Source organism: Streptomyces sp. NPDC058291 (assembly GCF_042880855.1).
Lineage (GTDB): Bacteria > Actinomycetota > Actinomycetes > Streptomycetales > Streptomycetaceae > Streptomyces.
Genome location: NZ_JBHVYK010000064.1, coordinates 358 through 45,776 on the forward strand (window position 1 = coordinate 358; position 45,419 = coordinate 45,776).

At 73.2% G+C, this 45,419-nt stretch carries 35 protein-coding genes, 1 tRNA gene and 1 pseudogene; 30 read left to right on the forward strand and 7 right to left on the reverse strand.

The genetic code is table 11. The features are described 5' to 3' along the window. Positions 1–817 precede the first annotated feature (817 nt). The 11 genes from ACFVYK_RS27215 (at position 818) to ACFVYK_RS27265 (ending at position 15,425) form a co-directional block, all read left to right on the forward strand. Entirely contained in the window at positions 818–2,935 is a 2,118-nt protein-coding gene (locus ACFVYK_RS27215) for a polysaccharide deacetylase family protein (protein WP_389778579.1), read from the forward strand. Further along, positions 2,932–4,176: an acyltransferase gene (locus ACFVYK_RS27220; RefSeq protein ID WP_389778527.1), complete on the forward strand. Its 1,245-nt coding sequence runs from the start codon at positions 2,932–2,934 to the stop codon at positions 4,174–4,176. Before ACFVYK_RS27215 ends, ACFVYK_RS27220 begins: the two co-directional genes overlap by 4 nt. Before the next feature lie 198 nt (positions 4,177–4,374). Continuing rightward, positions 4,375–5,355 carry a hypothetical protein gene (locus tag ACFVYK_RS27225; protein WP_389778529.1) on the forward strand — a complete coding sequence of 327 codons (981 nt, stop codon included), beginning with the start codon at positions 4,375–4,377 and terminating at the stop codon, positions 5,353–5,355. Positions 5,356–5,515: 160 nt separating this feature from the next. Further along, positions 5,516–6,910 (forward strand): nitrate/nitrite transporter, encoded by a 1,395-nt coding sequence (locus ACFVYK_RS27230; RefSeq protein WP_389778531.1) that lies wholly within the window; start codon positions 5,516–5,518, stop codon positions 6,908–6,910. Between the two features lie 99 nt (positions 6,911–7,009). Further along, on the forward strand, positions 7,010–8,185 hold the full coding sequence (locus ACFVYK_RS27235; RefSeq protein ID WP_389778533.1) for a uroporphyrinogen-III synthase: 1,176 nt from the start codon (positions 7,010–7,012) through the stop codon (positions 8,183–8,185). A gap of 155 nt (positions 8,186–8,340) precedes the next feature. Continuing rightward, the gene (locus tag ACFVYK_RS27240; protein ID WP_389778534.1) at positions 8,341–8,931 is read left to right on the forward strand and encodes a CGNR zinc finger domain-containing protein; all 591 of its coding nucleotides are present in this window, start codon (positions 8,341–8,343) and stop codon (positions 8,929–8,931) included. 350 nt (positions 8,932–9,281) lie between these two features. Continuing rightward, a complete protein-coding gene (locus ACFVYK_RS27245) occupies positions 9,282–9,803 on the forward strand; it encodes a sigma-70 family RNA polymerase sigma factor (RefSeq protein WP_010039908.1) in 522 nt (173 codons plus the stop codon). A 50-nt stretch (positions 9,804–9,853) separates the two neighbouring features. Beyond that, positions 9,854–10,636, forward strand: coding sequence for an anti-sigma factor family protein (locus ACFVYK_RS27250; RefSeq protein WP_389778536.1), 783 nt, complete (start codon positions 9,854–9,856; stop codon positions 10,634–10,636). 69 nt (positions 10,637–10,705) lie between these two features. Then, the gene (locus ACFVYK_RS27255; RefSeq protein WP_389778538.1) at positions 10,706–13,108 is read left to right on the forward strand and encodes a HelD family protein; all 2,403 of its coding nucleotides are present in this window, start codon (positions 10,706–10,708) and stop codon (positions 13,106–13,108) included. Between the two features lie 318 nt (positions 13,109–13,426). Further along, positions 13,427–14,845 carry an NAD-dependent malic enzyme gene (locus tag ACFVYK_RS27260; RefSeq protein ID WP_389778540.1) on the forward strand — a complete coding sequence of 473 codons (1,419 nt, stop codon included), beginning with the start codon at positions 13,427–13,429 and terminating at the stop codon, positions 14,843–14,845. Between the two features lie 298 nt (positions 14,846–15,143). Then, complete coding sequence (locus ACFVYK_RS27265) at positions 15,144–15,425, forward strand: HU family DNA-binding protein (RefSeq protein WP_004000874.1); 282 nt, start codon at positions 15,144–15,146, stop codon at positions 15,423–15,425. Positions 15,426–15,501: 76 nt separating this feature from the next. On the opposite strand, the gene murA is transcribed toward ACFVYK_RS27265, so the two are convergent. Further along, on the reverse strand, positions 15,502–16,848 hold the full coding sequence (gene murA / locus ACFVYK_RS27270) for a UDP-N-acetylglucosamine 1-carboxyvinyltransferase (RefSeq protein ID WP_389778542.1): 1,347 nt from the start codon (positions 16,846–16,848) through the stop codon (positions 15,502–15,504). A 290-nt stretch (positions 16,849–17,138) separates the two neighbouring features. Between murA and ACFVYK_RS27275 the strand changes: the two genes are divergently transcribed. The 8 genes from ACFVYK_RS27275 to ACFVYK_RS27310 all read left to right on the forward strand — a co-directional run bounded on the left by ACFVYK_RS27275 (position 17,139) and on the right by ACFVYK_RS27310 (position 26,641). Further along, on the forward strand, positions 17,139–17,711 hold the full coding sequence (locus ACFVYK_RS27275; RefSeq protein WP_389778543.1) for a YqgE/AlgH family protein: 573 nt from the start codon (positions 17,139–17,141) through the stop codon (positions 17,709–17,711). Positions 17,712–17,753: 42 nt separating this feature from the next. After that, complete coding sequence (locus ACFVYK_RS27280; protein ID WP_069773379.1) at positions 17,754–18,053, forward strand: DUF3039 domain-containing protein; 300 nt, start codon at positions 17,754–17,756, stop codon at positions 18,051–18,053. Between the two features lie 254 nt (positions 18,054–18,307). Beyond that, entirely contained in the window at positions 18,308–19,939 is a 1,632-nt protein-coding gene (locus tag ACFVYK_RS27285; protein ID WP_389778545.1) for a beta-N-acetylhexosaminidase, read from the forward strand. Positions 19,940–20,189: 250 nt separating this feature from the next. Beyond that, entirely contained in the window at positions 20,190–21,083 is an 894-nt protein-coding gene (locus tag ACFVYK_RS27290; RefSeq protein ID WP_389778547.1) for an FAD binding domain-containing protein, read from the forward strand. Continuing rightward, the gene (locus ACFVYK_RS27295; protein ID WP_389778549.1) at positions 21,080–22,813 is read left to right on the forward strand and encodes a 2Fe-2S iron-sulfur cluster-binding protein; all 1,734 of its coding nucleotides are present in this window, start codon (positions 21,080–21,082) and stop codon (positions 22,811–22,813) included. The genes ACFVYK_RS27290 and ACFVYK_RS27295 overlap by 4 nt, the downstream gene beginning before the upstream one ends. Continuing rightward, the gene (locus ACFVYK_RS27300; protein ID WP_389778550.1) at positions 22,810–25,119 is read left to right on the forward strand and encodes a xanthine dehydrogenase family protein molybdopterin-binding subunit; all 2,310 of its coding nucleotides are present in this window, start codon (positions 22,810–22,812) and stop codon (positions 25,117–25,119) included. The genes ACFVYK_RS27295 and ACFVYK_RS27300 overlap by 4 nt, the downstream gene beginning before the upstream one ends. Beyond that, a complete protein-coding gene (locus ACFVYK_RS27305; RefSeq protein ID WP_389778552.1) occupies positions 25,116–25,247 on the forward strand; it encodes a hypothetical protein in 132 nt (43 codons plus the stop codon). Before ACFVYK_RS27300 ends, ACFVYK_RS27305 begins: the two co-directional genes overlap by 4 nt. A 212-nt stretch (positions 25,248–25,459) precedes the next feature. Beyond that, positions 25,460–26,641 (forward strand): SUKH-4 family immunity protein, encoded by a 1,182-nt coding sequence (locus ACFVYK_RS27310; RefSeq protein ID WP_389778554.1) that lies wholly within the window; start codon positions 25,460–25,462, stop codon positions 26,639–26,641. Positions 26,642–26,707: 66 nt separating this feature from the next. Here ACFVYK_RS27310 and ACFVYK_RS27315 read toward each other — a convergent pair. Further along, positions 26,708–26,779: transfer RNA gene (locus ACFVYK_RS27315), tRNA-Cys, on the reverse strand. Between the two features lie 216 nt (positions 26,780–26,995). On the opposite strand from ACFVYK_RS27315, the gene ACFVYK_RS27320 reads away from it, so the two are divergent. The 4 genes from ACFVYK_RS27320 to ACFVYK_RS27335 all read left to right on the forward strand — a co-directional run bounded on the left by ACFVYK_RS27320 (position 26,996) and on the right by ACFVYK_RS27335 (position 32,553). Beyond that, positions 26,996–28,474 (forward strand): MFS transporter, encoded by a 1,479-nt coding sequence (locus tag ACFVYK_RS27320; protein ID WP_389778556.1) that lies wholly within the window; start codon positions 26,996–26,998, stop codon positions 28,472–28,474. Between the two features lie 391 nt (positions 28,475–28,865). Beyond that, on the forward strand, positions 28,866–30,665 hold the full coding sequence (locus ACFVYK_RS27325) for a DEAD/DEAH box helicase (RefSeq protein WP_389778557.1): 1,800 nt from the start codon (positions 28,866–28,868) through the stop codon (positions 30,663–30,665). Between the two features lie 403 nt (positions 30,666–31,068). Then, positions 31,069–31,719 (forward strand): IclR family transcriptional regulator, encoded by a 651-nt coding sequence (locus ACFVYK_RS27330; RefSeq protein ID WP_389778559.1) that lies wholly within the window; start codon positions 31,069–31,071, stop codon positions 31,717–31,719. Between the two features lie 42 nt (positions 31,720–31,761). Continuing rightward, positions 31,762–32,553: a S16 family serine protease gene (locus ACFVYK_RS27335; protein ID WP_389778561.1), complete on the forward strand. Its 792-nt coding sequence runs from the start codon at positions 31,762–31,764 to the stop codon at positions 32,551–32,553. Positions 32,554–32,798: 245 nt separating this feature from the next. Here ACFVYK_RS27335 and ACFVYK_RS27340 read toward each other — a convergent pair. Beyond that, positions 32,799–33,026, reverse strand: a pseudogene (locus tag ACFVYK_RS27340) (ABC transporter permease); the annotation flags it as partial. A 6-nt stretch (positions 33,027–33,032) separates the two neighbouring features. Then, a complete protein-coding gene (locus ACFVYK_RS27345) occupies positions 33,033–33,527 on the reverse strand; it encodes an Lrp/AsnC family transcriptional regulator (protein WP_190147443.1) in 495 nt (164 codons plus the stop codon). A gap of 125 nt (positions 33,528–33,652) precedes the next feature. Between ACFVYK_RS27345 and hppD the strand changes: the two genes are divergently transcribed. Then, complete coding sequence (gene hppD / locus ACFVYK_RS27350; protein ID WP_389778563.1) at positions 33,653–34,798, forward strand: 4-hydroxyphenylpyruvate dioxygenase; 1,146 nt, start codon at positions 33,653–33,655, stop codon at positions 34,796–34,798. A gap of 400 nt (positions 34,799–35,198) precedes the next feature. On the opposite strand, the gene ACFVYK_RS27355 is transcribed toward hppD, so the two are convergent. Beyond that, entirely contained in the window at positions 35,199–36,590 is a 1,392-nt protein-coding gene (locus tag ACFVYK_RS27355) for a tetratricopeptide repeat protein (RefSeq protein WP_389778565.1), read from the reverse strand. 92 nt (positions 36,591–36,682) lie between these two features. On the opposite strand from ACFVYK_RS27355, the gene ACFVYK_RS27360 reads away from it, so the two are divergent. Beyond that, complete coding sequence (locus ACFVYK_RS27360) at positions 36,683–38,089, forward strand: FAD-binding oxidoreductase (protein ID WP_389778566.1); 1,407 nt, start codon at positions 36,683–36,685, stop codon at positions 38,087–38,089. 128 nt (positions 38,090–38,217) lie between these two features. On the opposite strand, the gene ACFVYK_RS27365 is transcribed toward ACFVYK_RS27360, so the two are convergent. After that, entirely contained in the window at positions 38,218–38,736 is a 519-nt protein-coding gene (locus ACFVYK_RS27365) for an SsgA family sporulation/cell division regulator (RefSeq protein ID WP_389778568.1), read from the reverse strand. Between the two features lie 323 nt (positions 38,737–39,059). Between ACFVYK_RS27365 and ACFVYK_RS27370 the strand changes: the two genes are divergently transcribed. Together ACFVYK_RS27370 and ACFVYK_RS27375 are read left to right on the forward strand one after the other, a co-directional pair. Continuing rightward, on the forward strand, positions 39,060–40,715 hold the full coding sequence (locus ACFVYK_RS27370) for an RDD family protein (protein WP_389778570.1): 1,656 nt from the start codon (positions 39,060–39,062) through the stop codon (positions 40,713–40,715). 97 nt (positions 40,716–40,812) lie between these two features. Beyond that, entirely contained in the window at positions 40,813–41,508 is a 696-nt protein-coding gene (locus ACFVYK_RS27375) for an RDD family protein (protein WP_389778571.1), read from the forward strand. Between the two features lie 73 nt (positions 41,509–41,581). Here ACFVYK_RS27375 and ACFVYK_RS27380 read toward each other — a convergent pair whose 3' ends face one another. Beyond that, on the reverse strand, positions 41,582–41,920 hold the full coding sequence (locus tag ACFVYK_RS27380; protein WP_389778573.1) for a hypothetical protein: 339 nt from the start codon (positions 41,918–41,920) through the stop codon (positions 41,582–41,584). Positions 41,921–42,294: 374 nt separating this feature from the next. On the opposite strand from ACFVYK_RS27380, the gene ACFVYK_RS27385 reads away from it, so the two are divergent. The 3 genes from ACFVYK_RS27385 to ACFVYK_RS27395 all read left to right on the forward strand — a co-directional run. Beyond that, positions 42,295–44,646, forward strand: a complete 2,352-nt coding sequence (locus ACFVYK_RS27385; RefSeq protein WP_389778575.1) for an immune inhibitor A domain-containing protein — start codon at positions 42,295–42,297, stop codon at positions 44,644–44,646. 132 nt (positions 44,647–44,778) lie between these two features. Continuing rightward, positions 44,779–45,132, forward strand: coding sequence for a hypothetical protein (locus tag ACFVYK_RS27390; RefSeq protein WP_389778576.1), 354 nt, complete (start codon positions 44,779–44,781; stop codon positions 45,130–45,132). A 22-nt stretch (positions 45,133–45,154) separates the two neighbouring features. Continuing rightward, positions 45,155–45,419, forward strand: a 265-nt coding sequence (locus ACFVYK_RS27395) for an IS5 family transposase (RefSeq protein ID WP_389778577.1), incomplete at its 3' end; no start/stop codon positions are given.

A 45,419-nucleotide genomic window follows, 5' to 3' on the forward strand; every position in this document is an offset into this window, starting at 1 on the left:
GTGATCCGGTCCCGGCCAGCCGACGACCGTGATCCGGTCCGGGCGGGCCGACCCCGTCACCGGAACCCGGCCGTCCGACGACCGTGATCCGGTCCCGGCCAGCCGATGACCGTGGCGGTCCGGGCGGGCCGACCCCCGTCACCGGAACCCGGCCGTCCGACGACCGTGATCCGGTCCCGGTCAGCCGACGACCGTGATCCGGTCCCGGCCAGCCGACGACCGTGATCCGGTCCGGGCGGGCCGACCCCCGCCACCGGAACCCGGCCGTCCGACGACCGTGATCCGGTCCGCGTCGGCCGATGACCGTGATCCGGTCCGGGCCGGCCGATGACTGCGTCCGGCCTCCGTGAACCGGTCCGGGCCGGCGGCGCGTGCGCCGACCGGCGCGGCCGCCGGAGCAGCCGGCCCGGCCTCCGCCTGCGGCGCCCGAACGGCCCCGAGCCTCGCGCGCCGGCCCTCTTGGTCCGTCCCGCGTCACCCGATTCCGTGGCGCGCCCTCGCCGCACACAGTCCCTGGTGCGGTCCGTCCGACCGTCCTCTCGTCCCCGGAGAACCACCTCTCATGGCACCACGTACCAGCCGGCGTTCGGCCCGACGATCCCCCGTCGGGCAACACGCGCACGCGTCCGGCGACCAGACCGCGCCCGCCTCCTCACCACCGGACGGACCGCCGGGAGGCGAGCCGCCGGGCGGACGGCGGGCCGCCCGGCGGTCCGGCGCCCGGCAGGCCCGGGGCCGGGCTCCCGGGCACACCGCCGGGGGAGGCTCCCCACGTTCGGAGCCGTCCGCCGGACGGCGGAGGCTGGTGCCCCTGCGGCTGCGTCATCTGCTGCCGCTGCTCGTGCTCCTGGCGATGATGGCGATGCTGATGCTGCGCGGCTACGTGCACAGCGAGATCCTCGCCGACTACCGCGTCCACCCCGAGGCCGCAGCCACCAAGGTGCCGGAGAAGATCCTCGACGGCGGCCCGGTCGTCGACACCCGCGGCGGACAGCAGACGAGCCTGGAGGTGCCGGACCACCACATCGTGCTCACCTTCGACGACGGCCCCGACCCCAGGTGGACCCCCGAGGTCCTCGACGTCCTGAAGAAGCACCACGTCCACGCCGTCTTCTTCATCACCGGCACCATGGCCTCCCGCTACCCCGAACTGGTCCGGCGGATGGTGGACGAGGGCCACGAGATCGGACTGCACACCTTCAACCATCCCGACCTCTCCTACCAGTCGAAGAAGCGCATCGACTGGGAGCTCACCCAGAACCAGCTGGCCCTCGCGGGCGCGGCCGGCATCCGGACCTCCCTCTTCCGGCCGCCCTACTCCTCCACCGCGGACGCCCTCGACGACGCGTCCTGGCCGGTCACCCAGTACGTCGGCACGCGCGGCTACCTCAGCGTGTTCACCACCGCCGACAGCGAGGACTGGCGCCGGCCGGGCGTGCGCCAGATCATCCGCAACGCCACGCCCCAGGGCGGCCGGGGCGCCATCGTCCTCATGCACGACTCCGGCGGCGACCGCCATCAGACCGTCCAGGCCCTGGACGCCTATCTCCCCGAACTCCAGGGCAGGGGCTACCGGTTCGAGAATCTCACCGGCGCCCTGCACGCCCCCAGCGCGCACACCCCGGTCGCCGGGCTCGACCTGTGGAAGGGCAAGGCCTGGGTCTTCCTGGTCGAGGCCTCCGACGACATCACCGGCGTCCTGGTCGTCGGCCTCGCCGTCATCGGCGTGCTCGTCTTCGCCCGTTTCGGCCTGATGCTGCTGCTCTCCGCGACGCACACCCGCCGCACCCGCCGCACGGGCTTCGTCTGGGGACCCGACGCGCCCGTCACCGAACCGGCGTCCGTGCTCGTCCCGGCCTACAACGAGGCCAAGTGCATCGAGAACACCGTGCGTTCGCTGATGAGGAGTGAGCATCCGATCGAGATCCTCGTCATCGACGACGGCTCCAGCGACGGCACGGCCCGCATCGTCGAAAGCCTGCGGCTGCCCGGCGTCCGTGTCGTCCGCCAGCTCAACGCGGGCAAGCCCGCAGCCCTCAACCGGGGCATCGCCAACGCCCGGCACGACCTCATCGTGATGATGGACGGCGACACCGTCTTCGAGCCCGCCACGGTCCGCGAACTCGTCCAGCCCTTCGCCGACCCCCGGGTCGGCGCGGTCGCCGGCAACGCCAAGGTCGGCAACAAGGACACCCTCATCGGCGCCTGGCAGCACATCGAGTACGTGATGGGCTTCAACCTCGACCGCCGTATGTACGACGTGCTGCGCTGCATGCCCACCATCCCGGGCGCCGTGGGTGCCTTCCGCCGCAGCGCGCTCGACCGCGTCGGCGGCATGAGCGACGACACCCTCGCCGAGGACACCGACATCACCATGGCCATCCACCGCGACGGCTGGCACGTCGTGTACGCGGAGAAGGCGCGGGCCTGGACCGAAGCCCCCGAGTCCGTCCAGCAGTTGTGGTCCCAGCGCTACCGCTGGTGCTACGGCACCATGCAGGCGATCTGGAAGCACCGCCGCGCCCTGTTCGAGAGCGGCCCGTCCGGCAGGTTCGGCCGCGTGGGCCTTCCCCTCGTCTCCCTCTTCATGGTCGTCGCCCCGCTCCTCGCCCCGCTCATCGACCTCTTCCTCGTCTACGGCCTCCTCTTCGGCCCGACCGGCAGGACGATCGCCGCCTGGTTCGGCGTCCTCGCCGTCCAGGCGGGCTGCGCGGCCTACGCCTTCGTCCTGGACAAGGAGCGCCTCGCCCCGCTCATCTCCCTCCCGCTCCAGCAGATGCTGTACCGCCAGCTGATGTACGTCGTCCTGCTCCAGTCCTGGATCACCGCCCTCACCGGCGGCCGGCTGCGCTGGCAGAAGCTGCGCCGCAAGGGGCAGGTGGCCGCCCCGCCGGGCGCTCCGGCACCGACCCTGGAAGGAGGGGCGGCGCTGTGAGCACCCACCCGACCGACACCACGGCCGAACTGCCCGAGCTGTCCGGACCGTCACCGCACGACACCGGCCCGGCGCCGGACGGGGACAGCACGGGGGAGGCGAGCGGGAAGAAGAAGGGCGGCGGACGCGACCGCTACTTCGACCTCCTGCGCGCCGTCGCCCTCTTCCGCGTCGTCCTCTACCACCTGATGGGCTGGGCCTGGCTGCCCCTGGTCTTCCCCTCCATGGGCGTCATGTTCGCGCTCGCCGGCGACCTCATGGCCCGCTCGCTGGGCAAGCGGTCCGTGCTGGACGTCGCGCGCGGACGCCTGCGCCGGCTGCTGCCCCCGCTCTGGCTGCTGGGCGCGGTCGGGGTGACGGGCATGCTGGCGGGCGGCTGGGGTCCCGACGCCGAGGGGCACCCCGGCTGGTGGTGGCTCCACCTCACCTTCTGGATCCTGCCGGTGAGCGACCCGCCGTACGCCGACGGCCTGCCAGGGGTGCAGGGGCTGATCGGCGACGACTGGGGTTCCGACCTGGGCATTCCCCTCTGGTACATCCGCGCCTACCTCTGGTTCGTGCTGCTCTCCCCGCTGTTGCTGCGGGCCCTGCGCCGGCTGCCCTGGCCGACGATCCTCGCGCCGATCGCCCTGTGCGCGGCCCTGGAGTTCGGCGCGCTGTCGGCGCCCGGCTGGCGACTGGAGGCCGGTCTCGGCGACTTCGCCACGTTCGGCGCGTGCTGGCTGCTGGGCATGGCGCGTCAGGAGGGCGTCCTGCGCCGGCTGCCCCGTTACGTCGTACCGTCGCTGGCGCCGGCCGTCGCCGCCGTCGGCCTCTGGTACGCCCTCGGCCAGGACCTGCGGGAGGGCCACGACCTCGACGACATGCCGTTCGCCCAGTCCCTGTGGTCCTTCGCGGCGGTGCTGCTGCTCCTGCACCTCAGTCCGTCCTGGAGCGAGTGGCCGGCCCGGCTGCGCCGCTGGGACCGGCTGATCACCCTGCTCAACTCCCGTGCCGTCACCATCTATCTGTGGCACAACGTGTGCATCACGGTGGTCGAGGGGCTGTGGGACCGCCTGTGGGACGTCCCGTGGCTGGAAGCCGACGCTCCCTGGGTGCTGCAGAGCCCGTGGCCGCAACTGCCGGCCGTCTGGCTGCTCACCGCGGTCTGCGTCGTCTGCTTCGGCTGGGTCGAGGACCTGGCGGCCCGCCGCAGGCCCCGCCTGTGGCCGGACGGCCGAACGGGCACGCACCGCGCCTGAGACGACGGCGCCGGACGGGGGCGGGGGCGCGGCCGACGGGCCGCGCCCCTGCCGGTTCCCGGACCGTCAAGGCCAGGTCAAACCGGGTCGGCCGCCTCCGGTGAGGGCTGCGGCCGTGTGGGAGACTGCCCGCCGTCACGCAGGCGAACAGTGGTCCGGCGGCCCGTCGACGGCGGCTGGTGGGGGAGATGAGTGCCGGTGAGCAAGCGGCAGGTGCGGAACATGCTGCGGTCCATGGCGGGAGGTCGGCCCGTCGAGCTCACCAGCCCGATGGCCTCCGTGAAGAAGCTGGCCCGACTGGCCTGTGTGGCCCAGCAGTTCGGTTACGAGTACGTGGACGTCCGGCACGGCGGCTCGCGCAACAGCGCGCTGAAGATGCTGATCGTCCCCGATCCCGGCCCGCAGGCACGCGCGCGGGCCGCGCAGAACTGGGCGCAGTACCCGAACGCCCACGACGGCGTGTCCCTGCCGCCGCTGGTCCCGGACGCCTTCGAGCTCCTCAAGACCCGCATCACCTTCGACCTCACCGGCAGACAGGCCGAGAAGCGCCTGGGGTACGGCGCGCTCGGCGCCACCGCGGGCTGCGCGATCCTCGGGGTGCGGCTCGGCGGCACGGACGTCGACTTCGTCGTCGCCGCCGTCACCTGGGTCGTCCTGATGGTCGTCTGCGGCGTCGGCTTCGCCGTCAACCGCGGCCGCAACGGCAAGGCCGCCGCCCGTCTGCGGGCCGCCGGGTTCGTCCCGGTCGCCGACCAGGACCGGCAGGTGCGCTATCTGCCGCCGGCCATGGCGGCCGGGCACGGCCAGAACCCGTACGGGGCCGGCCTGCCGCCCCAGGCCTCAGGTCCCTACGGCCCCTACGGCCCTTACGGCGGCGCGCCCGCCGGACCGGACGGCCACGGGCATCCCCAACCGCAGTCCGGACCGTACGCGCAGCCCCAGCCCCAGCCACCTCACCCCCAGCCCGGACCGTACGCCCAGCCGCAACCCGCGCCGTACGGGCAGCGGCCCTATCCCCAGCAGCACGCGCAGCCCCAGCCGTACCCCCAGCCCCAGCAGCCCCAGCAGCCCCAGCCCCAGCAGCCCCAGGCCCACCAGCAGCCCCAGGCCCACCCGCAGCCCCAGGGCCCGTACCCGCCGCAGGCTCCTCACCCCTACGGGCAGCCGCCCCTGCACTGAGCGCCGGCCGCGACCTCTCACCGGGCGTCCGCGCGAGGTGAGAGCAACGTTCCTTTCCGGTCACCCACAGCCACAGCACCGAAACGCGCCCTCCCTACCTTCGGGACTCATCACCGCTCATCCCCCCGAACCACCCGAGCCCGGAGCACGTGGAGGCGTCATGACAGCCCCGAGTACAGCCCCCGCACCCCCGTCCCCCGCGAAGAAGGGGGGGCGCTGGATCGAGGAGTGGGACCCGGAGAACGAGGCCTTCTGGAACGACGGGGGCGAGAAGGTCGCCCGCCGCAACCTCCTCTTCTCCGTCCTCTCCGAGCACATCGGGTTCTCGGTCTGGACGATGTGGTCGGTGCTGGTGCTCTTCATGGGCCCGGAGTACGGCCTCACCCCCGCCGACAAGTTCCTGCTGACGTCCATGGTGACGCTGGTCGGGGCGGTCGTCCGGGTGCCGTACACCTTCGCCGTCGCGCTCTTCGGCGGCCGCAACTGGACGATCATCTCCGCCGGGCTGCTCCTGATCCCCACCGTCGCCGCGTTCGCGGTGATGAAGCCGGGGACCTCCTTCTCCACGTTCCTGCTGGTCGGGCTGGTCGCGGGCATCGGCGGCGGCAACTTCGCCTCCTCCATGACCAACATCAACGCCTTCTTCCCGCTCCGCAAGAAGGGGTGGGCGCTGGGGCTCAACGCGGGCGGCGGCAACATCGGCGTGCCGGTCCTCCAGCTGATCGCCCTGGCCGTCATCGGCGCGAGCGGCGGGCCGCGCGTGCTGCTCGGCATCTACATCCCGCTGATCGTCCTCGCCGCGACGCTGGCCGCGCTGTTCATGGACAACCTGGCGACCCTGAAGAACGACACCGGCGCCGCGATCGACTCGGCCAAGGACGCGCACACCTGGATCATGTCCTTCCTGTACGTCGGCACCTTCGGCTCGTTCATCGGCTACAGCTTCGCCTTCGGCCAGGTCCTGACGAACCAGTTCGGCCGCACGCCCCTCCAGGCGGCCTACCTCACCTTCATCGGCCCGCTGCTCGGCTCGCTGATCCGCCCGGTGGGCGGCTGGCTGGCCGACAAGTACGGCGGCGCGAGGATCACGCTCTACAACTACGTCGGCATGGCGGCGGCCACCGCCGTCCTGGTCTTCGCCAGCATGCAGAAGTCGCTGCCCCTCTTCGTGGCCGTCTTCGTGGTGCTGTTCGTGCTCAGCGGACTCGGCAACGGGTCGACGTACAAGATGATCCCGGGCATCTTCCATACGAAGGCCGTCGCCAGGGGGCTGCAGGGCGAGGAGGCCGCCGCGTACGGGCGCCGGCTGTCCGGCGCCTCCATGGGACTCATCGGAGCGGTCGGCGCGCTCGGCGGCGTCGGCATCAACCTGGCGTTCCGTCAGTCGTTCCTCTCCTACGGCTCCGGAACCGGCGCGTTCGTCGCCTTCCTCGCCTTCTACGCGGTCTGCTTCGCCGTCACCTGGGCCGTATACCTTCGCCGCCCGGCGGGCAGCGTGACCGCGTCCAGTTCGGCGTCCGAGGCGAAGCCGCAGCTCAGCTATGCCGAGGTGTGACGTAACACTGGCGACATGAAGCCGAACCGAGCCTGTCACGCGCCGTTGACAGGCTCGTCGGCATGTAAGCGGGAACGCGACTCTAGCGGGACGAGAGCTATGTACGAGGAACAGCAGCAACCGGTCACCGGCCCCCAGGGCGCCGTCGAGCACGGTCCCCTCGCGGGCTTCACCGTGGGCGTCACGGCCGCGCGCCGGGCCGAGGAACTCGGCGTGCTGCTCCAGCGGCGCGGTGCGGTGGTGCTGCACGCGCCCGCCCTGCGGATCGTGCCGCTCGCCGACGACGGTGAGCTGCTCGCCGCCACCAAGGACCTCATCGACCAGGCGCCGGACGTCGTGGTCGCCACCACCGCCATCGGCTTCCGCGGCTGGATCGAGGCCGCCGACGGCTGGGGCCTCGGCGAGCAGTTGCTCGCCCGGCTCGGCGGGGTCGAGCTGCTGGCCCGCGGTCCGAAGGTCAAGGGCGCGGTGCGCGCCGCGGGGCTGACGGAGGAGTGGTCGCCGTCCAGCGAGTCCATGGCCGAGGTCCTCGACCGCCTCCTGGAGGAGGGCGTCGAGGGCCGCCGGGTCGCCGTCCAGCTGCACGGCGAGCCGCTGCCGGGGTTCGTGGAGTCGCTGCGGGCCGCGGGCGCGGAGGTGGTCGGGGTGCCCGTCTACCGGTGGATGCCGCCGGAGGACATCGCGCCGCTCGACCGGCTCCTGGACGCCGCCGTCTCGCGCGGACTGGACGCGATCACGTTCACCAGTGCGCCCGCGGCCGTGTCCCTGTTCTCGCGGGCGGAGGAGCGCGGACTGGTGTCCGAGCTGCTCGCCGCCCTACGCCATGACGTGCTGCCGGCCTGCGTCGGCCCGGTCACCGCGCTGCCGCTGCAGGCGCGGGGCGTGGACACCGTCCAGCCGGAGCGCTTCCGGCTCGGGCCCCTCGTGCAGTTGCTGTGCAAGGAGCTGCCCGGGCGGGCCCGGACGCTGCCGGTCGCCGGGCACCGCGTGGAGATCCGGGGACACGCGGTCCTGGTGGACGGGTCGCTGCGGCCGGTGCCGCCGGCCGGGATGTCCTTGCTGCGGGCGCTGTCGCGGCGGCCCGGCTGGGTGGTGCCGCGGTCGGACCTGCTGCGGGCACTGCCGGGTTCGGGCCGTGACGAACATGCCGTGGAGACGGCGATGGCCCGGCTGCGGACGGCCCTGGGTGCGCCGAAGCTGATCCAGACGGTGGTGAAGCGGGGTTACCGGCTGGCGCTGGACCCCGCTTCGGACGCGAAGTACGCGGACGCTTAGGCGGGTTGCGGGGCGTCGGGGGCGGGCGTCGCCCGGCCCGGGGCGCCCCGGGCCCGCGCCGGAAAGTCCAGGGGGGTTCCGGTCGCGCCCTCGGCGGGGCACTGTGGGAGGAACGGTTTCCTCAGGGGTGCTCCTCGGCTGGCGGTGACGCGCGCATGGACGAGCTGCGGTTCGATGCCGGACGGATCTGTCTCGACCTGATGGCGACCGCGCACCCCTGTGAACGGCTCGACGGCGTCCGGGCGTTGTGTGCGTGGATCCACGGCTGCGGGCTCGTCCCGCCGGGCGCCCCGCTCACCCTGGCCGACGCCGCCTGGCCGGGTGCCTTCCGGGAACTGCGCCGCGACGTCGGCCGGTTGGTGCACGGCTGGCTGGCCCAGGGCGGTTGCGGGCCGGTGGGCGGCATGGGCCCGTACGACGGCGCCCTGGCGCGGGTGAACGACGCCGCCCGGGCCGTGCCCCTCGTCCCGCGCGCCGTGCGCGGCGAAGACGGTTCGCTCGTGCGGGCGTTGGACCGGCCTGCCGGGTGCGCCGCGCTGCTGGCCACGGTGGCCCGGGACACGGTGGAGCTGCTCACCGATCCGGTGGCCCGGGCGGGCCTGCGGCAGTGCGCGGGGGACGACTGTCCGCTCGTCTACGTCGACATGTCCCGGGGGCGGCGCCGGCGCTGGTGCTCCAGCGAGGTGTGCGGAAACCGGGAGCGGGTGGCGCGGCACCGTCGGCGGACGGCTCTGGCACGCAGTTGACGGTGCGCCGGCGCACAACCCCCTGCCGGGTATGCGGCTTTCGTTCGGCGCTGGGGCGCAACTGTCGAAGTGATTTCGATTACACGCTGTTTACTCCCGCAGGTCGACGGGCAGTCCGGCCGATCTTGTCGCTGTGGCGGAAATGTAAAGAAAAGACGGTGGGAATGTGCCCCCATGTCCCCCTCGTCATGACACCCGGAAGAAAAGTCTCCCCTTGTTTTGAACACTCCACACCTCCCCTGCGTACCCGTCGTCGAGCGACCGAACGGGGGATCCCCCGGACACCGGAGGTGGGCGTGCGCAAGGATGCGGCCGTGGCCAATGAACGTGGATCGAGGGCCCGACATCGCATGTCCCAGCCCTCGGAACCTGACGAGGAGCTGATGCGTGCCCTGTATCGGGAGCATGCCGGACCCCTGCTTGCGTATGTCCTGCGCCTGGTTGCCGGAGACCGGCAGCGTGCCGAGGACGTCGTGCAGGAGACGCTCATCCGTGCCTGGAAGAACGCCGGCCAACTCAATCGAGCGACCGGATCTGTACGCCCCTGGCTGGTGACGGTCGCACGCCGCATCGTCATCGACGGCCACCGCAGCCGGCAGGCCCGGCCGCAGGAGGTCGACCCGTCGCCGCTGGAGGTCATTCCTGCGGAGGACGAGATCGACAAGGCGCTGTGGCTGATGACGCTGTCCGACGCGCTCGACGACCTGACCCCGGCCCACCGGGAGGTGCTCGTCGAGACGTACTTCAAGGGGCGTACCGTCAACGAGGCGGCCGAGACGCTGGGCATACCCAGCGGCACCGTGCGCTCACGGGTGTTCTACGCCCTGCGGTCGATGAAGCTGGCTCTGGAAGAGCGGGGGGTGACGGCGTGATGAGCAGTTACGGGGGATTCGGAGCAGGTGGTTCGGGTATGTCTGGTCCTATGCAGGGGTCAGTGGGATCTCCGAGCCCGAGCGAACACGAGACCGTCGGCGCCTACGCCCTCGGCATCCTCGACGACGCCGAGGCAACCGCTTTCGAGATACACCTCGCCGGGTGCGAGTGGTGCGCCCAGCAGCTCGACGAGCTCGCCGGGATGGAGCCGATGCTGGCCGCCCTCGCGGACCTGCCGGGCACCGGCACACCCGCGATCGGCGACTCCCTGTCCGCCCGCCCGAGTCCGCGTCTGGCGGAACGCCTGGTCGACGAGGTGTCCGAGCGCCGCGCGCAGAAGCGCCGCCGTTCCTTCTTCCTGGTCGCGGCCGCGGCCGCGCTGATCATCGGCGGACCGCTCACCGTGCTGGCGGCGACCGGCGGCGACGGCGGGACCAAGGGCGCCGAGGCGAGCGCCACCAAGTCGGCGAGCACCGCCAAGTCGACCTTCGACACGCTCGGCAAGCGGGTGGCGGCCACCGACGCCGCCTCCAAGGTCTCGGCGACCGTCGCCATGGGCGAGAAGGCCTGGGGCACGGAGATCGGCGTCGAGCTGAAGAACGTGAGCGGTCCGGAGAAGTGCTCGCTCATCGCCGTCGGCAAGAACGGCGAGCGCGAGACCGTCTCCTCCTGGTCGGTCCCGGAGTGGGGCTACGGCCTCCCCGGCGCCAAGACCGAGCAGGCCAAGAACCCGCTCTACGTCGTGGGCGGCGCCGCCTTCAAGGCCAACGAGATCGACCACTTCGAGGTCATGACCTTCGGCGGCAAGAAGCTCGTCCAGATCGACGCGTAGCCGCGCATGGCTTCGCGGGCCCCCTTGGCGTACGGTTGACGGCTGCCCAGCACGTCAGAAGGGGGCCCGGTGGCCGTCCAGGCACAGCAGGAGACCGCGGTCGGATCGGTCCGGGAAATCGCGCCGGATTCGGCGCGGGACCGAGAGACCAACGTCGAACAGGTACACCTCGACCGGGTGTACCGACGCCTCGAGGAGAAGATCGACGAGGCGGAGTTCCTCATGAACGACGCGGCCCAGCGCGGCCAGGTCGGCACGCCCGGCGCGCTGGCCGAACGCGACGCGCAGGTGTTCCGCGCCGGCGTCCACCTCAACCGGCTGAACAACGAGTTCGAGGACTTCCTCTTCGGACGGATCGACCTGCTGTCCGGCAAGGACGGGAAGAAGGGCCCGGACGGCGCCTACACCGCCGTGGAGCCCGCCGAGGGCGCCGTCCGCCCGGACGGCACCGCGGACATCGCCGAGACCCTCCACATCGGCCGGATCGGCGTCCTCGACTCCGACTACGCGCCGCTGGTCATCGACTGGCGGGCGCCCGCGGCCGCCCCCTTCTACCGGTCCACCCCGGTCGACCCGGGGCGCGTCGTGCGACGCCGGGTGATCCGCTCCAAGGGGCGCCGCGTCCTCGGCGTCGAGGACGACCTCATGCGGCCCGAGCTCAGGGCCTTCCTCGACGGCGAGCAGCTGCCGGTCATCGGCGACGGCGCCCTCATGGCCGCCCTCGGACAGGCCCGCGGCCACACCATGCGCGACATCGTCGCCTCCATCCAGGCCGAGCAGGACCTGGTGATCCGCGCCCCCGCCGCCTCGGTGACGTACGTCGAGGGCGGTCCGGGCACCGGGAAGACCGCCGTCGCGCTGCACCGGGCCGCCTATCTGCTCTACCAGGACCGGCGCAGGTACGCGGGCGGCATCCTGATCGTCTCGCCCACGCCCCTGCTCGTGGCCTACACCGAGGGCGTGCTGCCCTCGCTGGGCGAGGAGGGGCAGGTCGCCGTCCGCGCCATCGGCTCCCTCGTCGACGGCGCCGAGGCCACCCAGTACGACTCCCCGGCGGTGGCCCGGGCCAAGGGGTCGTACCGGATGCTGAAAGTGCTGCGCAAGGCCGCGCGCGGAGCGCTGGAGAGCGGCGGCGACGGCGGCCGGGGCACGACCCGCCCGAACCGGCCGACCCAGCCGACCCTCGACGAGTCCGACGCACCCGAGGAGGCCCCCGCGCCCGCCGGCACGCCCACCCGGCTGCGCGTCGTCGCCTTCGGCCGCCGGCTGGAGCTGGAGGCCGGCGACCTGGACCGGGTCCGGCAGAGCGCCCTCAGCGGCACCGCCCCGGTGAACCTGCTGCGCCCCCGCGCCCGCAAACTGCTCCTGGACGCGCTGTGGGAGCGCTCCGGCGCGGTCGGCCGGCACAGCGACCCCGAGCTCGCCGCCGAACTGCGCTCCTCCTTCGACGAGGACGTGAGCACCGAGGACTCCTTCATCGCCTTCCTCGACGCCTGGTGGCCCGAGCTGACCCCGCAGGGCGTGCTGAGGGCCATGGCCGACGAGCGCAGGCTCGGCCGCTGGGCCCGCGGCGTCCTCAATCCGGGCGAGGTCCGCAAGGTCGCCCGCTCCCTCAAGCGGGACGGGCTCTCCGTGCACGACATCGCCATGCTCGACGAGCTCCAGGCGATCCTCGGCGTCCCGGCCCGCCCGCGGAAGAGACGCGACCTCGACCCGCTGGACCAGCTCACCGGCCTGGAGGAGCTGATGCCGGTGCGCGAGGAGACCCAGCGCGAGCGCGCGGAGCGCCTGGCCCAGGAGCGCACCGAGTACGCCCACGTCATCGTCGACGAGGCGCAGGACCTCACCCCGATGCAGTGGCGCATGGTCGGCCGCCGCGGCCGGCACGCCACCTGGACGGTCGTCGGGGATCCGGCCCAGTCCTCCTGGTCCGACCCCGACGAGGCCGCCGAGGCCCGTGACGAGGCCCTCGGCACCCGCCCGCGTCGCCGCTTCCAGCTGACGGTGAACTACCGCAACCCGGCCGAGATCGCCGAGCTGGCCGCCAGGGTGCTGGCCCTGGCCATGCCCGGCGCCGAGTCCCCGTCGGCGGTCAGGTCGACGGGCGTCGTGCCCCGTTTCACGGCCGTCCGCGGCTCCCTGGCGTCGACCGTGCGCGCGGAGGCCGAACGCCTCCTCGAACAGGTGGACGGCACCGTCGGCGTCGTCGTCGCGATGAACCGCCGCGAGGAGGCCAGGCGCTGGCTGGCCGGCCTCGGCGACCGCGTGGTGGCCCTCGGCAGCCTGGAGGCCAAGGGCCTGGAGTACGACGCCACGGTCGTCGTCTCGCCCGCGGAGATCGCGGACGAGTCCCCGGCGGGCCTGCGGGTGCTGTACGTGGCCCTGACCCGGGCCACCCAGCAGCTCACGGTGGTGTCGGGCGACCGGGACGAGCCGGACGCGAACGGCGTGCCCGACCTCCTCAGGGACTGAGGAATCCGACCGATTCCCGTGAAGTCCGCCGACGGGAATGGTCTTCGGGCTTCCGTTTGTTAGCCTGGTCGTGACACCGGCTCGATCCAAGCCCCCGGGCCCAACCTTCGTCGCTACGAGCGACCACTTGCCGCGAGGCGAGCATGGCGGGCCGGTGTCGTGAACATGGGAGAGGCCCACATCACCGCGTGTGATGTGGGCCTCTCTCATTCCTTGAGAACAAAACGATCGCAATCAGGGGCGGCTTTCACGTACTCGTCGGTAGGTGCGACGATCGGACGGCAAACCAGCGACCCAGCAGTGCAGAGGAAGTCGGCCATGGCAACGGCGCCCAGCGTCTCCTACTCGATGACGGTCCGGCTGGAGGTGCCCGCGAGCGGAACCGCGGTCTCCCAGCTCACCACGGCCGTGGAGTCCAACGGAGGCTCGGTGACCGGCCTCGACGTCACCGCTTCCGGCCACGAGAAGCTGCGCATCGACGTCACCATCGCGGCCACCTCGACCGCGCACGCCGACGAGATCGTCCAGCAGCTCCGCCTCATCGAGGGCGTCACCCTGGGCAAGGTCTCCGACCGTACGTTCCTGATGCACCTCGGCGGCAAGATCGAGATGCAGTCCAAGCACCCCATCCGCAACCGTGACGACCTCTCCATGGTCTACACGCCGGGTGTGGCCCGCGTCTGCATGGCGATCGCCGAGAACCCCGAGGACGCCCGCCGCCTCACCATCAAGCGCAACTCCGTTGCGGTCGTGACGGACGGTTCGGCGGTGCTGGGGCTCGGCAACATCGGCCCGAAGGCCGCGCTGCCCGTCATGGAGGGCAAGGCGGCCCTCTTCAAGCGGTTCGCCGGCATCGACGCCTGGCCGCTGTGCCTGGACACCCAGGACACCGACGCGATCGTCGAGATCGTCAAGGCCATCGCCCCCGGCTTCGCGGGCATCAACCTGGAGGACATCTCCGCCCCCCGCTGCTTCGAGATCGAGGCCCGGCTGCGCGAGGCCCTCGACATCCCCGTCTTCCACGACGACCAGCACGGCACCGCGATCGTCGTCCTCGCCTCCCTCACGAACGCCCTGCGTGTCGTGGGCAAGGGCGTCGGGGACGTGCGGGTCGTCATGTCGGGCGCGGGCGCGGCCGGCACGGCCATCCTCAAGCTGCTGCTGGCGGCCGGCGTGAAGAACGCCGTCGTCGCCGACATCCACGGCGTGGTGCACGCCGACCGCGAGGACCTCGTCGACGCCGCCCCCGGCTCCGCGCTGCGCTGGATCGCCGACAACACCAACCCCGAGGGCCTCACCGGCACGCTGAAGCAGGCCGTGCGCGGCGCGGACGTGTTCATCGGCGTCTCCGCCCCGAACGTCCTCGACGGCGACGACGTGGCCGCCATGGCCGAGGGCGCGATCGTGTTCGCGCTCGCGAATCCGGACCCGGAGGTGGACCCTGCGGTGGCCCGCCGGACGGCCGCGGTCGTGGCCACCGGCCGCTCCGACTTCCCCAACCAGATCAACAACGTGCTGGTCTTCCCGGGCGTCTTCCGCGGCCTGCTGGACGCGCAGTCCCGGACGGTCAACACCGACATGATGCTCGCGGCCGCGAAGGCCCTGGCCGAGGTCGTCAGCGACGACGAGCTCAACGCGAACTACATCATCCCGAGCGTCTTCAACGACAAGGTCGCGGGCGCGGTGGCGGGTGCGGTGCGCGAGGCCGCGAAGGCGGCGGGCGCGTCGGCCTCGTAGGCTCTGTGTCATGGCTCGTGGGGGCCGCGGCGGCTGTGAGGATCGCCACGGCGGCCCCCGCGACGGCGCGTCGCGGAACCTCGCGCCGTGAGCGGCCCTCTAGGGTTGCGGCCTGGCGCGCCTTCGTGTGACACACATGGGTTGTCTCACGCCTCCGAGCGGGTGCCGGATTGGCTTTCCCGCCGCAGGTAGGGGCAGGATGCGTCTCTAGGCGCGAGCACAACGACTTCGCTGTGCCCCACATGCGGCTCCGCCGCGTGGCACGCCTCAACGGCAAGAAGAACACGGGAGTAACAACATGAACCGCAGTGAGCTGGTGGCCGCGCTGGCCGACCGCGCCGAGGTGACCCGCAAGGACGCCGACGCAGTGCTGGCCGCGTTCGCCGAGGTCGTCGGCGACATCGTCTCCAAGGGCGACGAGAAGGTCACCATCCCCGGCTTCCTGACCTTCGAGCGCACCCACCGTGCCGCTCGCACCGCGCGCAACCCGCAGACCGGCGACCCGATCCAGATTCCGGCCGGCTACAGCGTGAAGGTCTCCGCGGGCAGCAAGCTCAAGGAAGCCGCCAAGGGCAAGTAAGCGCCTCCGCTGAGAACGCTGATGGGGCGGTACCCGGGTTCCGGGTACCGCCCCATCGTGGTGCGTGCCGTCCGTGCTAGCCGAGGGCCTTGCCGGGCAGCTCGACCTTCGCGCCGAGCTCCACGAGCTTGTCCATGAAGTTCTCGTAGCCGCGGTTGATCAGGTCGATGCCGTGGACCCGCGAGGTGCCCTGGGCCGCGAGGGCGGCGATCAGGTACGAGAAGCCGCCGCGCAGGTCGGGGATGACCAGATCGGCGCCCTGGAGCTTCGTCGGGCCGGACACCACCGCGGAGTGCAGGAAGTTGCGCTGCCCGAAGCGGCAGTTCGAGCCGCCGAGGCACTCGCGGTAGAGCTGGATGTGGGCGCCCATCTGGTTGAGCGCGGAGGTGAAGCCCAGCCGCGACTCGTAGACCGTCTCGTGGACGATCGACAGGCCGGTGGCCTGCGTCAGGGCCACGACCAGCGGCTGCTGCCAGTCCGTCTGGAAGCCGGGGTGGACGTCCGTCTCCAGCGCGATCGACTTCAGCTGGCCGCCCGGGTGCCAGAAGCGGATGCCCTCGTCGTCGATCTCGAAGGCGCCGCCCACCTTCCGGTAGGTGTTCAGGAACGTCATCATCGAGCGCTGCTGGGCGCCCCGGACGTAGATGTCACCCTCGGTCGCCAGCGCCGCGCTCGCCCAGGAGGCGGCCTCCAGGCGGTCCGACAGGGCCGCGTGGTTGTAGCCGCCGAGCTTGTCGACGCCGGTGATGCGGATCGTGCGGTCGGTGTCCATCGCGATGATGGCGCCCATCTTCTGCAGGACGCAGATGAGGTCCTCGATCTCCGGCTCGACCGCCGCGTTCGAGAGCTCGGTGACGCCCTCCGCCAGGACGGCCGTCAGCAGCACCTGCTCGGTCGCGCCCACCGACGGGTACGGCAGCCGGATCTTCGTGCCGCGCAGCCGCTGCGGGGCCTCCAGGTACTGGCCGTCCTCCCGCTTCTCGATCTTCGCGCCGAACTGCCGCAGCACGTCGAAGTGGAAGTCGATGGGCCGGCCGCCGATGTCGCAGCCGCCCAGGCCCGGGATGAAGGCGTGCCCGAGACGGTGCAGAAGGGGACCGCAGAAGAGGATCGGGATGCGGCTGGAGCCCGCGTGGGCGTCGATGTCGGCGACGTTGGCGCTCTCGACATAGGTCGGGTCCAGCACCAGCTCGCCCGGCTCCTCGCCCGGACGGACCGTCACCCCGTGCAGTTGCAGCAGGCCGCGTACGACCCTCACGTCACGGATGTCCGGCACGTTGCGCAGCCGACTCGGCTCACTGCCCAGCAGGGCGGCGACCATGGCCTTGGGTACGAGGTTCTTCGCACCGCGGACCCGGATCTCGCCCTCGAGCGGGGTTCCGCCGTGGACAAGCAGTACGTCGTCAGAGCCGTTGACGGTCATGTGTCTCGCGTTCCATGGATGGTGGATTGGGCAGGGGCCGTTGGGTCGGGTCAGGGCCAGATGAGACAGGGTAATCGCCGTCGACCCCTTCGCCGTAAGCCCGAGGACCGCCCCGCGACGTCATGGCTGTGTCACAACACGAACCGTTTCCCGGCGGGCACATGGGGTAACCGTCGACCGCCCGTACGGCCCCACGCGCCCGCGCCGCGCCCACGCGCCCGACCTGCCCTCACCCCCGTCCCCCCGCATTGGCTCCCCACATCGCGCGAAGATGCGGGATCATGTCTGGCATGACCGAGGTGTCCTCGCTCACAGGACGGTTGCTCGTGGCCACACCCGCCCTGGCGGACCCGAACTTCGACCGCGCGGTGGTGCTCCTCCTCGACCACGACGAGGAGGGCTCCCTCGGCGTCGTCCTCAACAGGCCCACCCCGGTGGGGGTGAGCGACATCCTGGAGGACTGGGCGGACCTGGCCGGCGAGCCCGGCGTCGTCTTCCAGGGCGGCCCCGTGTCCCTCGACTCGGCCCTCGGGGTCGCCGTCATCCCCGGCGGCGCCGCCGTGAACGGGGCCCCGCTCGGCTGGCGCCGGGTGCACGGCGCGATCGGCCTGGTCGACCTGGAGGCCCCGCCGGAACTCCTCGCCTCGGCCCTCGGCTCGCTGCGGATCTTCGCCGGATACGCCGGCTGGGGCCCCGGCCAGCTGGAGGACGAGCTGGGGGAGGGCGCCTGGTACGTCGTGGAGTCCGAGCCCGGCGACGTCTCCTCGCCGGCGCCCGAGCGGCTCTGGCGCGAGGTGCTGCGCCGTCAGCGCAGCGAGCTGGCGATGGTGGCCACCTATCCGGACGACGCCTCGCTCAACTGAAGGGCGTGAGCATCCCGGCCCGGCTTCAGTACGCTTGGCGCCATGAGCACTCTTGAGCCTGAGACCCAGCCCCAGCGAGGCACGGGGACGGGGACCCTCGTGGAGCCGACGCCGCAGGTGTCGCACGGCGACGGGGACCACGAGCGCTTCGCCCACTACGTCCAGAAGGACAAGATCATGGCGAGCGCCCTCGACGGGACGCCCGTCGTGGCGCTGTGCGGCAAGGTCTGGGTGCCCGGCCGCGACCCGAAGAAGTACCCGGTGTGCCCCATGTGCAAGGAGATCTTCGAGTCCATGGCGGGCGGCGGAGACGACAAGGGCAAGGGCGGCGACAAGAAGTAGGCCGACCGCTTCCCTGAGGCCCTCGGGACGCGCTCCGGCGCGTTCGAGGGCCTTCGGCGTGTCCGCCGTCGCGCCGGGCGCGTCCCAGCGGCCGACGAAGACGACCGTCCTGCGCCTGGACCGGCGCCGGTGACCGCGACCTCTGTCGCGACCGTGCCCGCCTCCGCGACCCGCCTGACGCGTTCCGGTTCCGGTTTCCTCGTACTCGCACAGCGACGCCCGGTCCGCGGACCCGGCGCAGCGGTCAAGGACTGATGATGGATCTCATTCCGGCGCCCCGGCGCAGCACCCCCGACGACCGCGGCCCGGGCCGTCTGGACGCGCAGACCCGGCTGGAGGCGGGGCCCGGCACGGAGGGCGTCGCCCGCTGGCTGCGGGCGACGATCGGCGCCGCGACCGGCTTCCCGCTCGCCGGGCACGGCGACGGCGAAGGGCGCATCCGGCTGTCCGTCGACCCCGGGCTGCCCCCGGAGGGGTACCGGCTCAACCTCGGCGGGCCTGAGCAGCTGGTCGAGGGCGGCAGCGCGGCCGGCGTCTTCTGGGGGGCGCAGACCTTGCGGCAACTGCTCGGCGCCGACGCCTTCCGCCGGGCCCCGCTGCGCCCCGGCCGGCACTGGGACCTGCCGGCGGTCACCGTCGAGGACGCCCCCCGCTTCCGCTGGCGCGGGCTCATGCTCGACGTGGCCCGGCACTTCATGCCCAAGGAAGGGGTCCTGCGCTATCTGGACCTGATGGCCGCGCACAAACTCAACGTCTTCCACTTCCACCTGACGGACGACCAGGGCTGGCGCGTGGAGATCAGGAGGCATCCCCGGCTGACCGGAACCGGGTCCTGGCGGCCGCGCTCGAAGTCCGGCCATCGCGCCTCACCCCTGTGGGACGAGAAGCCGCACGGTGGCTTCTACACCCAGGACGACATCCGGGAGATCGTCGCCTACGCCGCCGAGCGGCACATCACCGTCGTCCCGGAGATCGACGTGCCCGGCCACTCGCAGGCCGCGATCGCCGCGTACCCGGAACTCGGCAACACCGACGTCCGTCCCGCGTCCGGTGCGGGCGGCGGGCCCCCCGCCGTGTGGGACACCTGGGGGATCAGTCCCCATGTGCTCGCCCCCGCCGAGAGCACCCTGCGCTTCTACGAGGGGGTGTTCGAGGAGGTGCTGGAGCTGTTCCCGTCGGAGTTCGTGCACGTGGGGGGCGACGAGTGCCTCAAGGACGAGTGGCGGGCCTCTCCGGCCGCGCAGGCGCGCCTGCGGGAGCTCGGGCTCGCCGACGAGGACGAACTGCAGTCCTGGTTCGTCGGCCACTTCGACCGGTGGCTCTCCGCGCGCGGGCGTCGGCTCATCGGCTGGGACGAGATCCTGGAGGGAGGCCTCGCGCCGGGGGCGACCGTGTCGTCCTGGCGGGGCTACGCCGGGGGGATCGCGGCCGCCCGGGCCGGGCACGACGTCGTCATGTGCCCCGAGCAGCAGGTCTACCTCGACCACCGGCAGCACGACGGCCCGGACGAGCCCGTGCCGATCGGCTATGTGCGCACCCTGGAGGACGTCTACCGCTTCGAGCCCGTTCCCGCGGAACTGACGCCCGAGGAGGCGCGGCACGTGCTGGGCACGCAGGCCAATCTGTGGACCGAGGCGATGGAGGACCAGGCGCGCGTGGACTACCAGGCGTTCCCCCGGCTCGCCGCCTTCGCCGAGGTCGCCTGGAGCGCGCTGCCCGCCCCGGCGGAACGGGACTTCGCCGGCTTCGAGCGGCGGATGGAGGCCCACTACCGGCGGCTCGACGCCCTGGGCGTCGGCTACCGTCCGCCCTCCGGGCCCCGGCCGTGGCAGCGCCGGCCCGGCGTCCTCGGGCGTCCGATCGACGGCCCGCCCCCGGACCGGTGATCCCCGGCCACCGCGAGAGCGCACCGGGAGAAACCCCGGCAGGGTCACCGAAAAGTGCCAATGCGGGCGCACCGGCGATGCCGTCCGAAAACGGACCATCGCCCGGGTGAGGTGGGCGAACGCCTCCTGGCGGACCCCCGCGTTCTGGTGTGGCGAAGATGTGCCAGAGTTGCCACGTCCGCCCTGTCAGCACGTACCGTACGGCAACACAGGTGGGACCAGGTGGGGCAGCGGGAAGGGGCAGCCGGTTTTGAGCACGCACGCACCGCAGGCGGCGCAGGCCGTCACGCTGCCCACGACACTGGACGAGGCCGTGGCGGCGCTGGCCGCCATGCCCGCCGCCGTGCCCGTGGCCGGTGGCACCGACCTCATGGCCGCGGTCAACTCCGGGCAGCTCAGGCCCGCCGGACTGGTCGGCCTCGGCCGGATCAGCGAGATCCGCGGCTGGCAGTACCAGGACGGCCACGCACTGCTCGGCGCCGGACTCACCCACGCGCGCATGGGCCGCCCCGACTTCGCCGCCCTCATCCCGGCCCTCGCCGCCGCCGCGCGCGCCGCGGGGCCGCCGCAGATCCGCAACGCGGGCACCCTGGGCGGCAACATCGCCTCGGCCTCGCCCACGGGCGACGCGCTGCCGGTGCTGGCCGCCCTGGAAGCGACCCTGATCATCGCGGGCCCGGGCGGGGCCCGCCGGGAGATCCCGGTGTCGCACCTGCTGGCCGGCGTGGACATGCTGCGCGGCGGCGAACTCATCGGATACGTGCGCGTGCCGCTGCTGCACGCCCCGCAGGTCTTCCTCAAGGCCACCGGCCGCACCGGCCCGGGCCGTGCGATGGCCTCCGTGGCGCTGGTCCTCGACCCCGCCCGGCGCGGCGTCAGGTGCGCCGTCGGCGCCATAGCGCCGATGCCGCTGCGGCCGCTGGAGGCCGAGCAGTGGATCGCCCGCCTGATCGACTGGGACAACAGCCGCGCCGTCGTCCCCGAGGCCCTGACCGCCTTCGGGGAGTACGTGGCGGCCGCCTGCATCCCCGACCCGACGCCGGGCATGGACGGCTCCGTCCCCGAACTTCCGCCCGCCGTACTGCACTTGCGGCGCACCGTCGCCGCGCTGGCCCGACGAGCACTGGGGAGGGCGCTGTCGTGACCGACGACCAGCACGGACCCGGACACGGACAGGACAACGGGCAGGACCAGGGCGCGCCGCAGGGCGGCAGCCGCTGGGACCCGCTGCCCCAGGGGGACTACGACGACGGCGCGACCGCCTTCGTCAAGCTCCCCGAGGGCGGCATCGACGCCCTGCTGGCCGCCCGCGGGAACAGCCCGCTCGCGGCGCCCGGCCACGGGTACGTGCCGCCGCAGATAGCGGCCACCCCGCCCGAGGACCCCTCCGCGACCTGGGCCGCCCCGGCCGGCGCCGGCGACTGGCCGGCCCCGCAGGGCACCCCGCAGACGGTCGGCGACGACCGCTTCACGTACCACCCCGGCGCGACCGGCCAGTGGGCCTTCGACGACACCGCGGCGCCCCCCGGCGCGCCGCACTCCGCGCATCCCCCCGGCCACGACGTGACCGGTCAGTGGTCGATCCCCGTCGCGGGCGGCGACCTGCCCGACGAGTCCGGCGAGTTCACCACGTCCTCGCTCGTCGAGCAGTGGGGCGGCACGCCCCCCGCCACCCTGCCCGGCGGCGCGTCCGCGCCCTGGGCGACGGGCGGGCCCGACCCGGCGGAGACCCCCTGGGCTCCGCACGCCGACGAGGCGGGCCTTCCCGCCGGGTCCGCGCCGGACCAGCCCCCGTTCGGCCACGCGCCCGAGCACGCGCCCCCGCACGGCGGCGCCGGCCACGCGCCGGGACACGACCCGGCGGGCGCGGAACCCGACGGGCGCCGCCCCGCTCCCGAGCCCACCGACCCGCACGCCTCCGGCACGTACGCCCCGGAGATCTCCGCCGAGGCGTACACGGTGGCCCACGACGGCCCCCTGGAGACCGCCCGGCGGGCCGCCGGGGCCGAGGACGGCTCCGACCCCGCGGGCGGCCCGGACCGCGTCCACGAAGCCGTCCACGCGCCCGCGGACGCGCCCGCCCCGTCCGACGCCCACGACGACGCCCCCGACGGCACGCCGCACGACCACGGGACGGACCCGGAGACCGACGCCGCCGGGACGGACCCGGAGGAAGCCCCGGCGGGCCCCGAGACCGCCGCGGCCCCCGACGACGCCCCGCCGCCGCTCCACGAGGAGCACCCCCTCGCCGCCTACGTGCTGCGCGTCAACGGCTCGGACCGGCCCGTCGCCGACGCCTGGATCGGCGAGTCGCTGCTCTACGTGCTGCGCGAGCGCCTCGGCCTCGCCGGCGCCAAGGACGGCTGCTCGCAGGGCGAGTGCGGCGCCTGCAACGTCCAGGTGGACGGCCGGCTCGTCGCCTCCTGCCTGGTCCCGGCCGTCACCACCGCCGGCAGCGAGATCCGCACCGTCGAGGGCCTCGCCGTCGACGGACAGCCCTCCGACGTGCAGCAGGCGCTCGCCCGGTGCGGGGCCGTGCAGTGCGGCTTCTGCGTGCCCGGCATGGCGATGACCGTCCACGACCTGCTGGAGGGCAATCCCGCCCCCACCGAACTGGAGGCCCGGCAGGCCCTGTGCGGCAACCTCTGCCGCTGCTCGGGCTACCGGGGCGTCCTGCAGGCCGTCCAGGACGTCGTGGCCGAACGCGAGGCGCACACCGCCGCGGAGGCCGAGACGGACGGCGACGCGGCCCGTATCCCCCACCAGGCGGGTCCGGGCGGCGGCGGCGTCCACGTGTCGGCGTTCGAGAACCCGGCCCAGCCCCACCCGCACGACCCCGCATACGGACAGAGCCAGGACGGAGGCCAGGCGTGAGCAACGAAGCAGTCGTGGCCACGAGCCCCGTGGAGGCCGCCGCGCCCCCCGAGCCGCTCCCGCACGGCATCGGCGTCTCCCTGCAGCCCGCGGACGCCCGCGCGAAGACCGAGGGCACCTTCCCGTACGCGGCCGACCTGTGGGCCGAGGGCCTGCTGTGGGCGGCCGTGTTGCGCTCGCCGCACCCGCACGCGCGCATCGTGTCCATCGACACGTCCCACGCGCGGGAGATGCCCGGCGTACGGGCCGTCGTCACCCACGAGGACGTTCCCGGTCGCGCCCTGCACGGCCGCGGCAAGGCCGACCGGCCGGTGTTCGCCTCCGACGTCGTGCGCCATCACGGCGAGCCCATCGCGGCCGTCGCCGCCGACCACCCGGACACCGCGCGGATGGCCGCCGCGGCCGTCATCGTCGAGTACGAGGTGCTCGACCCGGTGATCGACCCCGAGCTGGCCTTCGAGGCCGAGGCCCTGCACCCGGACGGCAACCTGATCCGGCACATCCCGCTGCACCACGGCGACCCGGCCGCGGTCGGCGAGATCGTCGTCGAGGGCCAGTACCGCATCGGCCGCGCCGACCCCGCCCCGATCGGCGCCGAGGCCGGCCTCGCCGTGCCCCGCCCCGACGGCGGGGTGGAGCTCTACCTGGCCTCCACCGACCCGCACTCCGACCGGGACACGGCCGCCGCCTGCTACGGCCTCGAACCCGAACGGGTGAAGGTCGTCGTCACCGGCGTGCCCGGCGCCACCGCCGACCGCGAGGACCAGGGCTTCCAGCTCCCGCTCGGGCTGCTCGCCCTGAAGACCGGCTGCCCGGTGAAGCTCACGGCCACCCGCGAGGAGTCCTTCCTCGGCCACGCCCACCGGCACCCGACCCTCCTGCGCTACCGCCACCACGCCGACGCCGGGGGCCGGCTGGTGAAGGTCGAGGCGCAGATCCTGCTCGACGCCGGCGCGTACGCCGACACCTCCGCGGAGGCCCTGGCCGCCGCCGTCTCGTTCGCCTGCGGCCCCTACGTCGTCCCGAACGCCTTCATCGAGGGCTGGGCGGTGCGCACCAACAACCCGCCGTCGGGCCATGTGCGCGGCGAGGGCGCGATGCAGGTGTGCGCCGCCTACGAGGCGCAGATGGACAAGCTGGCGAAGAGACTCGGCGTCGACCCGGCGGAGCTGCGACTGCGCAACGTCATGGCGACCGGCGACGTCCTGCCGACCGGCCAGACGGTGACCTGCCCCGCCCCCGTCGCCGAACTGCTGCAGGCCGTCCAGGAGTTCCCCCTCCCGGCGCTGCCCAAGGACACCCCCGAGGACGACTGGCTGCTGCCCGGCGGCCCCGAGGGCGCGGGCGAACCGGGCGCGGTCCGCCGGGGCGTCGGCTACGGGCTCGGCATGGTGCACATGCTGGGCGCGGAGGGCGCCGACGAGGTCTCGACGGCGACCGTGAAGGTCCAGGACGGCGTCGCGACGGTCCTGTGCGCGGCGGTCGAGACCGGCCAGGGCTTCACGACCCTCGCCCGTCAGATCGTCCAGGAGACGCTCGGCGTCGACGAGGTGCACGTGGCCCCCGTGGACACCGACCAGCCCCCCGCGGGCCCCGGTTGCCGCGGCCGGCACACCTGGGTCTCCGGCGGAGCGGTGGAACGCGCGGCCAAGATGGTCCGCACCCAGCTGCTGCAGCCCCTGGCGCACAAGTTCGGCATGTCCACGGAGCTGCTGCAGATCACCGACGGCAAGATCACCTCGTACGACGGCGTCCTGTCGACGACCGTCACCGAGGAACTGCACGGCAAGGAGCTGTGGGCCACCGCGCAGTGCCGCCCGCACCCCACCGAGCCGCTGGACGCCGCCGGTCAGGGCGACGCCTTCGTCGGTCTCGCCTTCTGCGCGATCCGCGCGGTCGTGGACGTCGACATCGAGCTGGGCTCGGTGCGGGTCGTGGAGCTCGCGATCGCCCAGGACGTCGGCCGGATCCTGAACCCGGCCCAGCTGACCGCCCGCATCGAGGCGGGCGTGACCCAGGGCGTCGGCATCGCGCTCACCGAGAACCTGCGCACCCCGCGCGGTCTGATCCGCCACCCCGACCTCACCGGTTACGCCCTGCCCACGGCCCTGGACGCCCCGGACATCCGGATCGTCAAACTGGTCGAGGAGCGGGACGTGGTCGCGCCGTTCGGGGCGAAGGCCGCCAGCGCGGTCCCGGTGGTGACCTCGCCCGCGGCGATCGCCTCCGCCGTGCGCGCGGCGACCGGCCGCCCGGTGAACCGGCTGCCGATAAGGCCGCAGGCAGCCGTGGTGACGGACCGGTGAGCGAGCCGGATCCGGACCCCGGACAGCGGTACGAGCCCCCGCCGGGCCCGGGCAGGCTGCTGGCCTGGATCCTGCTGTTCGTGGCGGCGGCGGTGGTCGTGGTGTGGGGCGGCGTCTACTTCACCTGAGCGTCCGCCCGGGCGCCGGGCGGCGAACGGGCCGCGGCGGAACCGGGGAACCCGCGGGGCCGCCCCGGCGTCTGTCAGTGCGGGGCCGGGGTCGGGGCCGGGTGTGCTGGGGCCTGCCGGGTGTGCCGTCGCAGGTCACGGCCGTTGTCAGTGGGTCCGCATAGGCTGCGGAGCAGTGGGACGGCGCACGCAACTTTCCGCACGGGGGACCGATGGGCACCACCAGGACCACCACCAGGACCACCATCACAGCGACGAAGACGATCACCGCCGAGATCACGGCGAAGATCACCAAGAAGATCACTCCCGCCGAGGACGAGCTGAACCCGTACGACACGCACCTCCCGAAGCACCACTGGCCGACCGGCCCGGGCCTGCCCGGAGTGCCGGGTGACGGCGTCCCGCTGGCGTCCGGGGCGCCGCAGCCGGGCCGCCCGCGCACCGACCGCCCGCGCGCGGTCGCGGACCCGACGGGCGCTCCCGAGGGCCGGGTGACCGTCCTGCTCGCCGGGATTCCGGGCGCGATCTCGACCCCGTACTTCCTGCATGACGGCCCCGACCCGATGGACCCGCGTCCGCCCGCGCCTCCGCTGGAGAAGCTGGAGCGCTGCGCCACGGCGGTGGACGAACTGGCTGCCCTGCGCGGCCAGTTCACCTCCTACGCGGCCCGGCTCGGACCGGAGGCGGCAGTGCAGGCCTCGCGGCGACTGCTGGCGGTGTTCGAGGCGGCCGCGGCCGAGGCGGACGACGTCGTCGACGCCGCCGGCACGGCGGGCGTCCGGCGCGTGAACGGCGGGTCCCGCCGACCGGGCGGGCCCGGCGCCCCCGGCCTCTTCTGGCAACTTGCCTCGGTGGTCCGCCCGCTGGCTCCGGTGGCCGGCCCGGGCACCACGTCCGGCCTGGCGCTCGACCTGCCGATCCGCCTCCTGGACGACGAGTTCGGCTCCGGCGCGGTCGTCCGCTTCGAGGACGTCGACGTCCCCGAGGCGCTCACCCACGCCCCGACCCGTCGCTTCCTGCGCGGGAGAGGCCTGCCGGAGGAAGGCGCCGGGTTCTCGCTGGCGACGGACGCGCCGTTGCAGACCCTCGCCGAGCACGGCGCCGACCGCGGCGCCGAGCGGCTCCCGGCCGGCGCCGACCGCCTGATCCGGCTGGGCCGCCTCCGGGAGGACATCAGCCTGGTCGTCGACGGCTGCACGGGCGCGGTGCTGACCTGGAGCGGGCCCGGCCTCGGCCTGCGCCCGCTCAACGCGGACATCTCCACCCTGGCCTTCACCCTCTGGCTGCTCCGGCGCGAGCGGGGGCCGGCCGCGGTCCGCGCGCTGACCGAGGCCTACGACCGTCTCGCCGAGACGATGTGCCGCACCCTGGCCGCCGCCGACCCGGTCGCGTGACAACCGGGAAGGGCGACACCCCCGAAGGAGTGCCGCCCTCTCGTTCGGCCTGGTCAGGCCAGTCAGAGGCCGTGGCGGGAATTGAACCCACGTACCTCGCTTTGCAGGCGAGTCCCTAAGCCACTCGGGCACACGGCCAGGTCGTCCGGGGTGGTGGCCCCGTCCGAACTCGGTACGTCGACCGTACGGGCGGGGCGGGAACGGGCTCAAGGGGGACGCGGGGTACGCAACGGGACTGCCACACGCCGTTCATGAAACCGGACGGCGGGGCGGCGGTCGTAGGACCAAGGTCCCGGGCGCGAACCCGTCCTCCGACAGGGGCCGATGTCGGTCGTGCCCCTTACGCTGACCACCATGGCCGCCCTCGAACCCCGCGACACCGGTGTCGCAGACGAAGCCCTGTCCCGCGCCGTGAGCCATGACGACGAGGGGACCGTCCTCGGGCGGGCCCATCGGGCCCTCACCGTCGGGATCGTCTCCGTGGTGCTGCTCATCGCCTTCGAGGCGACCGCGGTGGGGACCGCCATGCCGGTCGCGGCGCGGGACCTCGACGGGGTGTCGGTGTACGCGTTCGCGTTCTCCGGCTACTTCACGACGAGTCTGTTCGGGATGGTGTCGGCCGGGCAGCTGTCGGACCGGCGGGGGCCGCTCGGGCCGCTCGCGGGCGGGATCGCGGCCTTCGCGGCGGGGCTGCTGCTCTCGGGGAGCGCCCAGGTCATGTGGGTGTTCATCCTCGGGCGGGCCGTGCAGGGACTGGGCGGCGGGCTGGTGATCGTCGCGCTGTACGTCGTCGTCGGACGGGCCTACCCGGAGCGGCTGCGGCCCGCGATCATGGCCGCGTTCGCCGCCTGCTGGGTCGTGCCGTCCGTGGTCGGGCCGCTGGCGGCCGGCGCGGTGACCGAGCACCTGGGGTGGCGGTGGGTCTTCCTGGGAATACCCGTCCTCGTCGTCGGGCCGCTCGCCCTGGCGCTGCCCCAGATACGCCGGCGGGCGGGCGGACCCGTGGAGGGGGCGGACGTCCCGCCCTTCGACCGGCGGCGCATCCGGCTCGCCCTCGCCATCTCGCTCGGCGCGGGGCTCCTGCAGTACGCCGCCCAGGACCTGCGGCCGGTCTCGGCGGCGTCCGCCGCCGCGGGGCTGGCGCTGCTCGTGCCCGCGGTGCGCGGGCTGCTGCCGCGCGGCACCTGGCGGGCGGCCCGCGGCCTGCCCTCCGTGGTGCTGCTGCGCGGCGTGGCCGCCGGGTCCTTCATCGCCGCCGAGTCCTTCGTGCCCCTGATGCTGGTGACGCAGCGGGGGCTGAGCCCGACCCTGGCCGGGTTCTCGCTCGCCGCCGGCGGCGGCACCTGGGCGCTGGGGTCGTGGCTGCAGTCGCGGCCCTGGGCGGAGCCGTACCGGGAGCGGCTGATGGCCCTCGGGATGGTGCTGGCGGCCGCCGCCATCGCCGCCGCGCCCAGTGTGCTGCTGCCTGCCGTGCCCGCCTGGACCGTGGCCGTCGCCTGGGGCTTCGGCTGCTTCGGGATGGGGCTGGTCATCTCCTCCACCAGCGTGCTGCTGCTCAAGCTGTCCGCCCCGCAGGAGGCGGGGGCCAACTCCGCCGCCCTGCAGATCTCGGACGGCCTGTCGAACGTGCTGCTGCTGGCCGTGGGCGGCGCGGCCTTCGCCGCGCTGGGCGGCGGCGGCGTCGCGCACACGCCGACGGCCGCGGCCGCCGACGGCGCCTCGCATCCGGCCGCCTTCGCCGCCGTCTTCCTCCCGATGGCCGCGGTGGCGCTCGTCGGAGCCTGGGTGACGACCCGCCTGCACGCCCGGCGCCCGCACCCGTCCGCCGGATGACGGCGGTCCGGATGACGGCGGTCGGAATGACGGCGGTCCGGATGACTGCGGTCGGATGACGGCGGCCGCCGGCGGCCGTCCCGCACGCGTGCCCGATGGTCCCGCGAACCGGCTACGACCTGGTCATGGACGTGGCGCCGGGGGTGCGGAGCGCGTGGTCCCGGTGATCGCGGAGCGGCTGCGGGGGCTGTGACCTGGATCCCACCCGCGGGCGAGCGCGCGTCGTTCGCGCGTCGACACCGCCGGGCCGCCGGTAGGGTGGCCCGGTTGTCATACACAGCCGAGCCCCTCGTCGACGAAGACGCCGCCCACCCGTCCGCCGCCACCCGCTGCCGCCCTATCCGACGCGCTTCGCGCGGACCCTCTTGATTCGACCCCGAACCCGGAGACCGTGACCATCACCGCCGCCACCAGCTCCTCCTCCCACCACCTGTCGCCCGCTTTCCCCGGCCGCGCCCCCTGGGGCACCGCCGGCAAGCTGCGCGCCTGGCAGCAGGGGGCGATGGAGAAGTACCTCCAGGAGCAGCCGCGCGACTTCCTCGCCGTCGCCACACCCGGCGCCGGCAAGACGACCTTCGCGCTGACCCTGGCCTCCTGGCTGCTGCACCACCACGTCGTGCAGCAGGTGACCGTGGTCGCGCCGACCGAGCACCTGAAGAAGCAGTGGGCGGAGGCGGCCGCGAGGATAGGGATCCGGCTGGACCCCGAGTACAGCGCCGGGCCGCTCAGCAAGGACTACCACGGCGTCGCCGTGACGTACGCGGGCGTCGGCGTGCGGCCGATGCTGCACCGCAACCGGAGCGAGCAGCGCAAGACCCTCGTCATCCTCGACGAGATCCACCACGCCGGAGACAGCAAGTCGTGGGGCGAGGCCTGTCTGGAGGCGTTCGAGCCGGCCACGCGGCGGCTCGCGCTCACCGGCACGCCGTTCCGCTCCGACACCAACCCCATCCCCTTCGTGACGTACGAGGAGGGCAACGACGGGATCCGGCGGTCCGCCGCCGACTACACCTACGGGTACGGGTCCGCGCTCGCCGACAACGTCGTCCGGCCCGTCATCTTCCTCTCCTACAGCGGCAACATGCGCTGGCGGACGAAGGCCGGCGACGAGATCGCCGCCCGGCTCGGCGAGCCGATGACCAAGGACGCGGTCAGCCAGGCCTGGCGCACCGCCCTCGACCCGCGCGGCGAGTGGATGCCCAGCGTGCTGCGCGCCGCCGACCAGCGGCTGACCGAGGTCAGGAAGGCCATACCGGACGCCGGCGCGCTCGTCATCGCCTCCGACCAGGACTCCGCCCGCGCCTACGCCAAGCTGATCCGTGAGATCACCGGGTCCAAGGCGACCCTCGTCCTCTCCGACGACGCCGGCGCGTCCAACCGCATCGACGAGTTCAGCGGCGGCACCGACCGCTGGATGGTCGCGGTGCGGATGGTGTCCGAGGGCGTCGACGTGCCGCGTCTCGCGGTCGGGGTGTACGCCACGACCATCTCCACCCCCCTCTTCTTCGCCCAGGCCGTCGGCCGCTTCGTGCGGTCCCGGCGGCGCGGCGAGACCGCCTCCGTCTTCCTCCCGACCGTGCCCGACCTGCTCACCTTCGCCAACGAGATGGAGGTCGAGCGCGACCACGCCCTCGACAAGCCGAAGAAGGAGGGCGAGGAGGATCCGTACGCCGAGTCCGAGAAGGAGATGGACGAGGCGAACAAGGAGCAGGACGAGGACACCGGCGAGCAGGAGCAGTTCGCCTTCGAGGCGCTGGAGTCCGAGGCCGTCTTCGACCGGGTGATGTACAACGGCGCCGAGTTCGGCATGCAGGCCCACCCGGGGAGCGAGGAGGAGCAGGACTACCTCGGCATCCCGGGCCTGCTCGAACCCGACCAGGTGCAGTTGCTGCTGCAGAAGCGGCAGGCCAAGCAGATCGCGCACAGCAGGAAGAAGCCCGACACCGAGGCCGACCTGCTCGAACTGCCCGCCGAGCGGCGGCCGGTCGTCTCCCACAAGGAGATGATGGAGCTGCGCAAGCAGCTCAACACGATGGTCGGCGCGTACGTCCACCAGAGCGGGAAGCCGCACGGCGTGATCCACACCGAACTGCGTCGGGTGTGCGGCGGACCGCCGAGCGCGGAGGCGACGGCGGGACAGCTGCGGCAGCGGATCGCCAAGGTGCAGGAGTGGGCGACCCGCATGAGGTGAGGCCGCCCGGCCGCCGCCCCGCCTCCCCTCCTGCTCCCTCCCCTCCCCTCCCACCCTGCTCCCTCCCCCTCCCGCGTCCCTCCTCCTCTTCCTCCCTCCCCGTGGGGGGCGCGCGTCAGTTGCTGTGCTCTGTGCGTATCGGGATAAATGCAGGTAGTTGCCACCGGGCGTTGACCGGATTCTGGACGGAGCCTTCCGCTCAGCGAACCTGCTTCGCTACTGTCCCGCTACGCACACGCCCCGTGGCAGCGCCGCCGCGGAGCGCAGCCGTGAAGCGACCGGGCCCGGACACGCCGGGCCCGTCTGTCGATCGGCGGCCTCTGTAGCGCGTCACTGACGGGACTCGGTGACGCATCCGCCGCGATGGAGGCCCGCCGACCTCACCACTTAAGGAGTGGGCGTCGTGACCGCGGAGACCTCCCAGACGCTCGATCGAGGCCTGAAGGTACTCAAGCTGCTGGCCGATACGGACCACGGGCTGACCGTCACCGAGCTTTCCAACAAACTGGGCGTCAACCGGACCGTCGTGTACCGGTTGCTCGCCACTCTGGAGCAGCACGCCCTGGTCCGCCGCGACCTGGGCGGCCGGGCCCGGGTGGGCCTCGGCGTGCTGAGGCTCGGCCGCCAGGTGCACCCGCTGGTGCGGGAGGCCGCGCTGCCGGCGCTGCGCTCGCTGGCCGAGGACATAGGGGCGACCGCGCATCTGACGCTGGTGGACGGGACCGAGGCGCTCGCCGTCGCCGTCGTCGAGCCGTCCTGGACGGACTACCACGTGGCCTACCGGGCCGGGTTCCGGCATCCGCTGGACCGGGGGGCGGCCGGCCGGGCGATCCTCTCCGCACGGCAGAAGGCGGCGCGTTCCGCGGACGAGCCCGGCTACACCCTGACGCACGGCGAGCTGGAGGCCGGCGCGAGCGGCGCGGCCGCACCGCTGCTGGGGGTGACCGGCGTGGAGGGCAGCGTGGGCGTGGTGATGCTGGCCGACGCGGTGCCCGAGCGGGTGGGCCAGCGGGTCGTGGACGCGGCCCGGGAAGTGGCAGAGGCCCTGCGCTGACCGGCGGCCGGCCGCGGGACGCCGCCGCGTTAGATTGACCCCGTGCTCTCACGCCTCTCACGCCCCCAGGCCCTCGCCGTCTGCGCGCTGCCCCTCGTGGCGCTGCTCGCCACGGCCGCCTTCGCGCCGCTGCCGTTCTCGGTGGCGCAGCCGGGCATCACGGCGAACGTCCTCGGCGAGAACAAGGGCGCTCAGGTGATCACCATCTCCGGCGCGCCCACCAGGCACACCACCGGGCAGCTGCGGATGACGACGATCGAGGCGACCAACCCCGACACCACGGTGAGGCTCGCCGACGTCGTCGACGGCTGGTTCCGCTCCGACCAGGCGATCATGCCGCGCGACTCCGTCTACCCCAGCGGAAAGAGCACGAAGGAGATCGAGCAGCACAACACCGAGCAGATGCGGCAGTCCCAGGACGCCGCGACCGAGGCCGCGCTGAAGTACCTGGACCTCGGCGACGACGACGTCAAGGTCACCCTGAAGCTGGCCGACGTGGGCGGGCCCAGCGCCGGCCTGCTGTTCTCGCTCGGCATCGTCGACAAGCTCGACGGCGACGGCAGCGGCGGCGACCTGACGGGCGGCCGCACGATCGCCGGCACCGGGACGATCGACGCCCGCGGCAAGGTCGGCGCGGTCGGCGGCGTCGCCCTGAAGACGCAGGCCGCCCGGCGGGACGGCGCGACGGTGTTCCTCGTGCCCGAGGACGAGTGCCGTGACGCGAAGTCCGAGCTGCCCGCCGGGCTGCGGCTGGTCCCCGTCACCACGTTGCAGGGCGCAGTCACGGCGTTGGTCGCGCTGGAGCACGGCAAGGGCTCGGTCCCCGCCTGCTGACCGGCCGCCACCGCCCGAACCCCTCGTCCCTCGCCACTCCAGCGCCACCTGGTGCGCAGCGCCCCGGCGAGGCGTCACACCTCTCTCCCCGCCCGGATCTCCAGGGTGACGTCGTCGACGGACGGCTCGGGGCTGCCCCCGATACCGCTTGGTGAGGTTCTCCGGCTCGATGGACGCGCCGTGCGAGTCAGCCACGGATCCCCCTGGGAATCGTCAGGCGTCCGACGACGACGTACGCGGCGTCGAACAGCAGGGCCGGCACGGCCGATCATCGCGAGCGAGGGGACCGTCAGGACGGTCGAGGCGGCGGTGGTGGCCAGGCCGCCCGCCCAGGCGCTGCGGTGGGCGACGATCCCGATCAGCACTCCGATCACCGTCGCGGCGGCCGTGCAGAGGAAGACGACACCGGCGTGCTGCCAGGCGTCGGTGAGCAGTTGCCGGTGCCGGCTGTCCAGGTACTCCCAGAAACTCAACACTGCTCACCCCACAGGTCTGCCAGGCCCTTCCCGGTCGTCCGCGGCCTGCTCCACCAGCGGGATGATCCGCAGCGGAACGGGGTTCTCCATCACGATCGCGGTGGAGGCCCGGACGATGCCATCAAAACCGACGACCCGGTCGATGACCCGCTGGAGATCGGCGTTCGAGCGCGCCACGAGCCGGCAGAGCATGTCCCCGCTGCCGGTGGTGGTGTGCAGCTCCAGCACCTCCGGCACGGAGGCCAAGTGCGCCCGGACGTCCGCCCCTTGGCCCTGTCGGATCTCCAGCGTGGCGAACGCGGTGACCGGGTAGCCGAGCGCCGCCGGATCGACCTGCGGCCCGAAGCCCCGGATGACTCCGTTCGACTGAAGCCGGTCCAGCCGCGCCTGCGCCGTTCCGCGGGCCACGCCCAGCCGCCGGGACATCTCCAGCACCCCCAGCCGCGGCTCCCTGGCCAGCAGCACGATGATCCGTCCGTCCAGATGGTCGATCGCCATGCCGCCCGCCTCCGCGATGGTCATCCTGTACAGAAAGCCCGTCGAAACCGCCCCGCCGCTGAACAGGTTGCCCAGCGATGGAGCGAACTATTGCGCACCTTGCCGAGCGGGGCGACCCTTCGGCTATGACGCAGACCACACACCACGCTCCCGACACCGCCCGGCAGGCCGACCCCTTCCCGGTGAAGGGCATGGACGCGGTCGTCTTCGCCGTGGGCAACGCCAAGCAGGCGGCGCACTACTACTCCACCGCCTTCGGCATGACACTGGTCGCCTACTCCGGACCGGAGACGGGCAGCCGCGAGACCGCCTCCTACGTGCTCACCAACGGCTCGGCCCGCTTCGTCCTCACCTCCGTCATCAAGGCCGCCACCCCCTGGGGCCACTTCCTCGAGCGGCACGTGGCCGAGCACGGCGACGGCGTCGTCGACCTCGCCATCGAGGTGCCGGACGCCCGCGCCGCCCACGCCTACGCCGTCGAGCACGGCGCGCGCTCGATCGCCGAGCCGTACGAGCTGAAGGACGAGCACGGCACGGTCGTCGTCGCCGCGATCGCCACCTACGGCGAGACCCGCCACACCCTCGTCGACCGGTCCGGCTACGACGGCCCCTACCTCCCGGGCTTCGTGAGCGCCGACCCGATCGTCGAACCCCCCGCGCACCGCACCTTCCAGGCCGTCGACCACTGCGTCGGCAACGTCGAGCTCGGCCGGATGAACGAGTGGGTCGGGTTCTACAACAAGGTCATGGGCTTCACCAACATGAAGGAGTTCGTGGGCGACGACATCGCCACCGAGTACTCCGCCCTGATGTCGAAGGTCGTCGCCGACGGGACGCTCAAGGTCAAGTTCCCGATCAACGAGCCGGCCATCGCCAAGAAGAAGTCCCAGATCGACGAGTACCTGGAGTTCTACGGCGGCGCCGGCGTCCAGCACATCGCGCTCAACAGCAACGACATCGTGCAGACCGTCCGCACGATGCGCGCGGCCGGCGTGCAGTTCCTCGACACCCCCGACTCCTACTACGACACCCTCGGCGAGTGGGCCGGCGAGACCCGCGTCCCCGTGGAGACCCTGCGCGAGCTGAAGATCCTCGTCGACCGCGACGAGGACGGCTACCTGCTGCAGATCTTCACCAAGCCGGTCCAGGACAAGCCGACCGTCTTCTTCGAGATCATCGAGCGCCACGGCTCGATGGGCTTCGGCAAGGGCAACTTCAAGGCCCTGTTCGAGGCGATCGAGCGCGAGCAGGCCAAGCGCGGCAACCTGTAGCCGGCCAGCGGGCCGGCGTGCTGCCTGCCCGGGCAGGCAGCACGGGCAGGCAGGCAGCAGGACCGCCGGGCAGCCGACCCGCTGAGGCAGCGGCGCAGCAGGACCGCCGGGCAGCCGACCTGCTGGGCAGCCGACCTGCTGGGCCAGCGGCGCAGCCGGACCGCCGGGCAGGTGGTCAGTCCGGCAGGCAGCGGCCGGGCAGCCGACCCGCTGGGGCAGCGGGGCAGCCCGCCCGGCAGGGCAGTCGGTCGGCCGGCCCGGCAGACTGCCCGGACAGGCAGCCCGGGCGGGCAGGCAGGCAGCCGGACCGCCGGACCGCCGGGCAGTCGGCCAGTCAGCCCGGCAGGCAGCCGGCCGGGCAGTTGACCCCCCTGAGGCAGCGGGGCAGCCCGCCCGGCATTCAGTCGGGCAGGTCCGCGGGGGCCGGCTCGTCGCCCAGTTGTGCGGCCGCTGCCCGGGCCACCGGCCCGAGCAGCGGCGAGAAGTACGGGTTGATCTGCAGCGCCTCCCGCAGATGCCGCCGGGCCGGCTCCTCCCGGCCCAGCTTCCGCTCGATCATCGCCAGGTGGTAGACGTACGGCGCGCTGCGCATCGCGCCCCCGTGCACCCGGTCGGTGGCGATCGCGGCGAAGGGCAGGGCCTCCTCGTCCTGACCGGCCCGATGCAACGCCCAGCCCAGCGCGTCCGTGACCGCGATCGCCGGCTGCCGGTGCCACTCGGCCCGCAGTCGCCGCACCGCCAGGGCCGCGTCCCCGTGGTCCGCCTCCAACCGGCCGAGCACCAGCTCCCCGTCCACCCCGCCCGCCGCCTCCTGGCGCACCAGCGCCCGCACCTGGTCGTAACTCACCCGCGCCGCCTGGGCGAGCCCCAGCGACTCGTACAGCTCGCCCAATTCCAGCGCGTACTGCGGCGACGGCTGCTTGCCGAGCGCCGTCCGGTACGCGCTCAGCGCCTCCGACGTGCGCCCCAGCGCCGCCAGCGCCCGGCCCTGCCCCGCCTGCGCGGCCCGCATGTCGGGGTCCAGCCGTACCGCCTCCTGGAAGTGCCGCAGGGCGCTCTCCCGCTCGCCGCGCTCCCAGGCGAGCTGTCCGCCCCGCTCCAGCCAGGCCGCCTGCTCGGCGGGGGAGCCGGCCCCCGCCGCCGCGTCCGCCAGCGCCGCCTGCGCGTCCTCGCGCCGGCCCCGGTCCCAGTACACGCCCGCGGCCCGGGCCCGCACGACCGGCCCCGAGTGCAGCGCCGTCAGCCGGTCGAGCGCCTTGCCGGCCTTCTTGTAGTCGCCCAGCCCGGTGTACGCGTCGATGAGCTGCGCGTACGTCGTCCAGCGCCGGGGCGCCGCCTTGCGCGCGGCCTCGCCCCAGGCCAGGGCCGCCGGGAAGTCACGGCGCGCGTTGGCCAGCGCGGCCAGACCTCCCAGGGCGTCCGCGTTGTTCTTCGGACGCGCCTTCAGCGAGGTCCGCAGCGCCCGTTCGGCCTTGGGGTACAGCGCGGCCACCGCGGCGGTGCGCCGGCCCTGCTCCAGGTAGGCGGCGCCCAGCACCGCCCAGGACCGCGCGTCCTTCGGATGCGCCCGCACCCGGCTCTCGCGCTCGGCGACCAGCTCCGCCAGATCCGCGAGCGCCGCCGGCGTCCCCGCCCGGACCGCCGACCCGGCCTGCGCCCCGGGAGCGGCCACGGGCGCCCGCCCGGCCGGTCCCTCGCCGGGCAGACACCACAGCACCCCGCCGCCCAGCGCGAGACACCCCACGAGCGACCCCACGATCAGCCGCCGACGAAACCAAGGGACCTTCTCCATGGCGCTCACTGTGCGTCAGTACGACGACCCCGTGACGTCGGCGGCGGGGTCCGGCGGGTGGGGTTCACACCGATGGCCCCGGGTGCGAACCTGTGATCATGAGCCGTTTGGAAGCGCCGCGCGACGAGGCGACGGGCAACCTCCTCGACCGCCTGCTGGCCGGCCTGCCCGCCGAGGCCGTCCTCACCGACCCGGACGTCACGGTCTCCTACGCCCACGACATGGCCGGCTTCTGCCCGGCCGGCGCCCCGGCCGTGGTCGTGCTGCCGCGCACGGCCGAGGAGGTCCAGCACGTCATGCGCACGGCGACCGAGCTGCGCGTCCCGGTCGTGCCGCAGGGCGCCCGCACCGGCCTGTCCGGCGGCGCCAACGCCACCGACGGCTGCATCGTGCTGTCCCTGACGAAGATGGACCGCGTCATCGAGATCAGCCCGGTGGACCGCATCGCCGTCGTCGAACCGGGCGTCGTCAACGCGGTCCTGTCCCGGGCCGTGGGCGAACACGGTCTGTACTACCCACCCGACCCCTCCAGTTGGGAGACGTGCACGATCGGCGGCAACATCGGCACCGCGTCCGGCGGCCTGTGCTGCGTCAAGTACGGGGTGACGGCCGAATACGTGCTCGGTCTCGACGTGGTTCTCGCCGACGGGCGGCTGATGTCCACCGGCCGCCGCACGGCCAAGGGCGTCGCCGGCTACGACCTCACCCGGCTGTTCGTCGGCTCCGAGGGTTCGCTGGGCGTCGTCGTGCGTGCGGTCCTGGCGCTGAAGCCGCAGCCGCCGCGGCAGTTGGCGCTGGCGGCCGAGTTCGCGTCCGCGGCCGCCGCCTGCGACGCGGTGTGCCGGATCATGGCCGGCGGGCATGTGCCGTCCCTCCTCGAACTGATGGACCGCACCACCGTCCGGGCCGTCAACGAACTCACCCGCATGGGCCTGCCGGAGACCACCGAGGCCCTGCTCCTGGCCGCCTTCGACACCCCCGACCCGGCCGCCGACCTAGCCGCGCTCGGCGCGCTGTGCGAGGCGGCCGGCGCCACACAGGTCGTCCCCGCCGAGGACGACGCCGAGTCCGAACTCCTGCTCCAGGCGAGGCGTTCGTCGCTCGTCGCGCTGGACGCCGTCAAGGGCACGACGATGATCGACGACGTGTGCGTGCCCCGGTCCAGGCTCGGCGAGATGCTCGAAGGCGTCGAACGCATCGCGGACAAGCACGGGTTGACCATCGGCGTCGTCGCCCACGCGGGAGACGGCAACACCCACCCCACGGTCTGCTTCGACGCGGCGGACCCCGACGAGTGCCGGCGGGCCCGCGAGTCCTTCGACGAGATCATGGGCCTCGGCCTGGAACTCGGCGGCACCATCACCGGCGAACACGGCGTCGGCGTGCTGAAGAAGGAATGGCTGGCGCGCGAGATCGGCCCGGTGGGCGTGGAGATGCAGCGCGCGGTCAAGGCCGCCTTCGACCCCCTGGGCATCCTCAACCCGGGCAAGCTGTTCTGACGGCTGACGGCTGACGGCTGGCGGAGGACGGGGGAGGGCCGACGGGGGACGGCTGACGGGGGACGGGGGACGGCTGACGGCTGGCGGGGGACGGGGGAGGGCCGACGACTGACAGGTGACGGCCTCGCTCACTCGCCCGCGTCCCCCGGCTCGTCGCCCGGCCACGGATCGCGCAGCCAGGCGTCGTCCGCCGAGGAAAGCCCGCCCTGTTCCAGCGTGGCCGAGAGCCGGGGCGAGGGGGCGAGCAGCTCGGCCAGAGCGTCGTCGAGGCCGAGCTGCTCGCCCTCGGTCCCCGGCGGCACCACCCGCAGCGTCCGCTCCAGCCAGGCCGAGACCTGGGCCGCGGGCGCCTCCAGCAGGGCGTCGCCGTCGGGGGAGCTCAACGCCATCAGCACGACGCCGCGCCCCTCGACCTTCGTCGGCCACACCCGCACGTCCCCGTGCCCGCACGGCCGGAACACCCCTTCCACGAGCAGCTCGCGGGCGAACGTCCAGGCGACCGGGCGCTCGGAGTCGGTGTGGAAGGTGACGTGCACGGCGAACGGGTCGTCGCTGCGGTAGCCGAGCCGGGCCGGGACCAGGATGCCGCGCTCGGGCGACAGGACGAGTTTCAGCTCCAGCTCGCGCTCCACCACGGTGTGATGCATGACGTTCTCCTCTCGATACGGAACCCCTGCGGGCCCCCGGCCCGCACGGACTGTCCGACGGGCCCCGGGGCGGGCCTTCGCACGGCCCTTCGGGCAGGCCCGTACGAGTGGAGAGGGCGTCGACCCGGAACCATTACGCGGGTTCGGAGAACTTTTCCGGCGGGCGTGCGCGCCGGGCCCCGGCGGGCGGTTTCGAACGTGTGAAGAGCGTGCACGGGGTTGCCCGGAAAGGTGGCCGTATGGCCAGAGCCGCCCTGGCCCCTGCGCGCGTCTGATAAATGTGGTCCCCCATCCCACCCCCGAGCAGATACGGGACGACGGACATGAGCGCCCCAACCCCGGCCCCCGGCGACGACAGGCCCCGCGAGGGGTACTACCCGGACCCTTCCATCCCTGGATACGTCCGGTACTGGAACGGTGCCTCCTGGGTACCTGGCACCAGCCGACCGGCGCCGTCCGACGGCCGGCCGCTCACGCCCCCGTCCGACGGCCGGCCGCTCACACCGCCGCCCGGCGGCCCCGTGCCCTCCGTCGAGGAGACCGGCCCGCACTTCTTCGACGAGGATCCCGCCCCGGCCGACCCGTACCGCGGCCGTGCCGAGCCGGCCTCCGAGCCGGCCTCCGCGTGGGGCGCCGACCGCGCGCGCCAGTCCGGCTTCGGCGGCGAACAGGACCGCCGGGTCTCCTGGGGCGCTCCGCAGGGCGCCGACCCGCGGACGCCCGCGCCCGCCCCGGCGCAGCCCGAGGGCCGCTCGGCGAGCACGGACGGCAGGGCGACGATCCCGCCCGCGGAGCCGGAGGGCCACGGCGGCTCCGGCGCCGGGGACGTGGTCTCCGGGGGCACGTTCGTCTTCCGCCGCCCGACGCCGGGCCCCGGGGCGACCGGATCGCCGTCCGGCGCCCCCGGGTTCGTCCCCGACGAGGGCACCGTCACCTTCCGCGCGCCGGGCCCGCGCACGGGCCATCAGGACGGCGCGTCCGGCGCGCAGGGGCCGACGACCGCCCCGACGACCGCCCCGGCGTTCCCGGAGCAGGCGGGCGCGCAGACGCCGGGCCGCGTGTCCGCGGCAGCGGCCGGCGCCGCTCCCGCCGAGCCGGGGTTCGGCGCCGGCAAGGCGGCCGCCGAACGGGTGGCGGCGTCCCGGGCGGCGGCCCCCGCCCCGCAGGCCGGGCCCGCGCAGGGCGCGCCGGCTCCCGCCCCCGCCCCGGCTCCCCTCCCGGGTGCCGTTCCCGCCGCGCAGGGTCCCGCCGCGTTCCCGGGCGCCCCGGTCCCGCCGTCCGCCCAGTCCGCCCAGTCCGCGCCGTCCGCCGCGCAGCAGGCCGCCGCGAGCGTCCCGCGTCAACCCGCCGCCCCCGTCGCCCCGGCCGGGCCCGGTGGCGGGCAGCCCTCCTGGGCGCAGCAGGTGCACCGGCTCGCGGCGGCCGAGGACGGGCCGGTCGCGCCGTGGAAGCCGCCGGTCGACGACATCTTCCAGGCGGCGGCCCGGCGTCAGGCGTCGGCCCGTCCCGCGGGCCTCGGCAAGCGGCTGGCGGCCCGTCTCGTCGACACCCTCGTCCTCGCGGCCGTCACCGGCGCGGCCGCGGTGCCGCTCGGCGTGAGGGCCCTCGACCACGTCCACGAGAAGATCGTCGCGGCCAGGCTGACCGGGGAGACCGTGACCGTCTGGCTGCTCGACGGCACGACGTCGGTGTACCTCGGGATCGTCGTCGCCGTCCTGCTGGTGTTCGGGATCGTCTACGAGGCCCTGCCCACCGCCAGGTGGGGCCGCACGCTGGGCAAGAAGCTGCTCGGTCTGGAGGTGCGGGACATCGAGGGCGGTGAGCCGCCGTCCTTCGGGGCGGCCGTGCGCCGCTGGCTCGTCTACAGCATTCCGGGCCTGCTCGTGGTCGGCGTGGTCGGCGTCGTCTGGGGCCTGTTCGACAAGCCGTGGCGCCAGTGCTGGCACGACAAGGCGGCGCACACGTTCGTCGCGGGCTGACCGCACCGGCCCTCCCGGCTTCGCGCCTTCGCCCGGAGTACCCCGGACGGCCGCTCGCCGGATGCGGAGGGCGGGGGTTCGCGGTCGACTCGGGGGCATGACCACCGAACCGCCCCCCGGCTCCGGCGGCGGCGAGCCGCCGGAGGACGACCCGTTCCGCAAACGGCCGCAGCAGCCCCCGCAGGGCTCGCCCTACGACGCCCCCCAGGGCCCGCAGGGGCCGTACGGCCCAGGAGCCGGGCAGCCCCCGCCCCAGGGCGGCGGCCCGTACGGCGGCGGCCCGTACGGCGGCGACCCCTACGGAGGCGATCCGTACGGCGGCCGTCCCGCCGATCCGCTCGCCGGGATGCCCCCGCTCGCCGACAGCGGCCGGCGCACGCTCGCCCGGATCATCGACATGATCCTCGTCTTCATCGTCGCGTCGCTGTTGGCGTGGGCCTTCGGGGTCGCGCAGTACACGATGAACGCCGACAAGATCGAGTTCGGCAAGACCTTCGGCCGGGAGCTGGTCGCCGTGATCCTGTACGTCGGGTACGACACGATCCTGACCGCCAGGACGGGCCGGACGCTGGGCAAGAAGTGGCTCGGCATACGGGTGGCCGACCTCGACAACGGCGCCACGCCCTCGGTGCAGACGTCGCTGATCCGCGCGCTGGTGCTGTGGGTGCCGTTCGCGTTCTGCTGCGCGTGTCTGTGGACGGCGATCTGCGGCGGCTGGAGCTACTTCGACAAGCCGTACAAACAGGGCCTGCACGACAAGGCGGCCAAGACGGTGGTGGTCAGCACCGGCTGACGGGCCGCCCGGACCACGGCACGGCACAGGGCCCGCACCCCGAGGTGCGGGCCCTGCGCCGTGCCGCTGCGGTTCAGGGGGCGGTGGGCTCCCGGACCGGCTCGGCCGCCGCGGCGACGGACGCCGGCACGGGGGCCTGCACGGGCGCGTGCGGGGGAACGGTGACGCTGACGGTGAAGGGCTGCGTCCGGCCCGCGGGCGCGCTCGCCGCGGAACAGGCGGCCACGGCCTTCCTCGACGGCTTCGGCGTCGGCACCGTCATGGCCACGAGCACGCCGAGCGCGACCGCGGCGACGACGATGACGGCGATCCCGGGGCCCGAACTCGTCTGTGACAGCAGCAGCATGGCGAGCGTCGAGAAGATGACGGTGCAGGAACCGTATGTGAGCTGTGCGACAGTCGGACGAGGCATGGCAATCGTGTCCTCGGAAGCGGGGGCGGTCTCGACTCTATTCGCCTGCATGCCCGAGCGGGACGAGCGGTAAGCGTGACCTAACCCACGGTGCCGGTGCACAGGGGGCGCACGGAGTCATGACGTCCATCAGGTGGACCGTCCGCGCGCCCGGCCCGGTCCTTCACGGTGCGTCATGTTGCCGCCATATGTCCGCAATACGAACACCGGCTCCCGATAATGCATTTGACCTGTCCAAGTCAAGGTCTGTCTTTTCTCGCAAACCAGTAGTCAAATGGCGGCACTTGACTACACGCGTATAACAGCGCGCGGACCTTCCTTGACAGGGATCCCCCCTTTCCGCGCGCACGGGCGCGTGCGTGGGAGGACAGCAAGTGAGCAGTAGATCCTGGACGTATCGGACGGTCGCGACCGTCGTCGCCCTGGCCGCGGCCTCGGCGACGTACTCGACGTTCGCCGTGGCGCAGGCCGCCGAGAACGGCTCGGCGAAGGCGCCGGCGGTCGACCGGCGCGACCCGCAGCCGGCGAAGGCCAAGGAGCACGACTTCGACGGGCCGCTCAGCAAGACGCAGGACGCCCAGCGCGAGGAAGCCCTCAAGCAGGTCATATCGGGCAAGGCGTCGGTCAAGGACCGGGACGGGTCCAAGGTCGTCCAGCTCAAGAGCCGCAAGGGCGACAGCAAGTACGTCGAGCTGGGCCGGGAGAAGACCGACAAGATCTTCACGATCCTGGTCGAGTTCGGCGACAAGGTCGACTCCCGCTACGGCGGCACGGCCGGCCCGCTGCACAACCGGATAGCCCAGCCGGACCGCAAGAAGGACAACTCCACCGCCTGGCAGGCGGACTACAACCAGGCGCACTTCCAGGACCTGTACTTCGGCACCGGCAAGAAGACCGAGTCGCTGAAGAAGTACTACGAGAAGCAGTCCTCGGGCCGCTACTCGGTCGACGGCGAGGTCACCGACTGGGTCAAGGTCCCCTACAACGAGGCCCGTTACGGCTCCAACAAGGCCTCCACCGGCGCCTGGTACGCGGTCCAGGACGGCGTCAACGCCTGGGTCGCCGAGCGTGAGGCCGCGGGCGACACCGCGGCCCAGATCAAGGCGGAGCTGGCCCAGTTCGACCAGTGGGACCGCTACGACCACGACGGCGACGGCGACTTCAACGAGCCCGACGGTTACATCGACCACTTCCAGATCGTGCACGCCGGCGAGGACGAGTCCGCGGGCGGCGGCGCGCAGGGCGAGGACGCCATCTGGGCCCACCGCTGGTACGCCTTCGGCACCGACGCCGGCTCTACCGGCCCGGACACCAACAAGCTCGGCGGCGCCCAGGTCGGCGACACCGGCATCTGGGTCGGCGACTACACCATCCAGCCGGAGAACGGCGGCCTCGGCGTCTACGCGCACGAGTACGGCCACGACCTCGGCCTGCCGGACGAGTACGACACCTCCGGCGGCGGCGACAACTCCACCGGCTTCTGGACGCTGATGTCCTCCGGCTCCTGGCTCGGCACCGGCCGCAACGCCATCGGCGACCTGCCCGGCGACATGAACGCCTGGGACAAGCTGCAACTGGGCTGGCTGGACTACGACGTGGCCAAGGCGGGCGTCAAGTCCAGCCACACGCTCGGGCTCGCGGAGTACAACACCAAGAACGCCCAGGCGCTGGTCGTCCAGTTGCCGGAGAAGAAGGTCACCACCGAGGTGGTCGCCCCGGCCCAGGGCGCCACGCAGTGGTGGAGCGGCAGCGGCAACGACCTGCGCAACACGCTCACCCGTGACGTCGACCTGACCGGCAAGACCTCCGCGGCGCTCACGCTGGACGCCTGGTGGGACACCGAGCAGGACTACGACTACCTGTACACCGAGGTCTCCACCGACGGCGGCGCCAACTACACGCCCCTGGACGGCACGCTGGCCGACGGCACCGCGATCCCGCGGGACGGCAGCGGCAAGCCCGCGCTGACCGGCACGGTCGCGTCGTACCAGAAGCTGACGTTCCCGCTGGACGCCTACGCGGGCAAGAAGGTCAGCCTGCGCTTCCGCTACGCCACCGACGGCGGCGTGGCCCTGAAGGGCTTCGCGGCCGACGAGATCAAGGTGACGGCGGACGGCGCCGCGCTCTTCTCGGACAACGCGGAGACCGCCGACCCGGCCTGGAAGGCGGCCGGCTTCTCGCGCATCGGCGCGTCCATCACGGACGACTACCCGCAGTACTACATCGCCGAGAACCGCCAGTACGTGTCGTACGACAAGACCCTCAAGGTCGGCCCGTACAACTTCGGCTTCTCGACGACCCGTCCCAGCTGGGTCGAGCACTACGCCTACCAGAACGGCCTGCTGATCTGGAAGTGGGACCTGTCCCAGGCGGACAACAACACCAGCGCCCACCCGGGTGAGGGCCAGATCCTGCCGGTCGACTCGCACCCGACGCCGCTGAAGTGGGCCGACGGCACCGCGATGAACGCCCGTCTGCAGAGCTTCGACTCGACCTTCAGCCGGTATCCGACGGACGCGATCACGCTGCACAAGGCGGACGTCGCGGTCAAGATCAAGTCCCGCCCGGGCGTCCCGGTCTTCGACGACGGCAAGTCGACGTACTACGACGCCTCGACCCCGCTCGCGGGTGTCAAGATCGCTGACACCAACACCTCGATCAAGATCGTCAGTGAGCCGGCCAATGGCTCCACGATCAAGGTGAAGGTCGGTCCGTCGGCGAAGTAGCCGACGTTCCCGCAGGTCAGAAGCGTATCGGCGGCAACCCCTGGCGGGTTGCCGCCGATCGTGTTTAGGTGCCTCCTGTGCTCTTCTTATTGACAGCGACCTCGACACCGACGCACACGGGGGTGTGACCGCATGGCCGCAGGAGGCTTCTGCAAGCTGCCCGACGGCATGGTGGTGGTGGCGCTGAACCTGCCCCGCCCCGCCGCCCGAGAGGGCCTCCCCGGCCCCGCCGCGGACGTCCGCGTCCTCGTCCACGCCCGCAACCGGGCGCGCGCCCTCACCAGGCTGCGCAACCTGGGCCTGCGGGCCGTCTACCTGCGCGGCAACGCCGCCCCGCCGACCCCGGACGAGATCACGGCGGTCCTGCACCATCCCGACGGCCTGATATGGCGCACCCCGCCCGACAACGGCGTCCCGGCCGGCGTCACGGCCGGCCCCGAGCTGTGGCGGCCCATCAGGGCCCTGCTGGGAAGCGCGGCGGCCTAGGGCCTGTCTGATAGTTGATCTTGTGGTGGGTCGTGGTGAGTTGACGGATGTGGCGTGGGAGCGGATAGCGCCGCTGTTGCCGGGTGTTGACGGGCGGGGTCGTCCGTGGCGGGATCACCGGCAGGTGATCAACGGGGTGTTGTGGCGGTTGCGGACGGGTGCTCCGTGGCGTGACCTGCCGGAACGGTTCGGGCCGTGGCAGACGGTCTATGAGCGGTTCGCCCGGTGGGAGGCAGACGGGACCTGGGCCCGCCTGCTCGAGGAGGTCCAGGTCCGCGACGACTCGG

What these genes read in the sequence shown, in the direction of transcription:
- ACFVYK_RS27230 (WP_389778531.1), top strand. Translation starts at nt 5,516, where the DNA reads ATGACAGCCCCGAGTACAGCCCCCGCACCCCCGTCCCCCGCGAAGAAG.
- ACFVYK_RS27235 (WP_389778533.1), top strand. Translation starts at nt 7,010, where the DNA reads ATGTACGAGGAACAGCAGCAACCGGTCACCGGCCCCCAGGGCGCCGTC.
- ACFVYK_RS27240 (WP_389778534.1), top strand. Translation starts at nt 8,341, where the DNA reads ATGGACGAGCTGCGGTTCGATGCCGGACGGATCTGTCTCGACCTGATG.
- ACFVYK_RS27245 (WP_010039908.1), top strand. Translation starts at nt 9,282, where the DNA reads ATGTCCCAGCCCTCGGAACCTGACGAGGAGCTGATGCGTGCCCTGTAT.
- ACFVYK_RS27250 (WP_389778536.1), top strand. Translation starts at nt 9,854, where the DNA reads ATGCAGGGGTCAGTGGGATCTCCGAGCCCGAGCGAACACGAGACCGTC.
- ACFVYK_RS27260 (WP_389778540.1), top strand. Translation starts at nt 13,427, where the DNA reads ATGGCAACGGCGCCCAGCGTCTCCTACTCGATGACGGTCCGGCTGGAG.
- ACFVYK_RS27265 (WP_004000874.1), top strand. Translation starts at nt 15,144, where the DNA reads ATGAACCGCAGTGAGCTGGTGGCCGCGCTGGCCGACCGCGCCGAGGTG.
- murA (WP_389778542.1), bottom strand. Translation starts at nt 16,848, where the DNA reads ATGACCGTCAACGGCTCTGACGACGTACTGCTTGTCCACGGCGGAACC.
- ACFVYK_RS27275 (WP_389778543.1), top strand. Translation starts at nt 17,139, where the DNA reads ATGACCGAGGTGTCCTCGCTCACAGGACGGTTGCTCGTGGCCACACCC.
- ACFVYK_RS27280 (WP_069773379.1), top strand. Translation starts at nt 17,754, where the DNA reads ATGAGCACTCTTGAGCCTGAGACCCAGCCCCAGCGAGGCACGGGGACG.
- ACFVYK_RS27285 (WP_389778545.1), top strand. Translation starts at nt 18,308, where the DNA reads ATGATGGATCTCATTCCGGCGCCCCGGCGCAGCACCCCCGACGACCGC.
- ACFVYK_RS27310 (WP_389778554.1), top strand. Translation starts at nt 25,460, where the DNA reads ATGGGCACCACCAGGACCACCACCAGGACCACCATCACAGCGACGAAG.
- ACFVYK_RS27320 (WP_389778556.1), top strand. Translation starts at nt 26,996, where the DNA reads ATGGCCGCCCTCGAACCCCGCGACACCGGTGTCGCAGACGAAGCCCTG.
- ACFVYK_RS27345 (WP_190147443.1), bottom strand. Translation starts at nt 33,527, where the DNA reads ATGGCGATCGACCATCTGGACGGACGGATCATCGTGCTGCTGGCCAGG.
- hppD (WP_389778563.1), top strand. Translation starts at nt 33,653, where the DNA reads ATGACGCAGACCACACACCACGCTCCCGACACCGCCCGGCAGGCCGAC.
- ACFVYK_RS27355 (WP_389778565.1), bottom strand. Translation starts at nt 36,590, where the DNA reads ATGGAGAAGGTCCCTTGGTTTCGTCGGCGGCTGATCGTGGGGTCGCTC.
- ACFVYK_RS27365 (WP_389778568.1), bottom strand. Translation starts at nt 38,736, where the DNA reads ATGCATCACACCGTGGTGGAGCGCGAGCTGGAGCTGAAACTCGTCCTG.
- ACFVYK_RS27370 (WP_389778570.1), top strand. Translation starts at nt 39,060, where the DNA reads ATGAGCGCCCCAACCCCGGCCCCCGGCGACGACAGGCCCCGCGAGGGG.
- ACFVYK_RS27375 (WP_389778571.1), top strand. Translation starts at nt 40,813, where the DNA reads ATGACCACCGAACCGCCCCCCGGCTCCGGCGGCGGCGAGCCGCCGGAG.
- ACFVYK_RS27380 (WP_389778573.1), bottom strand. Translation starts at nt 41,920, where the DNA reads ATGCCTCGTCCGACTGTCGCACAGCTCACATACGGTTCCTGCACCGTC.
- ACFVYK_RS27390 (WP_389778576.1), top strand. Translation starts at nt 44,779, where the DNA reads ATGGCCGCAGGAGGCTTCTGCAAGCTGCCCGACGGCATGGTGGTGGTG.